Source organism: Undibacterium sp. FW305-107 (assembly GCF_058788535.1).
This window is the reverse complement of sequence record NZ_JBYTAV010000003.1, coordinates 518,420-576,090: the sequence shown is the minus strand read 5'-3', so window position 1 is coordinate 576,090 and position 57,671 is coordinate 518,420. Positions and strand designations below refer to the sequence as shown.

The 57,671-nt window shown below is 50.1% G+C and carries 40 protein-coding genes (2 of these 40 running past the window's edge); 15 read left to right on the top strand and 25 right to left on the bottom strand.

Translation table 11 applies throughout. The features are described 5' to 3' along the window. From AC3WQT_RS09580 to AC3WQT_RS09570, 3 genes are all read left to right on the top strand, one after another. Positions 1-707, top strand: the 3' portion of a protein-coding gene (locus AC3WQT_RS09580; RefSeq protein WP_492703632.1) for a sulfite exporter TauE/SafE family protein. Its footprint begins 70 nt before the window's first position; only the last 707 of its 777 coding nucleotides appear in the window; its start codon lies off the left edge, out of view; the stop codon is at positions 705-707. Beyond that, positions 704-982 (top strand): GNAT family N-acetyltransferase, encoded by a 279-nt coding sequence (locus AC3WQT_RS09575; protein WP_492703631.1) that lies wholly within the window; start codon positions 704-706, stop codon positions 980-982. Before AC3WQT_RS09580 ends, AC3WQT_RS09575 begins: the two co-directional genes overlap by 4 nt. A 98-nt stretch (positions 983-1,080) precedes the next feature. Further along, entirely contained in the window at positions 1,081-1,503 is a 423-nt protein-coding gene (locus tag AC3WQT_RS09570; protein ID WP_492703630.1) for a hypothetical protein, read from the top strand. A 31-nt stretch (positions 1,504-1,534) separates the two neighbouring features. Here the strand turns inward: AC3WQT_RS09570 and AC3WQT_RS09565 are convergent, their stop codons facing one another. The 11 genes from AC3WQT_RS09565 to AC3WQT_RS09515 all read right to left on the bottom strand — a co-directional run bounded on the left by AC3WQT_RS09565 (position 1,535) and on the right by AC3WQT_RS09515 (position 19,630). Beyond that, complete coding sequence (locus tag AC3WQT_RS09565; RefSeq protein WP_492703629.1) at positions 1,535-2,599, bottom strand: alpha/beta hydrolase family protein; 1,065 nt, start codon at positions 2,597-2,599, stop codon at positions 1,535-1,537. 114 nt (positions 2,600-2,713) lie between these two features. After that, complete coding sequence (locus AC3WQT_RS09560) at positions 2,714-3,811, bottom strand: AraC family transcriptional regulator (RefSeq protein ID WP_492703628.1); 1,098 nt, start codon at positions 3,809-3,811, stop codon at positions 2,714-2,716. Positions 3,812-3,888: 77 nt separating this feature from the next. Next, a complete protein-coding gene (locus AC3WQT_RS09555; protein ID WP_492703627.1) occupies positions 3,889-5,775 on the bottom strand; it encodes a glucokinase in 1,887 nt (628 codons plus the stop codon). Between the two features lie 310 nt (positions 5,776-6,085). Further along, positions 6,086-8,494, bottom strand: coding sequence for a glycoside hydrolase family 31 protein (locus AC3WQT_RS09550; RefSeq protein ID WP_492703626.1), 2,409 nt, complete (start codon positions 8,492-8,494; stop codon positions 6,086-6,088). 31 nt (positions 8,495-8,525) lie between these two features. Next, a complete protein-coding gene (locus AC3WQT_RS09545; RefSeq protein ID WP_492703625.1) occupies positions 8,526-10,202 on the bottom strand; it encodes an alpha-amylase family glycosyl hydrolase in 1,677 nt (558 codons plus the stop codon). A gap of 27 nt (positions 10,203-10,229) precedes the next feature. Next, on the bottom strand, positions 10,230-11,603 hold the full coding sequence (locus tag AC3WQT_RS09540) for an MFS transporter (RefSeq protein ID WP_492703624.1): 1,374 nt from the start codon (positions 11,601-11,603) through the stop codon (positions 10,230-10,232). Positions 11,604-11,969: 366 nt separating this feature from the next. After that, positions 11,970-13,169 carry a cation:proton antiporter gene (locus AC3WQT_RS09535; RefSeq protein ID WP_492703623.1) on the bottom strand — a complete coding sequence of 400 codons (1,200 nt, stop codon included), beginning with the start codon at positions 13,167-13,169 and terminating at the stop codon, positions 11,970-11,972. A 95-nt stretch (positions 13,170-13,264) separates the two neighbouring features. Further along, the gene (locus AC3WQT_RS09530) at positions 13,265-14,773 is read right to left on the bottom strand and encodes a tryptophan halogenase family protein (RefSeq protein WP_492703622.1); all 1,509 of its coding nucleotides are present in this window, start codon (positions 14,771-14,773) and stop codon (positions 13,265-13,267) included. A 138-nt stretch (positions 14,774-14,911) separates the two neighbouring features. Beyond that, on the bottom strand, positions 14,912-17,710 hold the full coding sequence (locus AC3WQT_RS09525; RefSeq protein WP_492703621.1) for a TonB-dependent receptor: 2,799 nt from the start codon (positions 17,708-17,710) through the stop codon (positions 14,912-14,914). Positions 17,711-18,293: 583 nt separating this feature from the next. Continuing rightward, positions 18,294-19,160 (bottom strand): PhzF family phenazine biosynthesis protein, encoded by an 867-nt coding sequence (locus AC3WQT_RS09520; protein ID WP_492703620.1) that lies wholly within the window; start codon positions 19,158-19,160, stop codon positions 18,294-18,296. Between the two features lie 77 nt (positions 19,161-19,237). Beyond that, a complete protein-coding gene (locus AC3WQT_RS09515; RefSeq protein WP_492703619.1) occupies positions 19,238-19,630 on the bottom strand; it encodes a hypothetical protein in 393 nt (130 codons plus the stop codon). Between the two features lie 203 nt (positions 19,631-19,833). Here AC3WQT_RS09515 and AC3WQT_RS09510 point away from each other — a divergent pair, with 203 nt between their 5' ends. From AC3WQT_RS09510 to AC3WQT_RS09495, 4 genes are all read left to right on the top strand, one after another. Beyond that, positions 19,834-21,951, top strand: a complete 2,118-nt coding sequence (locus AC3WQT_RS09510) for a TonB-dependent receptor plug domain-containing protein (RefSeq protein WP_492703618.1) — start codon at positions 19,834-19,836, stop codon at positions 21,949-21,951. Between the two features lie 166 nt (positions 21,952-22,117). After that, complete coding sequence (locus tag AC3WQT_RS09505) at positions 22,118-24,217, top strand: TonB-dependent receptor plug domain-containing protein (RefSeq protein ID WP_492703654.1); 2,100 nt, start codon at positions 22,118-22,120, stop codon at positions 24,215-24,217. A gap of 171 nt (positions 24,218-24,388) precedes the next feature. Then, complete coding sequence (locus AC3WQT_RS09500) at positions 24,389-25,264, top strand: AraC family transcriptional regulator (protein WP_492703617.1); 876 nt, start codon at positions 24,389-24,391, stop codon at positions 25,262-25,264. A 133-nt stretch (positions 25,265-25,397) separates the two neighbouring features. Continuing rightward, positions 25,398-26,207 (top strand): metal-dependent hydrolase, encoded by an 810-nt coding sequence (locus AC3WQT_RS09495; RefSeq protein ID WP_492703616.1) that lies wholly within the window; start codon positions 25,398-25,400, stop codon positions 26,205-26,207. Positions 26,208-26,303: 96 nt separating this feature from the next. On the opposite strand, the gene AC3WQT_RS09490 is transcribed toward AC3WQT_RS09495, so the two are convergent. The 6 genes from AC3WQT_RS09490 to AC3WQT_RS09465 all read right to left on the bottom strand — a co-directional run bounded on the left by AC3WQT_RS09490 (position 26,304) and on the right by AC3WQT_RS09465 (position 33,979). Beyond that, complete coding sequence (locus AC3WQT_RS09490) at positions 26,304-27,629, bottom strand: TolC family outer membrane protein (protein WP_492703615.1); 1,326 nt, start codon at positions 27,627-27,629, stop codon at positions 26,304-26,306. 23 nt (positions 27,630-27,652) lie between these two features. Continuing rightward, positions 27,653-27,976: a rhodanese-like domain-containing protein gene (locus AC3WQT_RS09485; RefSeq protein WP_492703614.1), complete on the bottom strand. Its 324-nt coding sequence runs from the start codon at positions 27,974-27,976 to the stop codon at positions 27,653-27,655. Between the two features lie 27 nt (positions 27,977-28,003). Further along, positions 28,004-28,654, bottom strand: a complete 651-nt coding sequence (locus AC3WQT_RS09480; protein WP_492703613.1) for a protein-L-isoaspartate O-methyltransferase family protein — start codon at positions 28,652-28,654, stop codon at positions 28,004-28,006. A 40-nt stretch (positions 28,655-28,694) separates the two neighbouring features. Then, on the bottom strand, positions 28,695-31,895 hold the full coding sequence (locus tag AC3WQT_RS09475; RefSeq protein WP_492703612.1) for an efflux RND transporter permease subunit: 3,201 nt from the start codon (positions 31,893-31,895) through the stop codon (positions 28,695-28,697). A 2-nt stretch (positions 31,896-31,897) separates the two neighbouring features. After that, a complete protein-coding gene (locus tag AC3WQT_RS09470; protein WP_492703611.1) occupies positions 31,898-33,064 on the bottom strand; it encodes an efflux RND transporter periplasmic adaptor subunit in 1,167 nt (388 codons plus the stop codon). Positions 33,065-33,349: 285 nt separating this feature from the next. Further along, positions 33,350-33,979, bottom strand: a complete 630-nt coding sequence (locus tag AC3WQT_RS09465) for a TetR/AcrR family transcriptional regulator (RefSeq protein WP_492703610.1) — start codon at positions 33,977-33,979, stop codon at positions 33,350-33,352. Between the two features lie 1,238 nt (positions 33,980-35,217). Between AC3WQT_RS09465 and AC3WQT_RS09460 the strand changes: the two genes are divergently transcribed. Further along, positions 35,218-36,189: a phospholipase A gene (locus AC3WQT_RS09460; RefSeq protein WP_492703609.1), complete on the top strand. Its 972-nt coding sequence runs from the start codon at positions 35,218-35,220 to the stop codon at positions 36,187-36,189. 113 nt (positions 36,190-36,302) lie between these two features. On the opposite strand, the gene AC3WQT_RS09455 is transcribed toward AC3WQT_RS09460, so the two are convergent. Together AC3WQT_RS09455 and AC3WQT_RS09450 are read right to left on the bottom strand one after the other, a co-directional pair. Next, positions 36,303-37,325, bottom strand: coding sequence for a LacI family DNA-binding transcriptional regulator (locus AC3WQT_RS09455; RefSeq protein WP_492703608.1), 1,023 nt, complete (start codon positions 37,323-37,325; stop codon positions 36,303-36,305). Between the two features lie 152 nt (positions 37,326-37,477). Further along, on the bottom strand, positions 37,478-39,058 hold the full coding sequence (locus AC3WQT_RS09450) for a tryptophan halogenase family protein (protein WP_492703607.1): 1,581 nt from the start codon (positions 39,056-39,058) through the stop codon (positions 37,478-37,480). A 378-nt stretch (positions 39,059-39,436) separates the two neighbouring features. Here AC3WQT_RS09450 and AC3WQT_RS09445 point away from each other — a divergent pair, with 378 nt between their 5' ends. Continuing rightward, positions 39,437-41,866, top strand: coding sequence for a TonB-dependent receptor (locus tag AC3WQT_RS09445; protein ID WP_492703606.1), 2,430 nt, complete (start codon positions 39,437-39,439; stop codon positions 41,864-41,866). A 226-nt stretch (positions 41,867-42,092) separates the two neighbouring features. Next, complete coding sequence (locus AC3WQT_RS09440) at positions 42,093-42,569, top strand: cache domain-containing protein (RefSeq protein WP_492703605.1); 477 nt, start codon at positions 42,093-42,095, stop codon at positions 42,567-42,569. Between the two features lie 70 nt (positions 42,570-42,639). On the opposite strand, the gene AC3WQT_RS09435 is transcribed toward AC3WQT_RS09440, so the two are convergent. Both AC3WQT_RS09435 and AC3WQT_RS09430 read right to left on the bottom strand, forming a co-directional pair. Next, complete coding sequence (locus AC3WQT_RS09435; protein WP_492703604.1) at positions 42,640-43,386, bottom strand: DUF6882 domain-containing protein; 747 nt, start codon at positions 43,384-43,386, stop codon at positions 42,640-42,642. Between the two features lie 92 nt (positions 43,387-43,478). Then, positions 43,479-44,849, bottom strand: coding sequence for a GH1 family beta-glucosidase (locus AC3WQT_RS09430; RefSeq protein ID WP_492703603.1), 1,371 nt, complete (start codon positions 44,847-44,849; stop codon positions 43,479-43,481). 868 nt (positions 44,850-45,717) lie between these two features. Between AC3WQT_RS09430 and AC3WQT_RS09425 the strand changes: the two genes are divergently transcribed. The 3 genes from AC3WQT_RS09425 to AC3WQT_RS09415 all read left to right on the top strand — a co-directional run bounded on the left by AC3WQT_RS09425 (position 45,718) and on the right by AC3WQT_RS09415 (position 50,581). After that, positions 45,718-47,052: an MFS transporter gene (locus tag AC3WQT_RS09425; protein WP_492703602.1), complete on the top strand. Its 1,335-nt coding sequence runs from the start codon at positions 45,718-45,720 to the stop codon at positions 47,050-47,052. A 953-nt stretch (positions 47,053-48,005) separates the two neighbouring features. After that, positions 48,006-49,391, top strand: coding sequence for a pyridoxal-phosphate dependent enzyme (locus tag AC3WQT_RS09420; RefSeq protein ID WP_492703601.1), 1,386 nt, complete (start codon positions 48,006-48,008; stop codon positions 49,389-49,391). Next, positions 49,388-50,581 carry a trans-sulfuration enzyme family protein gene (locus AC3WQT_RS09415; protein ID WP_492703600.1) on the top strand — a complete coding sequence of 398 codons (1,194 nt, stop codon included), beginning with the start codon at positions 49,388-49,390 and terminating at the stop codon, positions 50,579-50,581. The genes AC3WQT_RS09420 and AC3WQT_RS09415 overlap by 4 nt, the downstream gene beginning before the upstream one ends. 49 nt (positions 50,582-50,630) lie before the next feature. On the opposite strand, the gene AC3WQT_RS09410 is transcribed toward AC3WQT_RS09415, so the two are convergent. From AC3WQT_RS09410 to AC3WQT_RS09395, 4 genes are all read right to left on the bottom strand, one after another. Next, a complete protein-coding gene (locus AC3WQT_RS09410; protein WP_492703599.1) occupies positions 50,631-51,527 on the bottom strand; it encodes a hypothetical protein in 897 nt (298 codons plus the stop codon). Between the two features lie 130 nt (positions 51,528-51,657). Then, positions 51,658-52,761 carry a tryptophan 7-halogenase gene (locus tag AC3WQT_RS09405; RefSeq protein ID WP_492703598.1) on the bottom strand — a complete coding sequence of 368 codons (1,104 nt, stop codon included), beginning with the start codon at positions 52,759-52,761 and terminating at the stop codon, positions 51,658-51,660. 1 nt (position 52,762) lies between these two features. Further along, positions 52,763-55,714 (bottom strand): LodA/GoxA family CTQ-dependent oxidase, encoded by a 2,952-nt coding sequence (locus tag AC3WQT_RS09400; protein WP_492703597.1) that lies wholly within the window; start codon positions 55,712-55,714, stop codon positions 52,763-52,765. 251 nt (positions 55,715-55,965) lie between these two features. Continuing rightward, positions 55,966-56,718 carry an NUDIX hydrolase gene (locus AC3WQT_RS09395; RefSeq protein WP_492703596.1) on the bottom strand — a complete coding sequence of 251 codons (753 nt, stop codon included), beginning with the start codon at positions 56,716-56,718 and terminating at the stop codon, positions 55,966-55,968. A gap of 156 nt (positions 56,719-56,874) precedes the next feature. On the opposite strand from AC3WQT_RS09395, the gene AC3WQT_RS09390 reads away from it, so the two are divergent. Together AC3WQT_RS09390 and AC3WQT_RS09385 are read left to right on the top strand one after the other, a co-directional pair. Beyond that, complete coding sequence (locus AC3WQT_RS09390; protein ID WP_492703595.1) at positions 56,875-57,444, top strand: 2OG-Fe(II) oxygenase; 570 nt, start codon at positions 56,875-56,877, stop codon at positions 57,442-57,444. A 10-nt stretch (positions 57,445-57,454) separates the two neighbouring features. Next, on the top strand, positions 57,455-57,671 hold the beginning of the coding sequence (locus tag AC3WQT_RS09385) for a 2OG-Fe(II) oxygenase (RefSeq protein WP_492703594.1). The gene runs 356 nt beyond the window's last position; 217 of the gene's 573 nt are visible here — the first part of the coding sequence; the start codon lies at positions 57,455-57,457; its stop codon lies off the right edge, out of view.

The window sequence follows — 57,671 nt, the reverse complement described above, 5'->3', positions numbered from 1 at the left end:
TTCTACTCGCAGGAATGGTAAAAGGTGTCATAGGCCTGGGCTTGCCTACCGTGGCGATTGCCTTGCTGAGTCTGTCCATGACGACCATGCAAGCCGCTGCCTTATTGTTTTTACCTTCGCTTTTAACGAATATATGGCAACTCGGCAGTGGTTCCAGGTTGTTGCCCTTGTTGCTCCGTCTTAGCCCCATGCTAGTGGGCATATGCCTTGGTACTTTTGTATCCGGTCTCTTGTTCAGCAAACTTGATACGGTCTGGTCAAGTGCAGGCCTGGGCGTGGCCCTGCTGCTATATGGCGTAATGGGGCTGGCATCGGTACATTGGCAAGTGTCCAGCCAGACAGAACGCAGACTCGCCCCTGCCATAGGTATTGCGACTGGCATGGTTACTGCCGCTACCGGTGTATTTGTCTTGCCCTCGGTCCCCTACCTGCAGGCATTAAGTCTCGACAAGGACAAATTGATACAAGCCATGGGTTTGTCCTTCACGGTATCGACACTGGCACTGGGCATCAATCTATATGGCAGTGGCACTTTGCAATGGGATATTGCCGGTGATTCTTTGCTGGCCTTGCTGCCCGCGCTGGCAGGCATGCAATTGGGGCAAATTTTGCGCAATAAAATGCAGCCTATTCTATTCAAGCGCTGCTTTTTCATCGGCCTGTTTGCTCTGGGCGTCCACTACTTATGGGGAGCAGTGAAATCATGACAGAGATCACTACTGGCGAAACTGTGAAAGCGGCACTGCGCATATGCAAGCAAGATGAGCAAACTAATTGCAGGCATGTCCTGTTGTCGGCATTTCTGGATCAGCAGCATGTAGGTGCACTTGATTGCAGCATACTCGCCGGGCAGGTATGCATCCATGTTCTGTATGTCAAACCCAGCTATCGCGAGCTTGGCATAGCCAGGGCCCTGCTCAATCAATTGCATGCAGAATATCCTGAGCTGGAAGTTGTTTGCGACAAACAAGTGGCACACTAAAACGTCCGGGCCAGCGTTCAGAGCCGGTTCTAATCAGATAAATTGTGGATATGGATAGGGTATTATCCAGCTCCATTATTAATCAGAACTCCTTCTTCATGAAATTACGCTTTATTTCTTCCCTGATTTTATTGTCTCTGACAAATTTTGCTTGCGCTGAGAGTGTAGAAGAACGCAAAGCTGCAGACCACAAAAAACTTGCGTCCCGTCTGTATCAAATTACAGTCGAGGCAAAGGAAGATTGTGCTTTGGCGGACCCGCCTGTCGCCGCAGAATACAAGACGGAACTTGCGCTTTTCGCGTCAACCAATACCAGGCTCATGTCATTGCTGACAGCATCGCCTTACTATGCTGCCAAGGTCAGTCAACACAAAAATAGAGCTTCGTCCGAAGCCGGAAAATACAAACCAACTTATTCAAATCCAGAATGCTCTTACTTGAGCCTTTGGATGCGCTCTATGCGTGACAGCCCGGAAGGGCTGCAAGAAACAAAGAAATTTGAAGCCATATTATCAGAGTAAAACCTGAGGTTTCTGATCAGGCTTCAGCAAATCAATGCAATAAGTGTTTTTCAAAGAAAGCCGTAATTTTTTTATCTACGGCTCCCATCTGCTTGCGATCAAAGCCAGGCGGGTCATTCAGCATGTCCCCCACCAGACCGGTCAGATTTGGTGGTGGGGGTGATAATAAGGAACCATGACCAGCTTCTGGCATATTCGCAATATGCTCGCAGCTCTTGCAAGCTGCCAATACTTTATCACTGTGAAAGCGCGGCACCAGCCAGCGGTCTTGCCCGGCAGTGACCAGGCCCAGTGGTACAGGTGGATTTTGCAGTGATGCCATATCAAAATCAGCCGCTGCCGGCACTCCGGCGACTATCGCAGTCACGCGGGGGTCATGGTGTTCTCGCATGGTGGTATCGCTGAAGCGGCTACGGATGATCGTCAGAGCGAGCCATTTTTTTAATCCATCCAGCAAGCCGCCGTTAAGGCGGGTAATCAGGCCCACGCAAGAGTGAAAATCATTGACCAGATCTTCTTCACAATGCTGCTTGAAACCAGCCGGTGACCAGCGCCCACCCGCCATGCTGAGCGCGGTATGGCCGCCTGCCGACATGCCATACATGCCCACCTTATCCAGTGTCAGCAAGAGTGCAAAGCGCGGGTCACGGCCAACGGCATCTATGGTCCGTGATACTTCGGCGGGCCGTAAAGTCCAGCTATCCGGGCCGGGGTGGCTGTCATCCTTATAGTTGTCAGCGTGGTGTTCAGGCATGGCAACAATAAAACCTGCTTCAACCATGCTACGCGCCAGGTCTGCATGCACCCAGGGGGAACCGCCGGAACCGTGAGAAATGATAATCAGGTGCCCATTGCCACGTACGGGCTCAGCCTGTTCTGCCAGATTGAAAAAAAAGCGGCCACGGCGTACTTGTTGTTCTGGCGCATTGCTGGGGTAATACAGGGTGATAGTTCCGTCAGTAGCAGTGGGCGCTATTTCTGTTAAACCAACAGAGGCATTCACTACTCCAGTTGCAAAAAACAGCAGGCTCAGCAGCAAGTAGCTGAACCAGTTCAATAATCGTTTAAAACCAGATATGCGTATGGCCTTCATCATTCAAACTCCAGTCAGTTAATGCGGAGACGATGCTCCGGATGAAGCTGACTATGCGTAAAAAATCGAATGATGTCTTGCCACAGACTGCAAATTGCAGATTTCGGCTAGCCGATTTCAGGAATCGGCCATATTTTCTTTACGGTACTCACTAGGCGTGAGCCCGGTGGCCGCCTTGAAGGCACGGTTAAATGGCCCTATGGACTGGAAGCCAGAAGTCAGCGCAATGGTCAGAATAGGCACATCACTTTGCGCCGGGTCAGCCAGGGCAGCGCGTGCCTCGTCCAGACGAAAAGCGTTGATATAGGCATTGAAATTGCGGTATCCCATTTGCTGGTTGATGAGTTTGCGCAAACGGTATTCAGGGATTTGCATTTTGCTGGCGAGACCAGCCAACGTCAGGTCTTCGCTGCGATACAGATGTTCATCCTGCATGAGTTTTTGCAAGGCGCTTAGCAATTTGTCTTCGACTGCGTTTATCTCGACAGCTGGCAAAGGATCAGATGGCAGAACTGGCTGTTTTTTTGGCCCAACTGCAGCAAGTGGAAACAAATCCTGATGTGCGAGCGTTAGCATCTTGAATGTCACGATGACGATAATGAGCAACAAAACAAGTACATCAGCCATGGCAGTACCGCCAGCAAGCCTGCCCTGCGGCGAACTTAAACGGGCTACCAATAATAAAACGGTATAAATACTGCCAGCAATAACAATAAAAGCACGCAAGCGGCGGCGTTGTTCCACCAGGTCTGTACGCCAGTTCCTCGCTGCCGCCAGTGCTGCCAGGATAGCGAATAACAGCGGGATGGCACGTTGTGCACCCATCGTCAGCGGAGCAAAGATAGTGGCACTGCCAGCCACCACGGCGCAATTCAGCCCACTCAGGGCGGCGACCGCAAACCAGATCAGTACATGCCAGGACCGTAATAGATAATCATCGTCAAACAGCGCCTGTACAAATACCCAGAACAGCACAGCATTTGCAACAGAAATGGCAACCAGCGGCGCTTGCCACAAACGCGGCGCCATCGCTTCAAACCAGGGAGTGGCACTGATTACCTGTACCGCCAGGCCCAGGCAAAGTGCGATGCCTGCACGCACGACCAGCAATTGCGGACGGTCACGCCCAAGTATGGCAGACAGCAGTAACAGCAAAGCCAGCAACGTGCCGCGCAAAGCTGCATCAAGCAAGACCAAGGGATCAAAAGCTGACATGCCAGTCCATGAAGATGAAAGGCAAAACAATAACAGCAGCCAGACTAATCAGGCAAGTTTCATTGACCAGGAGGTAATCAACTATCCAGGTGAGAAATCAGCAAGTTACTGAAACGCGATAATTCCTTGCGCTTGATGTCATCACCATTTCCCTCGGCTTCAGGTGCATCGACCGACAAACCTACCGCAATAATATCGATGAGCAATAATTGCAGAATGCGTGAAATCATGGACAGGAAGGTGGCATTGTCTTCGGTGTGATTGACTGCCAGACAAACCGTGGCCTTCTTCGCCAGTGGTGACTGGTTGGGTGTAATCGCAATCACGTCCGCTCCTGCCAGGCGGGCGGCATCCACAGCCTTCAACAATTCTGGCAGCTTGCCGGAATTGGAAACGACGATAACAACGTCGCCAGGGTTCAGCAATTCTGCCGCCATGGAAAACAAATGTGCATCACCATAGGATGCTGTAGGAATGCGGAAACGGAAGAATTTATGCTGGCCATCGAGTGCCACTGCACGTGAATTACCCATGGCATAAAATTCCACCTTGTTTGCCTTGCGTAACAGGGCAATTGCCTGATCAAGTGAACGCACATCCAGCTGGTCACGGAAATTCAAGATCGCTGAGACAGTATTGTCGATCACCTTGGCGCTCAAGTCATGCGTGCTGTCACTCATGCGTACCTGGCTATGCCGTACAGGAATAGTGCCGGTCAGGCTACTAGCGAACTTGAGTTTGAAGTCAGCCAGGCCAAGGAAGCCCAGCGAACGGCAAAAACGGATGACGGTAGGCTGGCTGACATCGGCCAGGCGGGCGATCTCAGCAATGGCTTCATTTAATACCGTGCGCGGGTTTTCCAGCACCAGGGTAGCGACGCGGCGCTCTGCTGGCGTCAGTTCAGCCTGGATTTGCTGTATGCGGTCCATCAGTGAGCTGTCACCACTGCGGCCACGCAAGTGCTCAGACAAAATCGCTGACACGCCATAAAACGCCGGATTGGGCGTCGTAATCACAAAGGTTGGGATTTGCGCCAGATAACTGGTGAAACGTCCCTTGGCCTCAAAGCGTGTGCGGAAAGCGGAAGTGGCGAAATAATCGCCCATCAACGGGACGATGCCACCACCGATATAGATACCACCAAAAGCGCCCAGGGTCACTGCCAGATTGGCACTGAAACTACCCAGCATGCCGCAAAAGCACTCCAGGGTTTCCAGGCAAAGCGCATCGGCCTCAGCATCAGCCGCCAATGCTCCACGCATGATGTCTTGCGCTGGCAGGGTCTGGACTTTCTTGTTATTCCTGTCGGCCAGGGCACGGTAAATCAATTCCATGCCAGGACCAGAAATCAGACGCTCGGTAGAAACATGTGGCCATTCTTTCCAGGCAAATTGCAGGATGGCATATTCGCGCTCATCTACCGGCGCAAAATTGACGTGGCCGCCTTCACTGCCGAGAGTGACGAAGCCATCAGAAGTAGGGATAAGGCCAGACACACCCAGACCCGTACCTGGGCCCAAAACACCAATAACGGATTTGGGTACTGGTGTACCACCACCCACCTGCATCAGGTCTTTAGCCTGCAAACCCGGCAAGGACATAGCCAGGGCAGTAAAATCATTGACGATAAGCAGCGTGTACAAACCAAATTCGCGACGTACATCTTCTATGGAAAAAGCCCAGTCACGGTTGGTCATCCTGACCTGGTCACCATCGATAGGATTGGCGAGCGCAAACGCGGCATGATGTACTTTGCTGGCGGGTACAGTGGACAAATAGGCGCGCAGCAAGGCGATGATGTCGGTGTATTCGTCACACTTCAACACCTTGACGGATTCAAACACACCCGGCGAAGACTCAAGTGTAAAGCGCGCATGGGTTGCGCCTATATCAGCCAACAAGCGCGGGCCACTGGAAAAGCCCGCCGCGTTACCATGTTCTACAAGTGCGTGTTCTGTCGTCATGCTGTCTTCATATATACGGTTTGCTGCCTATTTTCTCAGAACCTGTTTCCGTTCTTACTGCGCGTGCGTAATCGGAGCTCATGTGCTGCTCAAAATGCTCATGTACCAGAGTACATTCCGCTTTTTGCGCTGCGTTTTTGTTACCCTAACCCCGCTGACGCTCGCTACAGATCGTAAACAGGTTCTTACAGAGAATACAATCCCGCAATTTACCACAAACGCCTGCAATTTCATGCCCGAAATCAGTGGCGGCCATGGCAAAAGTCCGCGGCAGCCAGCTTACTCCTGGCTTTGATTGGGCATGACAATATCATTTACTCAACTTTATTGATAGCTCTGCCTTGCTGTTTTTCAGCCAGTGCACGTCTATATTCAACCGTTTTTTAGCCTCATCCCAGCTAAATGGCAGGTCTTTATTTTGCAGGCTGACCCGTGTCGGCTTGCTGGCAATATTGTGTATATGCAGAGCAATTTCCCTGTCAACAGCTTCGGCATGTGAGCCTGCCTGTGCCCGTAAGCTGATTTTCAACAGCGCTGCATTCGCCTGGCTGTTGAAATACATGAGGGTATAAGCCCCCTTCTCATAAGCATTCGCGGTCTCGCCATCATCGTCATACAACTTGCCTGCCGACTTTTTGACGGTGGCATCATGGTAGTAATGTAGTTCCAGTTTTTTTGCTGAATAGTCTCGGGTATTCTGGACCAGCGGGCTCATGGGGACAAAAGCACCAGCACGCACAAACACGGGAATATGATCTTGCTCCACGTTTACCGTGTCAGTCGTACCACCTTGATGCTGCTGATCAGTATAAAAATCAAACCAGGTGCTGCCAGCTGGGAAGTACACGCTGGCTTCTTTTTCTCCAGCCTTCATGACAGGATGCACGAGGAAGCTGTCCCCCCACAGATAAGTGTCAGCCACTGTTTGCAGCTTCTGGTTCTGCGGTTCTGCATAAAACAGCGGGCGCATGAAAGGCAGGCCATGCTGGTTATTCTCAAATGCCAGGGTATAGTTATACGGCAGCATGCGGTAACGCATTTCTATCGCTGCCTTGGCCAGGGCTTTGGTCTTAGCCTCGCGCAAGACCGGCTCAGATGCCACTTCCTCTTGCGCATGCGGGCGGAACACAGGCTGGAATACGCCATACTGCAACCAGCGCGTATATAACTCATCATCCAGATTGGCACCAGCAAAACCGCCGAGGTCAGAATGCATATAAGCCATGCCCTGCATGCCCATCTGCAAGGCTATTTCAGGCTGTGAACGCAGCCCCCCCCAGGTACGATTAACATCACCCGACCACGGTATCATGCCCAGCCTTTGCGAACCTGAATAGCCGGAACGCATGAGGATGAAAGGTCGCTGATTGGGGTAGTCTTTCTTGTAGCCATCAGCAATCAGCCTGGCCCAGTGATGACCATAGATATTGTGCAATTCATCGGCACTGCCGGTCTTGTGCTGCAAGTCAGACGGATGCACTTCCGGCTCCCCCAGATCACCCCACCAGCCAGCGACGCCCATATTTTTCAGGTCTTTATAGATAGCCCAGAACCAGTCTTGCGCAGGTGGATTGAAGATATCGATGAGGCCGGTATTTCCAAAATAAAAATCATAGGTAAACGGTTTTCCTTGTTTGTCGGTAGCCAGTATATTTTTTTCGACGACTTCCTGCCATTTTTTTGAAGTCGTTAAAACAAAAGGTTCGGTAATCAGGATAGTCTTGATACCTTGTTGCACAAAGTCAGCAATCATGCCTTTGGGATTGGGGAAGCTGTTTTTATCGAATTCCAGATTACCCATGGTGCCCTTGACGTCTTTACCAAACCAGTAAAGATCAAAGATGATGGCATCGACAGGAATTTTCTCTGCGCGAAACTTATCCAGTATGCTGCGCGCTTCTGCTTCATTGTGATAACCAAAGCGGCTGGCAAAATTACCAAAAATCCAGCGCGGTGGCAAAGGCTGGCGCCCGGTCAGACTGGTGTAATTGCTGACGATGTCGGCCCAGCTGTCGCCAGCGATGACCTGGTAAGTCTTGCGCCCGCTGATGGTTTCATACGCCAGCACATTGCTTCTCTTGCTGTCGAGATCAAGCTGGCCTATCGCGGCATTATCAAAATGCAGACCATACATCTTCGATGAAAATACCAGCGGCATGGCAAAATTCATTTGCTCTGAACGCTCTTCATAGCCGTAGTGTGCCTTGTTATACAAAGGCAGGCGATTGCCGCGACGGTTCATACCCAGTGCGCGGGCACCACCACCATACAAAGCTTCATCTGCATCCAGATTAAAATCCAGCACGTCTACATCTCTGGCTTTGCTATAACCATTTTTTTCCGACAACAAAGGCTTGCCCTTGTAAGCATAGGCAATTTGAAACGGTGATTTACTGATGCTGACACTGATGTCGCCGGCAAGGTATAGCATACTGCTTGCCGTTTCTTTGAAACTGGTCTTGACGCGCGCAGGTGACAAGGCGACGGCATGCGAAGCCGGATTGAATTTTTCAGCCGCAGGAATAAAACTGGTTTCCATGATCTTGTCGCTATACGGCTTCAGGATATAGCGACCATCATTGGTCTTGATTTCCAGATGATCAGCCAGCTTTGCAACTGACACAATAGTGCGCGCAGAATTTTGTGCATGCACGTTAGTCGCCAGTGACAAGATTGCAGCAACAAAGATATTCAGTTTGACTATGGATGTTTTTTTCATGTGTCTCTAATTATTTTTTTGTGAGAGCATACTAGGGCGCGATCAATATCGCGCTCAAGCCGCTATTGAATTGCACCTTGCCATTGACGACTGTGGCCGTCTTTCCAGAGTAATAGTCATGCAGTTTTTGTCCATCGGCAAACACGCCTGCGACGCTGATGGCAGGATTGCTGTTTGCAGGTACATCCAGCGCTATCACCACCTTGTCGCTGATACCGTTCTTGTCATAAGTGCGCTTGAAGGTATAAGGCTGATCCGCCAGTTTTTCATGTACGCCTGCACCTATGGCGGGATGGGCACGCCGGAACAAACCGAGACGACTCCAATGCTGGCGAACATCGGCAATGCGGTAGCCATCACGGTTGATATTCTTTGCCAGCTCATCCCAGTTCATGAACGAACGCAGTGTCGCATCGCCTTGCGCACCAGCGGCATTCAATGGACGTGCAGTTTCATCACCATAATAAATTTGCGCCGCGCCGGGGCTCAGTAAAAGTTTATTGGCAGATTCAAATGGCTTCTGACGCAAGAGATCAAAGGGCCCGCCATCATCATGCGAGCTGATGTAATTGAGTACGGAATACCCAGCCAAAGGCCCATGCAGACGCGTGGCATAATCACTGAACAGGGTTTCATAAGTCTTGTTGGCATCTGACTTGAAACCAAAATTGATGAGGCTGTCAAAACCATTCTGGTAAAAATTGACGGTCTGGCCGCCTCCCATGTCAAAGCCCTGACCATGGCCAATCGCATAGTTATACACTTCACCCGTCATGAAGAAAGCCTGGCTACCGAGCTTCTTTTTGGAATTCGCATGCTTCCAGTCTTCATAAGCGACACTGGCGAGGCCATGCAATTCTTTCCAGATTTCTGGCTCGGTATGCTTGGCGGTATCTGCGCGAAAACCATCAACACCGTATTTCTTCACCCAGTCCACATGCCATTTCATCAGATAGTAGCGTGGTGCACGTGGCAGACCCGTGCGCTGGAAAAAATCATCCAGCTCTTTGACTTCTTTATCGTAGCGCCCTTCTGCTTTCCATTTTTCTACCAGCACTGGCGGCAAGCTGACTGTAGCTTTGCTGTCTGTTCGTATATCCGGCAGGTTTTTCACCAGGGTGCAACTGACCGTGGTTTCAGTATCTTTATAAGTACAGGTGGGCGATGTTCTGACCCATTCATCTGGCCAGACCGGGTCTTGCTCCGTCACTGGCCCCAGGTGGTTCATGACCACGTCCAACAAGACACGCATGCCATGTGCATGGGCTGTATCGACAAACTCGCGCATGTCAGCCTCTGTGCCCAGGTTGGCATCGACACGAGTGAAGTCCTTGGCCCAGTAACCGTGGAAGCCATATGATTTGCCAGTGCCCTCATCGGTACCGGCATGGATTTGCTCAACCGGCGGCGTCAGCCAGATGACATCGACACCCAGGTCTTTGAAATAGCCAGACTTGATCTTGGCTGTGATGCCAGCCAGGTCGCCGCCAGCGTAACCACGCTGGGGTGCAGCATCATTCTTGCGGCCATAGGCAAGGTCGTTTTTATGGTTGGCGTTATGAAAACGGTCTGTCAGTAAAAAATAGACAGTGGCGTTTTCCCATAAAAATGGCTGGGCTGTTTTTAGTTTGGGTGCAGCCAGCGATATAGAACTACAAGACGCGGCCAGCAGTGCTGCCAGTCCCAGTCTGATTGCTTTTACTTGCATGATGAGATTCCGGCTGATGCTGATTGCTTAAACGGTAGCAGCATTAGCTGCAGTCTTATCCATGTTTGATGCAGCGGATGCTTCCTCTGCAGCTTCATCTTTTACGAGCAAGGTCAGCAAGCCAGCCAATATCATGCAAAACCCACCCAACATCAACACCTTGACTGACTGATTATCAAAGAAATGCTTCAAGATCGCCCCCAGCACAACACCGGCAATGATCTGTGGTATCACCACGAAGAAGTTGAACAAGCCCATGTAATAACCCATACGGCTCGCTGGCAATGCACCTGCCAGAATGGCATAAGGCATGGTCAGCACACTGGCCCAGGCAATGCCCACACCCACCATGGGCAAAAGCAGCATTTGTTTGGATGAGATCAGGAAGATACTCATCAGGCTGACACCGCCTATCACCAGACAGAGCATGTGGACAAATTTGCGGCTGGTGATCTTAGCCAGTACAGGCAACAAGAAAGCCGCCAGTGCCGACACACCACCATAGACGGCAAACATGATGCCCACCCAGTTACCACCTTCCTGAAAGGCAGCTGACTGCGCATCGCTGCTATGGAAAACAGTTTGCGCAATCGAAGGCGTGGTGTAGACCCACATGGCAAACAAGGCTACCCAGGTAAAGAACTGCACCAGCGCCAGTTGCACCATGGTCTTGGGCATCCTAAGGAAACCACCGAGGATTTCGCCAACGGCCTTGCCTATGCCCTGGTTGTTTTTACGCTCCTGTTTGAATTTTTCCAGATCGGCCGGAGGAATTTCCTTGCTGGTGAAGACTGTCCACATGACAGACAAGGCAAATATGGCACCACCAAAATAAAAGGAGTAGCGCACTGTGTCGGGGATCGCGCCATTCACTGGTACATTGCTGACACCCAGATAATCCGTAAATATCGTCGGCAACAAAGAGGCAATCACGCCACCGCAACCAATGAAAAAAGTTTGCATGGCAAAGCCCGCCGTTTGTTGCGAGACATCAAGCTTGTCGCCGACAAAGGCGCGGAATGGCTCCATGGAAATATTGATGGCGCTATCCATCATCCACAACACCGCTATTGCCATCCACAAGACGCTGGAATTAGGCATGAGGAACATGGCAATCGATGCCAGTATCGCGCCGATAAAAAAGAAAGGACGGCGGCGTCCCCAGAAAGAGTGCCAGGTATTGTCACTCAGGTAGCCAATGACGGGTTGCACCAGCAAGCCGGTAATGGGCGCAGCCAGCCAGAACAGGGCCAGCTCATCCGGGTTCGCACCCAGGGTAGAGAATATGCGGCTGGTATTGGTATTTTGCAGCGCAAAGCCAAACTGTATGCCAAAGAAACCGAAACTCATATTCCACAACTGCCAGAACGACAGACGTGGTTTGTATGCAGATACTTGCATGGTGTTTTGTCCCCAAATTTTATTATGAACTACTGTTGCAGTATTGCTTGCTGGCTGAAAACGACTTCCCAACAAAGTCACCATACCAAGAATGTCCGCATTTTGAAATACTACCACAGCGAAATGTAATCAAACTACATAAATTTTCCAAGGGAACTACAAACGGCAATTATGCCCGGTGAAAACTGATATATTGTATGAAACCTTCACATAGAAATACCAATCTGTAGCAATACTACCCATCACTCTCTGCGCTTTTTCAGATTTATCTTGGTGCATCCGGACGTACAAACTAAATAAAGAAAATGCCCACTGCTCTCACAAAAGCAGCGGGCATTTCACCTGCAAAAAAGGAATTCAAAAATCTTATTTACTCCTGAAAATCAGTTCCTTCATTTTCTGCAATTTCGGATACACCACAGGCACGGTCATCATGGTGCTGGCGATGGCCATCAATAACAAGGCAGTAAAAGTTTCGCTGGTGATGATATTTTTATCCAGCAAAATATTGACGAAGATAATCATGATCAAAGCCTTGGTTTGCAATAACCAGCCTATGATGGATGCCTCGCCTTTTTCCCATTTGAGTATCTTGCCTGCGACCTGTATGCCTATCAGCTTGCCAGTGACAGATGCGACCAGCAGCACAGCAGCAGCTATGAACACCGCAGCGCCGCCTACAGCCCAGTTGGTGCGCAAACCCGTGCTCAGGAAAAACACTGGCATGATGGCCAGCAAGACATGGTGGCGCATGAGGTCCATTTTTTCCTGATTAAACCAGTGGGCATCCATCACAGCACCCGCCAGGAAAGCACCCACCATATAATGCAGGCCAGCCCAGTCAGCCGCAAAAGCGCAGGCGGCCAGCCAGATCAGGCCGACATACCAGCGGTCACGTTCTTCCAGCCAGACCATGAGTTTGCGGAACAACAGGGTAGCAACCGCAAACACAACCAAAAAGCCGACTTGTCGGCCTACCCTGGTCCAGTCCAGCAAGATCACCGCCAACACACCCCAGATGGCAATGTCGTCAAGGCTAGCGTAACGCAATATGCGCTGGCCTATGGGCTGGCGCAGGATATCTAGCTTTTCCATCAACAAAATCAGGATGGGCAAGGCAGTTACTGCGCAAGACATGCCCACGCCAAGTACAAATTGCCAGCTCATGGCCTTGGCCCCCATCCACCCATCCATGCTGAGCAGACCCAGACCAGCTACACAACCAAACAGCAAAGGCATACCTAAAGCGAGGCCGGCAGTGATGGTACTTTCGCGTCTGTATTCCCAGGCCTTCTTCAAGTCCAGTTCTATTCCGGCAATCATGACAAAAATCATGACAGCCCACCAGGCGATGCCATTCAATGATTGTATTACCTGGGGATTAAAGACAAACTTGTAGTAGTCGGGATAAATCGCACCCAACACACCAGGCCCCAGTAAAATACCAGTGATAATCTGCACTACTACCAGTGGTGCGTAATAGTCGGTTTTACCTACACGCCAGATCAGGTAAGGCAGCGTAAAAATCACAAACATCGCGATCAGAAAGATCTCGGTAGTGCTCATACCAGTATGCATAATTTATATTTTTTTGAGTTTATTTTTTATGCCCCACTGCTGGTGAAATCTTGCAGTGGCGCCTCCCCCCACTCAGTATTGAATCAGCTTCTGGCTTTGCAATACCGGGCAATATAGGCAGCATGTTCTGGCATGATGGCCACGCATTTCTGCACTACCTCACGCACACTATCGAGATATTCCATCGTGTCCGCTTCGGTCTGCAAATTTACCAGAGGATTGAGGTTTTCAGGAATTAAATTTTGACCTTCGAAAACCTGCAACCAGGCCACCTCGGTAAACAATTCAGTATCAACGCGCAACAAGCGCCCGCTTGCACGGAACAGGTCGATCTTATGTTGCAGACTATCTGGCACAGGCATATCGGCACAGGCTTTCCAGAAGGCAGAATCATCGCGCTGATTAAGTTTGTAATGCAGGATCACAAAGTCGCGGATGCGCTCATATTCAAAACGTGACTGACGATTGTATTCAGCGATATCGACAGCATTAAAACTCTGATCAGGGAAGAAGTCGATCAGCCTTGCAATGGCCGATTGTATGAGGTGAATGCTGGTGGATTCCAGCGGTTCGAGAAAGCCACTGGACAAACCTATTGCCACCACATTCTTGTTCCAGGTTTTGTTGCGCATGCCGGTCTTGAATTTGATGACGCGCGGATCAGCCAATGGCCTGCCATCGAGATTGGACAACAAGACAGAAGCAGCTTCATCATCACTGACATACTGGCTGCAATACACATGGCCATTACCTATGCGATGTTGTAGCGGGATGCGCCACTGCCAGCCAGCGCGGTGCGCGGTGGCGCGGGTATAAGGCAAGAGTTCCGGCGCAGATTCACAAGGCACGGCCTGCGCCCGGTCGCAGGGCAACCAGTGCGACCAGTCTTCATACCCTGTCTGCAAGGTCTGCTCTATCAGCAAGCCACGGAAGCCGGAACAGTCGATAAATAAATCGCCGACGATACACTCACCATTTTCCAAGACGATGGCATCGACAAAGCCATCAGCTTCGCGCTGACTGACCGAGACTATCTTGCCTTCGGTACGTACCACTCCACGGGACTCTGCTATCTTGCGCAAATAACGCGCATACAGACTGGCATCAAAATGATAGGCGTGGGCAATCTGGTGCAGAGGTGAGTCAGGCATATCATGACGGGCTGGCATGAATTTATTTGCCTTGCCCATCATGCGCGTAATTGAATAGGCAGCCAGATTATCGGCCTTGCCCAGCTTGCGCATTTTCTGCCAATACTGATCAAAACGCAGGCTGCCAAAATCCTGGCCTATGGCGCCAAAGCCATGCATATAGCGCTCACCCTGCTTGCCCCAGTTGACGAATTCTATTGCCAGCTTGAACGTACCTTGTGCCTCACGCAGGAATTCATTTTCATCGATGCCGACGACCTGGTTAAATCTTTGTATCATCGGTATGGTGGCTTCGCCCACGCCGACAATACCAATTTCATCCGACTCTACTACACGTATCTGATATTGCCCCTGCAATACAGTAGCCAGGGCAGTTGCCGTCATCCAGCCTGCCGTACCACCACCAACAATCACTACATTTTTTATATTTGTATTTTGCATTTTGTCCCCTCCTGCTGACACTGCCAAAAAGCACCGACCAGTTTCAGGAGGATTGACGTCCAACTGAAACTGGCCGATGCCTTATAAAACAAAACCCCTGTGAGCATAAAGCTGACAGGGGCTGTATTGCAATCTGGTTTAGAACTTGTAGTTCACACCAAACAGATAAGTCCTGCCATACACTATCTTATCTGTGATCACATTAGGATCAGTATTGTATTGCTGGAACGGTGCATTGTTCCAGTTATTCGCTTGCGCCAGTATCGACAAACCTTTCAGGTAGCCAGTCTGGAATTCATACGACAATTGCAGATCAACGATGGTTTCACCCTTGATGAAAGTCAGTTGCTGGTTATCCTGGAAGTCGCTGATCTGACCAAGGAAGTCAGAACGCTTGCGTCCGGCAATTGCCACCTGGAAGCCATTTTTTTCGTAGTACAAACGCAGGTTACTGACGCGCTTGGACAAACCTGGCAATGGAATCGTCTCGGCACTGATATTGGAAGTACCAAAACCGAATGCAGGCAAAGTGATCTGGCTGGAAGTATCAGAATGATTCACCATCACACCAAAACCATCCAGAACTGGAGTGATCAGCGAGAAAGGAATATTCAGGGCAACTTCAAAGCCATGGATATTGCCACCGTTTCCATTTTGTGGCGTCGTCAACAAACCAACGGTAGAACCCTGATATGGGCCAGACAGAGGCAAAGGTGTGTTCGCACTGACGAATGGTTTAAAGTCGAAAGTACGTGGCGCACGATAAATATACGTATCGAGTTGCTTATAGAAACCGGCAACACTGAAATAACCTTTCTTGCCGAAATATTTTTCGTACGACAGGTCAAAGGCCTTGGCACTGAAAGGTTTCAGCTCCGGATTACCACCACTGCCACCAAGGATAGGGAATGGACCACTGGTTTTGACGCCAAATTCCTGACTGGCACGCAGATCATCCATATTTGCGCGTGACAAAACTTTAGCCATACCAAGACGCAGGAATTGTTCTTTACCCAGATCGAAAGACACATTCAGGCTAGGCAAGAAATCAGAGTAAGACTTGCCACCAGCCACAGTCTTGTAAGGGCAAGTGTCAACAGTGATACCTGTACACTTGGCCAGATCAACCTGGTTACCTGTAGATTGCTGATTGGTATGAATAAACTGACCGCCGAAATTACCGCGGTAATTAAAGCCCATCAACTGGCCTTCGAGATCGCCCATGGCATAGGCTGTCGTGACTTTTTCATTGACAGACCAGTCTTTAGCCAGCACAGATGCATCAACCCAGCGCGACAACTCATAAATCGACCCCAAAGAACCATCAGGATCAAATGAGGCGACTGGCAAACCAACCGTGCCAGCTATCGAAGTTGCACTGCCAGGCATGGTCGCGGCTGCATAGCCACCACCACCTTTGACTACCAGGCGGCCTTCCTGACCAGTGCGTGATTTCTCACGGTCAGTATAGTTAAAGCCAAATTGCGCTGCCACGACAGGGCCAAAACTCACGTCGCGTTTGGCGATCAGACGTATGCTATTCACCTTGTCATTGATATCAGGGAGGGCAACATAACCTGCCTGAGGTGTATTGGGACCACCACCCCAGCCATCCACGTCCGTCAGTTTAGCGACTGCGCGGTCTGCATAGTTCAGGCTGGTTGTGTATTTGACGTCAGAAAAATTACCACCGTTAAAGCCGGTATAAGAGATGGAACCCAGGGATGCTGCATCACCAGGCTGGCCAGCAGTTGTTTCATAGCGCTTGCTATGCTTGATGGCTTTGGAATAAGACAGGTCAGCTATTGCCGTCCACTCATCGAGCTTCAATTCATTATTCCAGCCTACCGAGGTCAGCTTGTCGTCCGCGCTTTCTTTGTGATTACGCACCACGCCCTTGTAGTTGCTGAAAGTGCCTGAAGTAGCAACGCCATTAACTATCGTTGCGTTGGTCAACACACCATTTGGATCATAACCACCGGCGGAGCCAGCGACTGCGCCTTCCAGACCGGTCTTTTTCAGACTGGTAGAACCGGCAGAATAGAAGACATCAACTGCTGACTTGAAATTCTTGCTTGGCTTATATTGCAAAGTCAGAGATGCACCATCGCGGTTGTTTTTACTGGTTTCAGTATCGGCCTTAAAGCCACCCGGTGCCTTGACCAGACTACCGTTGTAATCCACATCTGGTACCCAGCCACCCCAGGAATCAAATTTCTGCTGGCCACCGCCATCTTCCTTGAACTTGGTCAAGCCGAGTGAAATACCAATAGTGCGATTGGCAAACTGGTCTACGTAAGAGAAAGATGCGCGGTCGCCTGTGCCCTCTTCGGAGCCTGATTGTACGCCCGTGCGTTGTTTGCGATAGCTGGCTGCCAGTACACGCTTGCCAAAATCCAGCGGCTTGAGTGTATTCAAGTCGATAGTCGCTGCCAGACCCTGACCAACCAGTGCTGCGTCTGGTGTTTTATAGATCAATACGGAACCCATGAGTTCAGCCGGGAACAGATCAAATTCAGGGCTGCGGGCATTGCCCGTGGAAGCCTGTTCGCGACCATTCAGCAAGGAGCCATTGAAACTTGGGGACAAGCCACGCACGCTGACATCTGCTGCCTTGCCGGATGAACGGCTACGCTGTGCAGTAACACCAGGCAAACGGGCGATCGATTCTGCCACGCTGGCATCGGGCAATTTGCCTATGTCTTCAGCTGAAATTGCCTCAACGATGGAATTGGAATTTCTCTTGATCGAGATGGCTTCTTCTATACCCTTGCGGATGCCTGTCACGACCACAGTATTGTTTGCAGCCTCTTGCGCAGTAGCGATGTCGGTCATACCAAATATCAACACCGCACATCCAGCTGCAACCGGACTCAACTTAAAAGAAAAACGGTGCAGAGCTTCGCCCTGCCGACGCTTTTGCGTAGCTTGTTTCATGTAATGTCCCCTCACACTTTTATTTGACTTGCACTCTTTGAGTCACCAGACAGAAACCCAACATTCCAGTCTGGCAATCAGAACCCAACGTTCCGAGATGAATTTTGTACTAAAACTAGATTCAATGTCAAACGGAGACTACAAAATACTACAAAGAAAATACATGCACCACATGTGCCCACTATAGTAAGTCGTGCTCTATGCACTGAAATGTGTTGTGTATGCCCCACAAGCGGGCAATAGAACAATGTAGTTAGACTACTTTATGTAATTAGACTACTTATTAAATTAAAAAGATTTGATATGCAAGGCCAGGCAAAAACACTGGCAAACGCTATCCCTTCAAGGAAAAACTGAAGTATCAAGGCTATGCTCGGGCCTGGATGGCAGGCTTAAGACATGCAGGATTTGTCACGGTATCGTTCTGCTGCCATGTCAAAAGAGTCGTGCCGCTATTGCCGCAGGTCGTAGGGAATTTTGTGTTTTTGCGTTTTTTTGCAGATGGTGAGACAGAGACATTCATGCCGGACCAATAAGCCCCGACTCTTACATCATTCAATCGACCAGGTTTGGTAATCAGGTTTTATACGTAAAGCTCACCCTGGGCAACCAGACAGACTTGTCCATGTACCAGGACAGTTTCATCTTCGGCATTCAGGTTCACATGTAATTCACTGGATCTGTGCACATATGCACCCTGAGTGAAAATTTGCGCATCGCCAGCCTGTGCACGCTGGTGCCTGACCATATATGCGCCAGCAGGCCCGACGGCGCTGCCAGTGGCGATATCTTCAACCTTGCCTTCGTTGTCCCAGGTGCGCCCTTCACGGCGCTGTACATCAAGCACGTAAACAAATTTTGCACCCACGCTTGCCAGCAGGGATTCAAATTTCTCATGGCATATGCGTGCCTTGTCCAGATGTTGCTGGATCGGCACGATCAGATAAGGCAGGCCCGTCGATACCACTTGCAAAGGCAAGCCTGCAGCCTGGTCATGGGCGTGCAGGTTCAGGGCTTTCAGGAAATTTTCAGCAATACTGCTTGTCAGGGGTTCACCAAAGCTGGCCTTACCCTGATTCATTTCAGCAAAAAAATTACCGTTCTCTTGCCTGCTGCTGGCAAATACACTGCGCTCATTCAAGACAAACTCAAATTCTGCAGTCTTGCTTTCAGGCTGGTAACGCTGATGCAGGCAAGCTGCTGCACCGATGATAGGGTGGCCTGCAAAACCCAGTTCTTCTTCCATGGTAAAAATGTGGGTGCGCCACCTGTCCTGCCCTTCCAGTTTTTGCAGGAAGATGCTTTCGAACTGGCGCATTTCCCGTGTCATGGCCTGCATCATATAGGCTGACAAGGTTTGCTCGAGCACAAAGATACTCAGGCCATTGCCTGCCAGCGTCTGCCTGGCAAAGACATCCACCATGGTAAATGGGAAAACTTGTTTTTTCACTTTTTGCTCCCTTGGCAGCTCCAGTTCAGAACCATGTCACCAGTATAGGCAAAAAATCTTTGGCACCAGGCAAATTCTCAGCCAGTTTTCTTTTGTTGACGTTGCCAGTGCCTGGCATATAAATGCAGGCCCGTCATGGGCAATAAAAACCAGAACAGCCCATTAGCAATCACACTGACTCTGGTGAAACCAAAATGGTAGTGATAAGCAGTATCATCTATATACACCGCCACATACGGAAAACCGGCGAACCAGCCTTCACCCGCTATATTTGGATACGGCAACAGCATCCAGAAAGTGCCCAGCCACGATGCTAAACCCAACAACACCCCGGCCAATAAGCTGAGGTAAAAGTGTTTTCGCCAGTTTCCGGGACTAGCACCTGAAAACAACAGATACAGGTTGCTACATAGACTATAAGAACCTGCCAACACCAGCAAACTGGCAGCTACAAAGATAGTGATTAACATGATCTGTCAAGCCAGAAAAGAGAAAGCAAATACTGACAAAAAAGTCAGGCATCAAAGGGATATCATAACACCCGGATTTCTGTGATTTCTTGCAGTCGTTGTAAAACCGCTTTGTTTTTGAAGATTTAACCTTGCATGGCTTGATAGTCCGGTTCGACTGAATTATTCTGGACTCGATGTGTTTCAGAATAAAAAATAAAACCATGTCCCTTCTGCCTTCGCTGTCACGCCTGCCTCTTTGCGTTATCTTACCCTTGCTGTTGCTAAGCCATAGTGTATTGGCGGCTGACTCCAATGAAGAAGAAGACCTGGCTCTGGTATATGGTGACAAATCCATGATCAGCATCGCCACAGGCAAACCTCAAAGCCTGCGGCGGGCACCTGCCGTGGCTTCGGTTATAACGGCAGAGGATATACGCGCACAGGGTTTCACCGACATCGACCAGGTGCTGGAGACCATACCCGGTATGCATGTCAGTCATGCTGCCATTTTATATTTTCCGGCGTACATCATGCGTGGCATAGGTGGTGGCGGTGTCACTAACCCGCACATGCTGGTATTGCAAAACGGCATACCCATGACTACCTCGTACACTGGTGACAAGGGACAAATGCTGTGGCATGCCATTTCGGTTGAAAATGTCTCCCGGATTGAAGTCATACGCGGTCCAGGTTCTGCCTTGTATGGCGCAGATGCCTATTCCGGCGTCATCAATATCATCACCAAGACAGCCGACGAAATAGCTGGCACTTTTGCGGGAGCTGGCCTGGGCTCTTTCCGCACCCGTGATGCCTGGGTATTGCATGGCGGGCAATGGGGTCCATTCAAGCTCGCCGCTTACCTGCGCGTCGGCGCCACAGATGGTCAGAAAGAAGTCTTGACGGCTGATGCCCAGTCCAGGAATGACAAACTGTTTGCTACCCATGCCAGCCTGGCACCAGGCAGCGTACATACCGGCCTCAATCCTGTCGATGCGAATCTGGATGTCAGCATGGGTAACTGGCGCTGGCGCTCCAGTTTATTGAGCAGGACGAATATGCAGACTGGCGCAGGAGTATCTTCGGCACTTGATTTTGGTGGTGATACGGCGACGACAGAAAGACTGACTTCTGACCTGTCCTGGACGGACCCGGCTTTTGCACAGGACTGGGCACTGGGCAGTACGCTGAGCTTCATGTATTACACTGAAAAAAGCAGCCTGCAACTCTTGCCGCCCGGGACCAGGTTACCTACTGGTGTCTTCCCGGATGGAATGATAGGCGGTCCTTCACGTTGGGAAAAACAATTTCGTCTGTCTGCCTTTGCCAGCTACACAGGCTGGGCCGATCATCAGTGGCGCATAGGACTTGGGCATGATGATACCAATCTGTACCGCACACAAACAATCAAGAATTTCCTGCTGAGCCCTGCCGGCATCCCGATACCGACCGGGCCAGTCATGGACTACAGCCAGCTACAGCCTCATATATTGCCAACACGCAGGCAGAATGATTACCTGTATCTGCAGGATGAATGGAACCTGGCCAAGGACTGGACCATCACAGCTGGCCTGCGCCATGATCGTTATTCCGATTTTGGTGGCACTACCAATCCCCGCCTGGCTCTTGTCTGGGATGCGCGACACGATCTGACCGCCAAGTTTTTATATGGTCGTGCTTTTCGCGCCCCTGCGTTCAATGAATCACGTGGACTCAATCCTGTCGCCAACGGCAATCCGAACCTGAAACCTGAGCGCATAGCTACTACAGAGCTGGCCCTTTCCTGGCAAGCCAGCAAGGATATCTTGCTGAATCTGAACGTATTCCGCTACAACATGCAGGACATCATTCGCTCAATTGCCAATCCCACACCAGGCACTGGTTCGACTTTCTTCAATACTGGCAATCAAAACGGCAAAGGCCTGGAAGCAGAGCTGCGCTGGGATGTCAATAAAGACTTGAAATTGCTGGCTAATTATTCTTATCAACATTCTGTCGATGAAAGCACGCAAACCGATGCAGGCTACGCCCCGCACCATCACTTGTATGCGAGGGCAGACTGGCAAATCAGTTCCGGCTGGGCCGTCAGCCCGCAAGTAAACTGGGTAGCAGACCGCCGCCGTACGGCTGGTGATCTACGCCCCGCTATTGCCGACTACACCAGCCTGGACCTGAGTTTGCGTTCGCTGCGTGGAAGGGGTAAATGGGAATGGACAGCAACGGTCCGTAACCTCTTCAATGCCGACATACGTGAACCCAGTATCGCCCCCGGATTGGCCATTCCAAATGACCTGCCCATGGCACCCAGAGCCATCTACCTGCAAGTCATGTATAAAATGTAATTCCACAAAAAATACAAGACAGGATGCGGCATTCCCGCCACACTGCATGGCAGGAGACTTGTAAAGCATTGATACTTTCAGCAGCAGGATGCGGAAACCGGTGACAGTCCTTGCCAGCAGATTTATGATGAATGCATTAAAGCAATGACTGACCTCGGGAGGAATGATGTACTTGCCACCACATACAGCCATGCTGACAGCCATACTCTTGTCATTTTCACTGGCAGCCCATGCCAGTGCAGACAATAATGAAGAAGACGATGATCTGAAGGCCATTTATGGCGACAAGCTGACCGTCAGCATTGCCACAGGCAGCCAAAAATCCTTGCGACTGGTTCCCGCCGTCACCAGTGTCATCACTGCCGCTGATATCCGTGCCATGGGGGCTACTGATCTGGATCAGGTTTTGGAAACCGTGGCTGGCATGCATGTCGAAAAAATAGGTGCCAACTATTTTTCCGCCTATGTATTGCGTGGCATTATCAATGAACTCAATTCGCAAATCCTGGTGTTGCAAAACGGTGTGCCAATGACGGTGCTGCTAACCGGTAACAGGTCACGACTCTGGGGAGGCTACCCCTTGCAGCATATCTCGCGCATAGAAATCATACGCGGGCCAGGCTCTGCCTTATATGGAGCAGATGCCTATAGTGGCGTGATCAATATCATCACCAAAAATTCCACGGAAATACAGGGCACAGAATTTGGTGTCACCGCCGGTTCATTTTCTACCCGTGATGTCTGGATACAGCATGGCGGAAAATTGGGCAGCATGGACTTTGCTGCCTATTTGCGGACAGGTAAAACCACAGGTAGTGCCAGCATCATTGAAGCCGATGCACAAACCGGGCTGGACCGCGTGTTTGGCACGCATGCCAGCCTGGCACCTGGCTCCATGAATAACGGCCACGATGCAATTGATGCCAATCTTGATTTAAGCTACGAAAAATGGCGCTGGCGCAGCAATTTCATCTTGCGTGACAACATAGGTACGGGTACTGGCGTTTCTTCTTCCCTCGACCCGGTTGGTAAACTGAAAAGCCAACGCCTTACTTCAGACATCTCCTGGAGTGACAACCATATAGGACAGGACTGGGGCCTGGGCTTCAATCTCAGCTACGTGCAATACTTGCAGCGTCTGCCCATGCCTCTTGTGCTGTATCCGGCAGGTGTTACTTTCCCCACGGGCAGTTTTCCAAATGGCATCATAGGATCACCAAATACTTCAGAACGGCAAATACGTGCTTCGGCCTATGCCATGTATTCAGGCTGGCGCGAGCATCAGCTACGTATCGGTGTCGGGCATGATGACCTGAACATGTACGATACTTATGAATTCAAAAATTTCCTGATTACCCCGGCTGGGCTACCCCAACCAGCAGGGGCAGTACAAACGTATACCGGCACGCTGGCATTTCTCGAGCCACACCGGCGCAAGATTGACTATGTGTACATTCAGGATGAATGGCAATTCGCTCCCGACTGGAACCTGACCGCAGGGCTCAGGCATGACCGTTACTCTGATGTCGGCAGCACCACCAACCCGCGTCTGGCGCTGGTGTGGGATGCAGCCTATAACCTGACCGGCAAACTCATGTATGGTGAAGCTTTCCGCGCGCCGTCTTTTGCTGAGCTGTACAGCATCAATAATCCAGCCCAGCGTGGCAACCCGTCCATACTACCTGAGAGCATCAAAACGCTGGAGGCGGCCCTGATCTGGCAGGCGCGCAGTGACTTGCAGGCAAAATTCAATATTTTCCAGTTCAAGATGAAAAACCTGATACGCACCGTGCCCAATGCGATCAAAGGAACTGGCAGCTCCTATGCCAATACCAATAGCCAGGAAGGGCATGGCATGGAAATGGAATTGAACTGGCAAGCCGGCCGCCAGTTGCGATTAAGCGGTAATTACAGCTATCAAGTCAATACAGACCAGATCACCAATCAGGATGCCGGTTATGCGCCGCACCACCATGTCTTCGCACGCGCCGACTGGCAACTTGCACAAAACTGGTTATTGAGCCCGCAATTCAACTGGGTGGCAGGACGCAAGCGCACCGTTGGCGACTTGCGCCCACCAGTGGCTGACTACAAGACTCTTGATCTCAGTCTGCGCACCAATGCCGGTGCATGGGAAATATCCGGCAGCATACGCAATCTGACAAATGCCGACGCCCGTGAACCCAGTTTTGCGCCGGGCAGTATCCCGAATGATATTCCACTGGCGAAGCGCAGTTTTTATCTGCAGCTCATGTATAAAATGTGATCGTCACTTTATGTATGAGCGTTAACTTTGCAGCACGAAGCGGCAAGCCTGTTTGTTTAGGCAGAATTCAGTTCACGATCAAAAATAAAACGAGTTGTGCTCACCAACTCTTGTTTGAAATCACAAAGTGTCAGAAGCTTTGAGTAAAATAGCGCCTGACTCTGAAACATAGTGACCAACCGGACTACCTTGCATACTCCTATCAATTATCAGGTTTTTGCTTCCCATCCCAAATTATCCCCATTACTCATGCATGTCATGGTGGTGGAACTGGATGCTTGCGAAGCATTTTTACCTGCCAGCTTAAGTCCTGCCATCATGCTGTTTGCCCATGGCGGAGGGGTAGTGATACAGGAGGATCAATCCGAGATAGTCGCCGAGCGCTTCTTTTTACGCGGCCCTGTGATGGAGTCTACGCACGTTCGATATGAAGCAAAATCTCTGGCATTGTCAGTATGTTTTCGCCCTGGCATGTTGCAGCAAGCCACGGGCATCAATGTTGCCAGCATTGCGGGGAATGCCCTGCCCTTTCATGAACTGGTAAGCGCAGAGCGTGTCCAGGCCTTCTTGCAAACGCTGGATGATCTGCGGGATGTCAGTACCATCGTTGCACTATTTCAGGAATTTTTACTTGATGTGCTGGATCACAGGCCCAGAAGCAGTATGGGTGCGGCATTTCTGGCAGCCCACAAAAAAATCTTCTTTCCCTTGCTCGAATTATCCGAGTATTTTGGCATAGGCCAAAGGCAACTGGAACGACGAGTGCGTGAAAATTTTGGTGTCACCCTGCGCGATGTCAGGCGCATAGTCCGATTTGGTTTTTCCCTGCCATACATCATCAAACCCGATGTCGCCTGGGGTGACCTGACTCAAATTGCCCAGGATGCCGGTTATTACGACCAGGCGCACATGCACCGCGAATATCTGGAACTGGCAGGCATACCACCGGCGCAGCTCAGGCAAAAAATCAGTGCCCGTGATCCTGCCTACTGGATTTATCTGATCTCAGATAAAGACTTCAATAATCTTTTTCTGATGATAGATTGACGGGTCGGTACAAATTTGACGCTTTGGTACAAGTAAGAATCAGGCTAATTATTTAAGCTGTTTTTCATTACAGACATGAGAAACGTGATGAATATGAGCCAGGACAAAAAACAACATTCGAAAACCGCTGCAAGTGCGTCAATTAAAAATCGATTTATCCCAGGGATTCTCACGTCACTGGTTGGGAGGTGATACCTTCCGCACCCATTTGTTCAATGCACAGTCCTTCAGCTTCCCGCTCGGTGAGCAATATTTCATCGACAGCGTCAAGGCAGCCCTGCCCTTGCTCAAGGATGAGCAACTGAAAGAAGAGATCAAGGGTTTCATAGGCCAGGAAGCCAGTCACCGCCATATCCATGCACAATATAATCAGCATTTGAATACACAGGGATTGAGCTATTTTATCGAGCCATTCGTCAAGTGGCGCATACGCAGTGCCGCCAGTGTCAGCGTCAAAAGCAATCTCGCCATCACGATCGCGTATGAGCACTTCACCGCCATTTTTGCCGATGGTGCATTGAGTGAGCCATGCTGGATAGGTGATGCAGAAGAACCGTTGAAAACCTTGTGGACCTGGCATTCCATAGAAGAGACAAAACACAAATCCGTGGCCTTTGACACTTATCATGCGATAGGTGGCGGTTACCTGCGACGCATAGCCTGGTTTTTGTATGTGACCATGCTGTTCAGTTTTGATACCACGGTGCAAACCTTGCATTGCCTGTATCGCGATGACCAATTATTCAAACTCAGGACCTGGTGGCAGGCGCTTAAATATTGTCTGCGTCCACGTGGCTTGCTGTGGTTTTCACTGCCACATTACCTGGCTTATTTCAAACCTGGCTTCCAACCCTGGGAACGCGAGAATCTGTATCTGACCGAGCAATGGCTGGCAGAACAAAAGCCTGTTTACCGTGAGATCGGCAAACCTGTTGAATCTTGAAAAGCCTGCGCCCAAAGAAAAAGCTCGCCGTCGGCGAGCTTTTTCTTTGGAGATTACATTCAGGAACGCAGTTCTAGTCCTGACAAACCGCTTAGCTTAATGCTGCAGCAAAGTATTCACTTCTGCCAGATCGTCTTCCTTCAAGGTACCTGCCGCAGATTTCAAACGCAGGCCATTCAGGATAGTGTCATAACGCGCTTTCGCCAGCGTCTGACGCGTGGTGTACAACTGTTGCTGTGCATTCAGTACGTCGATGTTGATACGCACACCAACCTGATAACCAAGCTTGTTGGAATCCAGTGCGGATTGGCTGGAAATTTCAGCCGCTTCATAGGCTTTCACCTGTGCCAAACCAGAATTCACACCGACAAATGCCTGGCGTGCACCCTGTGCAGCAGTACGGCGGGCGTTTTCATAATCACTGCGTGACTTGTCTTCCAGCGCAATCGCTTCCTTGACACGGCTGTCAACAGAAAAGCCAGAGAAAATCGGAATATTCCACTGCACACCTATGGTAGTCGGTTTGACGACGCCAGTACCGTTAGGATTAGTTGCGCCTGCATTTGAAGTACGGCCAGTGCTGGCGACCAGATCAACTGTAGGATAGTGTCCAGCACGATTTTTTTGTATCTCGCGCTTGGCAATTTCTACTGCCACTTGCGAAGCCACCACACCAAAATTTTGTTTTTCTGCAGAAGATACCCAGTCATCAATCACAGCTGGTTGTGGCTCGCTCAGTTTGACGCCAACTTTCAGGGTAGCCAGTTCACCAGCATCCTTGGCGATAATTTGCTGCAGAGCCGCGCGCTTGACTTGCAAGTCACTCTGACCGGCAAATTCCTGCGCCGTTACCAGGTCATAACGAGCCTGCGCTTCGTGGGTATCAGTAATAGTCGAGGTACCCACTTCAAAATTGCGTTTGGCAGAAGCCAGTTGTTCGGAGATCGCGCTTTTTTGTGCGCGCAAGGTTTCCAGCGTATCCTGAGCTGCCAGTACATCAAAATAAGCCTGGGCAACACGCAAGATCAAATCCTGTCTGGCTTGTGCAAACTGCGCTTCGCTGACCAGCAGGGATAACTTGCTCTGTTCGTATTGCTGCCAGTTACCCCAGTTGAACAAGGGTTGGGACAGGGCCAGGGTCCACATATTGGTCACACCTTTTAAAGTGCGGGAACCGGAAACCACGTCGTTTTCGGCATCGGTACTCGACTTGGTGTCACTACCTTTCAGAGCGATACCGGGCAACAGACCTGCACGACCTTGCACAGGTTTTTCCTGACCTGCTGTCAGGCTGGCGCGGGCACTTGCATACTGCGCATCATTTGCCAAAGCATCCTTGTATATTTGCAGCAAATCAGTCGCATTTGCATTCATCGTCAAGAAAGCAGAGGCCAGCAGTGTGGCAAGAATAGGATTACGCATGTAAGGCTCCGAAAAAAAGTAAATTAATAAGTGGGCATACCCGTATCAACTTGTTGTGCCCATGCATGCACACCACCAGTCAGATTAATTGTTTGGGTATAGCCCTGACGCTCTAAAAAATTTGCTACCTGCATACTGCGCCCGCCGTGATGGCAAATACAGACAATCACGTCATCCGGTTCCAGCTCATGAAAGCGAGTTGGCACTGTCTGCATGGGCATCAATTGCACACCCGGGATATGACAAGTTTCATACTCCCAAGGTTCCCGTACATCGAGTAAAACCGGGGCTTTTTTACTACTATCGTTTAACCATTGCGCCAACTCTGTTGCAGTAATGTTTTCCATGACATGTCTCCCGTTTTGTTCTCAGGATTACAGGCTGAAATGTGAAACCGGCTTGGCACCTGGTGCTGCCTCAACCACGGTTTCAAACAGGTTTTGCTTGTTCACCGCAGACGCGGAAGTACGCGTGAATAACTGTGCTGTCAATGCCGGCAGTTGTCCGACGAAAGCCAGCAAGCGGCCACCCACATTCAATTGCTGCTGCAAATGTTCGGGCAATTCTTCCAGGCCGCCAGCAATGACGATGGCATCATAGCTGCCAGTATTTTTATCACTGAAGGCATCCGCCAGAACCACATCGACATTGCTGACATGATTGCGATGCAGATTGCCGGTCGCCAGTTCATGCAAAACTTTGGATGATTCCAGCACAGTCACGTGACGGGCAGAGTAAGCCAGCAAGGCCGCCAGATAACCAGTGCCAGCACCTACCAGCAAGACATTTTCCTGTTTCTTCAACGCCAGCTCTTGCAGGATGCGCGCTTCCAGCTTGGGTGTCATGGCCTTGCTGCCATCGGGCAAAGGTAATTCAGTATCAAAGAACGCCAGGCTTTTTTGTTCTGCCGGGAAATAATCTTCGCGTTTAACCACAATCAGCATATCCAGTACTTCCTGGTTCAACACATTCCAGGGGCGGATTTGTTGCTCTATCATGTTGAAGCGTGCTTTTTCGATATTCATTTCTATACTCGATTGCAAAATTGATGGAAACGGCATTTTATCAAAGCGCTTGGGCAGTTTGACGATTACCGCGCCATTTTTGCGTAATCCATAGACCAAGATCATCCAAATACGTATAAATCACTGGCACCACCACCAAAGTCAGCAATGAAGACGTGATAATCCCGCCTATCACAGCCTGGCCCATGGGGGCACGCTGCTCGGAACCTTCAGACAAGGCAAATGCCAGTGGCACCATGCCAAACACCATCGCCAGCGTCGTCATCAGGATGGGGCGCAGGCGCACATGGGCGGCTTCCAGCAAGGCTTCCATGCGGTCCATACCTTCTTTTCTTGCCTGATTAGCAAAATCTACCAGCAAAATCGCATTTTTGGTAACTAATCCCATCAACATGATGAAGCCAATGATGGAAAACATATTCAGCGTAGAGCGGAAGAACATCAAAGCCAGGAAAACACCGATCAAAGTCATGGGCAAGGCTGACATGATGGCTATCGGTTGCAAGAAACTGGCGAATTGCGATGCCAAAATCATATAAATGAAAATCACCGCCAGGGCCAGGGCAGACAAGGCATAGCCAAAAGACTCAGTCATATTCTTGGTGGCACCACCCATCTTGTAGCGATAGCCAGGTTGCCATTGCATGCCTTCCAACACTTTTTTGACCTCGGCACTAACTTCACCAGCTGAGCGGCCCACCACATTGGCTGACAATTCAACTTCGCGGTTGAGGTCACGGCGGTTGATCTGGTTCGCTCCTGTTGATGGCTTGATGTCTGCCACCTGACGCAAAGGCACCATTTTTGGTGAACCGTCTGCATTGGTTTGCGTACTGCTCAGCATCAGGCGCGAAAGATCTTCAGGATTATTCCTGTCATTCGGTGACAGGCGCACGGTGACATCATAGTTTTCATCATCCGGTGCACGCCAGGTAGTGGCGATTTCACCTGCCAGCAAAGGCCGCAAGGCGCCACCTATCTGGGCTACACCCACACCGAGGTCAGCAGCAATATCACGACGCGGCTGCACCGAGATCGTCGGCTTTTGCGCTTTCAGGCTGGAATCCAGATCCACCAGGCCAGGAATAGCGCGTAATTTGTCCTGCACCAGCTCCGACAATTTCGCCAGCTCAGCCAGATCACTGCCCTGCAAACTGAAACGCAAATTCTTGTTATCACCACCTACGCCATCCAGCGCACCGATATGCGTGACCGTGATACCGGCTATCTGGCTCAGGCGGGTGCGCAGTGGTACTGACATCTGGCTGGTCGTCCTCGCCCTGTCCTTGCGTGGTACCAGGCGGATAAAGGTGGTCACATAATTCTTGCCCTGTGCCGAGCCGGTATTCACTGTGCTATAGGTATCCAGCACTTCAGGGAATTCCTTTACTACCGCTTCTACCTGATGCACCTTGGTCTCAGTCAATTCCAGTGACGAGCCTACTGGTGTGTAGTAGTTGACGCCCGTTTCAGAATAATCAGCCTGCGGTACAAATTCTGAACCGATCAGACCTGTGCCCGGTATTGCCAGGCCCAGGAAAAAAGTCAGTACAGCGATCAGCAAGGTTTTGATGCGGTGCTTGAGCGACCAGCGCAGCATCACCTGATAGCCGCGCGAAAACCATTGCACGCCACGTTCAAACTGTTCCAGCACACGGCCTATGCTATTTGCATACCAGCCCTTGCGAATGGACTTGCCGTTTTCATCTACCGTAGGATGGCCATGGGCATCCGGATCAGGCCAGATCGACGACAGCATAGGGTCCAGCGTGAAAGAGACAAACATGGAAATCAATACGGCGGCGGTGACGGTAATACCAAACTGATGGAAAAAGCGGCCGATAATCCCGCCCATGAAACCCACAGGCAAGAACACGGCAACGATGGAGAAAGTCGTCGCCAATACCGCCAGACCTATCTCTGCCGTACCTTCCAGCGCTGCCGTATGGTGATCCTTGAACTTGCCGTTGACCTTCATTCCAGCATGACGCACGATGTTTTCACGCACGACGATGGCATCATCAATCAGCAAACCCACGCACAGCGACAAAGCCATCAAGGTGATCATGTTGATGGTGAAGCCAAACATGTCCATGAACAGGAAAGTGCCTATCAAGGCCACCGGCAAGGTCAGGCCAGTGATAACTGTAGAGCGCCATGAATTGAGGAACAGGAAAACAATCAATATAGTCAGTGCTGCACCTTCGATAAGAGTGCGACGCACATTCTCAACACCTACACGTATCTGGCGTGAACCATCCTTGATGACCTGCACTTTGACGCCAGGAAACTGCGCCTGCAATTGCGGTTCCAGCGCCTTCAGTGCAGCAGTCAAGCCATCTGCCACTTCTATTGTGTTTTGACCCTGCGCCTTCAAAATATCCAGTGCCACGGTACGCTGGCCGTTGTACAGGGCCAGGCTCTCTTGCTCTTCCTGACCATCCACCACGCTGGCAACTTGCGACAGCAGTACCGGCTGGCCACCGCGGCGGGCGACGATGATGCGGGCAAAGTCTTGCGGGTTCTTGATGCGGCCCTGTATCTGCACGACTTTTTCATTATCGAGTGCACGGATGGCACCGGTAGGCAACTCCTGGTTTTCATTGCGCAAGGCATTGATGACCTGATCAACACCCAGACCCAACGACTCCATTTCACCAGGCTTGAGATAAATCTTGATTTCGCGCTTGACGCCACCGACCAGGGTAACCGAGCCTACTCCACGTACATTTTCCAGACGCTTTTTCACCAGTTGATCACCGATGGTGGTCAGTTCACGGAAATCGCGCTTCTTGATCTTGTCGTCATTCGTCACCGAGACCGAGAAGATGGGTTTGTCAGAAGGGTCATAACGAGTCACCCTTGGTTCTTTGACTTCTTTGCGAAAGCCTGCCTTGATGAGGGCCACTTTTTCACGCACATCCTGTGCTGCCTGTGCAGGATCAACGGTCAGGTCAAACTCCAGAATGACGACAGAGGTGCCTTCGTAAGAACGCGAAGTCAGGGCGCTGATACCGTTGATGGTATTGACAGTCTCTTCAACCTTGCGGGTGATGTCGGACTCTATGGTCTCAGGCGCTGCACCGGGATAATCGGTCTGGATCACCACCACAGGAAAAGTAATATCGGGGAACTGGTCTACCCGCAAACGTTTGTAAGAGAACAAACCCAGCACCACAAAGGCCACCATCATCATGGTCGCCAGCACCGGGTTGCCTATGCTGATACGTGTGAACCACATGATTACACCTTGCCTGTCGTTGTAATCAGCTTCACAGCCACGCCTGCACGCAGGCGACCCAGATTTGCTTTGACTATCTTTGCTTGCGGTGCAAGGCCAGAAACTACCTCAACCACAGGCTTGCCCTGGCTTTCGCCACGCAGGCCCAGCTTCACCGGCTTTTGTTGCAAGACATTGTTTTCTATCGCATACACGAAAGCCTGTTCAGCTTCGTACTGTATGGCAGTATCAGGCACGGTCAATACTTCAGATTTTTTATCAACCACCAGTTGCGCTTCACCAAACATGCCAGCACGCAAAATAGCCTCTGGATTTGCTACCTGCACATAGGTCATGATGGAGCGTGAACCTGCTGTTGTGGCCGGGTTGATACGCACTACCTTGCCATCGACAACTGCTGGCACACCTTCTATTTTCAGTTGCACGGCCTGACCAATTTTGATGCTGGCAATATCCTGCGTTGGCACCGGTGCTTCCATTTCCAGCATGCGTAAATCAACGACATCCAGTAAACGATTATCTGGCGAAATCTTTTCGCCAGGTTGCACCATGCGGTTGCTGATCATCCCTGAAATGGGCGCGCGTATGACAGTATCTGCCAGCGCTTTTTGCGCAACATTCAACGCAGCTTTGGCACTGTCTACATTGGCCAGGGCAATGGCATACTGGCTGTTGGTATTGTCGTAGGCATTTTTGGAAATAAAACTTTTTTCCAGCAAAGCTTTGTTATTGTCGCGCGCCAGACGGGCGATTTCCATTTGTCCCTGGGCAGCGGACAAAGCGCCTTTAGCTTGCTCTTGTCGCGCCAGATAATCACTGCTGTCCATCTTGATCAGGACTTGGCCAGCCTGTACGGCCTCGCCTTCACGCACCAGCACTTCGGTAATATCACCAGCCACCCTGGCTTTGACAGCTGCCTGATTGATGGCCCGCAAAGCCCCTGACAAGGCCAGGAGTTTTCTGACTTCTGTGTTGCCAACTTCTACGATGTCGGCAGGTAAAAATTCCAGCACTGCAGGAGTTGCTTGCCCAGACACCGCTACTGAACTTGCCGATGCAGTGGCTGATGCCTGAACGACATTACCCTGAGATTTTTTTTTCATGACTATCATGCCTGTAGCCAGCAACAGCACGACAGCAATGATCCAGAAAGTCTTGCGCTTTAACATGATTGTTTTCCAAAAGTAATTGTTTCAGGACCTGGGGGCTAAGACGGTCAATAAACTGTCCAGGTCATAAGAAACCCTGACTTTAAAGCCTGACACAAGGTGAGGGTCAAGCAGCGCATACTCTCCAATAAGTAAAAACCTGCCTACGATCTTACTGCGCGAGCGTGATCGGGGCTCATGTGCTGCTCAAAATGCTCATGTACTAGAAGTACATTCCGCTTTTTGCGCTGCTCTTCACCCCGCTGACGCCCGCTCGCTACAGATCGTAAACACGTTCTAAGAAATCTATTTTTTCAACAAACTATGCAGGGCCATCTCTATATAGTGCTCAATATAGGTATCGAGCTGATCTGGATCTACCTTGCAAACTCCTTGCGAATGTTTCCAGATCATCATCATGATCATCGGCGCAATCAAGAGCCGGGAATCGATTTCCAGATTCACTTCCCGTATATCCCCGCGCGCCATACCGCGCTTTAGCATCTTCACGACCAGGTTTTCACCACGGTCGATGACCTCTTCCTGGTAAAACCTGGCCAGTTCAGGAAAATTGCCGGCTTCTGCCATCATCAGCTTGGGCAGGCCAGACAATTTGTTTTTACCTACACTGCCCCACCAGGTAGTCATGATGAGGCGGAATAATTCTTCACTCCCTCCTTCAAACTGATCAATGACACCCTCAGCCTCACCTATCAGGGGAACGATGCTTTCCCTGACTACAGCCTTGAACAACTCTTCCTTACTGCAGAAATACAGGTACAAAGTCCCCTTGGAGACACCGGCAGCACGCGCCACGTCGTCCAGACGTGTTGCCGCGAAACCGCGCTCAACAAATAAATCGAGGGCAGCAGCGAGTAATTCTTGCGGGCGTGCATCCTTGCGGCGCTCCCACTTGGGCTTAAAAGGACATGACATATTAGCAACAACTCAATTAACTTACTTTTGAGTCAGTAATATAGTCTGCGCCCAGATCAGCGTCAAGATAAACACTTGTTACGTCCGAATAAAGTCTTGAACGAAACAGTAAATTCTTAAATATCAAGCAATAGTCAAACAATAAAACCTTAAACAATCGCTAGTCTGCAGTTGAAACCATCCGGAGATGCTTATTAAGCAACCACAAATTAGAAGCCATTGCATCTATCATGCAAATTGAGCTGGCTTTGAAATTTTGCTATACCTACATTCCCAACTGATCTTCAGCTACTTTGCCTAGCAGCTTCACTTATTACAATCGCTATGCGACAGGATGCAAAATTTAGTAGATCAAACATAAGAATTTCGGAACAGGCTGCAGATATATAACAGCCGGCCTTTAGAAAATACAAAGAAAGCCCGTCAATTTGCGAGAAATTTTATTAGCCAAAACTTCTTAAAGCAGTCAGTTATTTTTAGGACTTATTTTGCATTAGCAGGCAGGATGGCTCATGTTGCGGATTTGTTTCCATCATTGCTCGTTTCTTAGAACTCCTCTATAAGCTTGTCACCATCATTGATTTTTTCCTCAAATCGGCAACTAATGCGGAAAGCCATCGAAACGACTCTGCTCACAATAAATCGCGAATTCAAATTTTCATCCGTCTGTTTTTGTGCATTTAATTATGCAGTCAGCAATTAGCCAGAATTATGTTTGCTACCGAACATACGACTTGACGAAGCCCACTTATCCTCGTCAATAGAGCTCATTTCATAAATAGGGTGAGTGCGAACAAGACGATTTGGGATGCAATGCAAGGCCTCGGGTGCGTACCCCGTGCAGCTAAAACTCCTGCCTTAGTAAAGGGCGCAACGCTGCTATGCGCCCAAATCGTCAGTTCCCGAAGGGTTTGCCTCACTGCCTTGTCTCCTTGCAGGACGCATGTGCGCTGGTAAGCGCACATCGTACGCAGACGTGCAACATGTTGCCCAATGTGGACCACACGATACCCCTGCTTTACCCTTGCCAGCCCACGTTATGGGGCAAACGCATCTCACCCTATTTATGAAATGAGTTCTAATAAAACAAGCATATCGACTGGTTAACTTAACCACGCGATGTGTTACCGACTCGCAACTTGACAGTTAAAGCGCATATGCCCGCTCACCTCAAAAAAATAATATTACCTCTGTTTATACTTTCGCCTGCGTTATTTAGCCAGGCACAGGCTAGCGAGATGGAACAACAAATGCTGCGTTGTTCCGTGCTCGGCGACGCGAGTGTCCGTCTTAGTTGCTTTGATGCCCTCGCCAAGGCCTCTACCCCAGTGGAGGCCGACAAACCAATTGCCAAGGCAGAAGCTCTGCAAGATTTGAAAGAGACCGTGGCACCTGAAAAGCCACCAGAAGCAGCACCCGAAATGTCGCGCATGGTGCAACGCTGGGAACTCGATGAAGCATCCAAGCGCGGCAAATTCGTGTTTCGGCCTCATCATGATAATTATCTGCTGGTGGCAAATTACAGCAATGCCTCGAACGATGAACCGTTCAAGAACGTCACACCTGCCGGCGTCAAATCCAAGCATGTAGAATTGACTTATCAACTGAGCATGAAAATGAAACTGGCTGAAGAAGTGGGTAGCTCGCCTGTTGATGTGTGGGTGGCCTACACCCAGCAAAGTTTTTGGCAGGCGTATAACCGCAGTGCATCCAGCCCTTTCCGCGAGACCAATTACCAGCCAGAAGCCATGGCAATGATCCCTGTCAATAAAAGCATAGGTGATTTCAATATCCGATACCTTAATTTTGGCCTGGTACATCAGTCAAATGGTCAGACCTCGACTTTATCACGCAGTTGGAACCGCATCTATGCTGAGCTGGGTGTTGAACACGGCAATTTCTCAATCAGCACCAGAGTCTGGCGTCGTCTTGATAATGCCAGGTCAGATAACGACAATATCGATATCGTTGATTACTTGGGGCATGGCGACATACATGCCACATATCGCGAAAAAGGCGGGCGCGAATTTTCCCTGACCGCACGCCGCAATTTCAATACCGGCCATGGTGCATTACAAGCCAGCCTCGCTATGCCTATTACTACCAATCTGAAGGCTTATTTCCAGATGTTCTCGGGATATGGTCAGAGCCTGATTGACTATAATTATTCGCAAAAATCAATCGGTGCGGGATTCATGGTTGATTTCTGATTGCTGCGTGTTGTCTCTACATGGCTGTACATTATTTACAGATGAACAGCCATGCAGACATATCTTTTACATGTTTTACTGCCGCAAAGATATGTCCAGCACACCTTCCCTACTTAACGTATCCGTCTGGTGGTTTCCCTGGCAATCAGTTCCAGACCCGGCAAAGTCGTATCGACTTCATTACCAGCTATCAGACCTAGCAGGGTCTTGGTGGCAAGCAAGCCCATGTCATACAGGGGTTGGTGTATGGTGGTCAGCGGTGGCGTGGTATACAGTGAGCTAGGTAAGTCATCGAAACCTATCAGGGAGATATCTTCCGGCACACGTATGCCCTTGCGATACAAACCCAGCCTGACGCCATAGGCAGAAAGATCGTTAGCTGCAAAAACGGCGCTGAATTGCTGCTGGGTTTCCAGCAAGCGGTTAATCGCCAGCAGGCCACTGGCTTCATGGAAATTACCTTCAGCCACAAGGTTCTTTTCAAATGGAATATTGGCTTCACGCAAGGCTTTTTGATAGCCCTCTTGTCGTTCGGCTGCATCAGTATTGTTTGCCGGCCCAGTAACAAAAGCGATGCGCCTGTGACCCAGTTCTATCAAATGCCGGGTTGCCAGGTACGCCCCATGAACGTTATCGAGCTTGAAGCCAACTGCAGTCTTGCTGTTCAAGCTGCGGCCAGTAGCCACTATGGGTTTGTCGAGGGCGAATTCCAGCACTTTTTTGTCAGCGATACGGCCAGACAGCAAGATGATGCCATCCACTTTACGGGCCAGCAAAAGCTTGATGCGTGCAGCTTCTTCATCGGCATTCCAGTGCCCACTGACGATCACCGACGCATAGCCTGTGCCTTTCAAGCCATCATCAACCCCGTGCAGGGTTTCGTCAAAGAAGGGGCTGGAAATATCCTGCACGACGATGCCTATGGTCATGGAGCGACCACTTTTCAGCCCTTGCGCCAATTGATTGGGCTCGAACTTCATTTCTGCAATGGCAGTTTCTACTGCCTTGCGCTTGTCATCAGAGACCTTGGCCGTGCCGTTCAGGATGCGCGATACCGTGCTGGGCGACACACCCGCCTCACGCGCAACATCCAATAAGGTGACTGGCTCGTTTTTTCTTTTCGTTCTCTCAACCACGCAATGCCTTCCCAAGCAGGGTAATTATTTTAGTATTGACAACTTATCTTCACAATTCAGTGAAAAGCTTTTCACAATTAGCATATCATGGATTTTTGTGCTTGCGCTTTGGTTTTACCTTGCCAGCCATAGAAGCGTAGTATTGAACGCCATCAAGCCCTTCTTGCCAGTACAGAAGGAAGCGGAGATGCCGCCTTGCACAAGTGCTCAACCAGTTTTCTGTGATCAGGCAAGTCAGCCAGGGCGCGCTGCGCCATCTGGGCTATCATCTGAAATTCCTGGGCGGCCTCCTGCTCTTGCGGATACACGAATTTGTTATTAGCCATGTCAGTCTGGAACTCCATTCCATATAAAACGAACTGCCAGCTTGATGGCGGATACATTTCCAGGTCTGCGATAAAGTCCATACGGTGCGGTGGTCGGCAACTCCACATCTTCAGTTTTTCCTGCAGGCTCTCAGGAATGGATGCCACATCCCTGTTATCACGCCAAAATGCAGAGTCTGCTCTTTGGCTCAAGCTGAAATGCATTTTGACGAAATCAACGATGCGCTCATAACGCGCTTTCATATGCTGATTAAACTGGGTTGCCACAGCATCAAACTCACCATTGAATGGGAACAGATAGGTCAGCAAGTATGCAGCTGTTTCTATCAAGCCTATGCCTGATGATTCCAGCGGCTCGATAAAACCACCCGACAAACCTATGGCCACACAGTTCTTTATCCACTGGGTTTCACGGTAACCAACATTGAGCTTCAGTAATCTTGGCGTCATGCCTTCAGCAGCCGGGCCTATATATTTTCGCAAGACTTGTTCTGCCCTCGCCTCGTCAGTATGACGGCTGGAAAACACATAACCGATACCCCGTCTTTGCTGCAAACCTATATCCCATATCCAACCTGCCTCCTGCGCACTTGAAATGGTGTAAGAAGCTATGGGCGCATCGGGCTTTGCATAAGGTACCTGCAAGGCCAGGGCGCGATCTACAAACAGCACATCATTCAAAGACTTGAATGGCGACCCCAGGGTCTTGCCAATCAGGCCAGCGCTAAAACCCGTGCAGTCAATGAACAAATCTGCCGCCAGCACCTGGCCATCTTGCGTATGCACGGCAGCAATGGCTCCATCATCATTGAGTTGCACATGCTCTACTGTTCCCAGTATTTGTTTCACCCCGAGTGACTGCCCATGCTCAGACAATAATGCAGCAAGACGGCCAGCATCGAAATGGTAGGCATAATTCATCGGTCCCAAAAAGTCTTTGTCGGCAAATCTCTTGGGGCCGCGTGATGCATCTGCTATGCATTTTTGCATGGTCACTGCATCAGCGAAAGCTGGCTGTTGACCATCGCGCGCAGCCAGACCTTTGAGCCAGTACGGCAATAATTCCGGACCCCGCTGGCTGGGATGACTGAAAGGATGGAAGTAATGATCAACACCCGGGCTACCAGCTGGCCTGACCCAGTGATCAAAGCGTATGCCCTGCTTGAAGGTAGCGTGACACTCCCGTATGAAGCGCGCCTCATCTATGCCTATCGCCGCCAGCGTACCTCGTATCGAAGGAAAGCTGCCCTCACCAACACCAATAATGCCTATGTCTTTTGACTCGACCAGGCGTATCTGTATACCCTCCCCCTCTTTGGAAGATGACAGATGTCTGGCCATGAAACATGCAGTCAGCCAGCCAGCTGTGCCACCACCTACGATCAATACACTTTTTATGGCTTTCATTTGAGCAAGCTCCTCAGTTTAGCTGCGGTCAAGAGTAAATAGCTTCATGGCATTCAGGTATGTTTCAGTAGCAATATCAGCGGCAGTGACATGCAAACACCTTGAAAACCAACTAGCTGGACGGCAATCAATTCCCGTTTATTGCAAATCAATCAGGGATGCAGACTACGCATTGCACAATGGTTTTCATCTCAATCCGGCTTATATTACAACATTTTGAAAACGTTATCATTTTCTGTTTGACACAGAATTCAAGTTTTATGTATTATGAAAACGGTTTCAAAAGAAAATCAAAGAAACACCAATAAGAAAACGTTTTCAAAAACGTTATGGTTTAATCAGAGCAAAAAAACCAACCCAACCTGTAACAGGAGACATATGAAAATCCGCAATCTTGCGACCCGGAAAGTCGCGATCACACCTATACAACTGGCGATCCTTACCCTGATCACCAGCATGGGCGCAGCCCAGGCGCAAACACAAGCGCCTGCACCGGCACCAACGACCGCCAGCCAAACCAAGGCCAATAGCGAAAGCACGACCATTTCTGAAGTCATCGTCACCGGCACCAAGCGCGCCACGTCATTGCAAAAAACCCCGGTTGCCATCACAGCTATCAACGCTGCCGCACTGGAAGACGCACACGTGCAAAATGTACAGGACGTGGTCAACCTGGTACCAGGCTTTCAGGCCACTGGCCAGGGTGATCATGGTGTGATTACCATGACCATGCGCGGCATTGGTAATGACAGCGCCAAAACTGAATACGCCGATCCCGAAGTTGCGCTGTTTATTGACGGCATCTATGCACCCCGCCCGGAAGGAGCGACGTCCCTCCTGTTTGACCTGGAAGGCATAGAAGTTTTGCGCGGCCCGCAAGGGACTTTGTGGGGGCGTAATGCCACAGTTGGTGCAGTTAATATGCAAACTGCCAAACCAAAAATTGGCGAAAGTTCTGGCTCGGTAGAAGGTGGTCTGGGCAGCTACAAGCGTTTTGGCAGCCGTGGCGCTTTCAATATCCCGGTCAGCAATGAAATGGCCTTGCGCTTTGCCTATGCGCATGAGAAACATGATGGTTATGTCGATTACCAGGCCCCGACCATGCTGTCACTGGATAGCCAGAAAACAGCCTTCGCCACCTATCTGAAAAACGGCGGCACGGTAGTTCCCTTCCAGCCTATCAACTACGCCTTGTTTGTGCAGGATGGCCCCAAATATGGCGCGCAAGACCAGACTGCTGCACGTATCAGCATGCTGTGGAAGCCTAACGCTGCCACCAAGATCGATCTGTCATATGAAAAATTCATAGACCGTGGCACGCCCTCGATGAACTTGCTGCAAACGCCACGTGCAGGACAAAACCATTGGTCAGCATTGATCGATACAGCCCCCTTCACTGAACGCGACAGCGATGCTATCCGGGGCCGCATAGAATATGCCGTAAACAAGGATATGCAACTGACTTACATCGGTGGTTATTCCAAGTTCAGTGGCTCGTCTCGCTTTGATCAGGACGGTGGTGCCAATGCACCTACCAGCTTTACCTCTGGTGGCAGCATGCAGGCAAACAATACCGTTTCATCCAACTATAAAAACTTTAGCCATGAAGTAGAACTGCAATCCATGGGCACGCGTGATGTGGATTGGCAACTGGGTTTGTACTATGGTTCAGAAACCAATGATATCCGTTTTGATATTCCTATCCTGAATGGTACTTACCAGGGCACAGTAGGCTGGCAGGGTTCCTTTATCCAGCCTAAGGAAACAGTAGAAACAGCTGCCGCCTTTGGCCAGGCAACCTGGAATGCCAGCAATGACACGCATATCACTGGCGGCCTGCGTTACACCCAGGACAAGCGCACCAATGTCGATGGCCGCGGCTATGGCTTCTCGGGCAAGCCTGAACTAAGCCAGGCGGCTATTACACCGAATGTCAATCCTGCTTCTGCCAACTCCAACTTTGCACCCTATTCCTTCAATGATGGCAGCTATAGCGGCAACAAGGTGACAGGCTTGCTGCGCATCTCACACGACATCGATAAAGACAATATGGTCTACGGCAGCATTTCCACTGGCTATAAATCTGGTGGCTTGCAAGATGGCGGCAAAACCTACGGACCTGAGACGCTGACCAACTTTGAACTTGGTTCCAAGAGCACTTTGCTGGGTGGCACAGTCAGGTGGAATAATGCGCTGTACTATGGCAAATTCAAGGACTTCCAGTTCAGTGCGCCAGTCACCGCACCGGATGGCACCCGCGGCTTGCAGACATCGAATGCCGATGGCGCAACGGTGTATGGTTTTGAGTCCGAGCTGGCAGCGAAACTCAGCAAGGATGACAAGTTGCAAGTCACTATTGCCATCGCCAAGGCTACGCTTGGCAACTTGATAGGCGGCTCGAATGACTATGCGCTGCCCGCATGTAAAGTGCCTGGCATCAGCAATTGCCTGGATGTATCAGGCAATACCATGCCGCATACGCCTAAGTTTTCTGCCCAGGTCTTGTACCAGCACACCTTCCATCTGAATGAAGGCACACTGACACCACGCATCAGCCTGCATTATGAGACAGAAACCTGGTTAAGCGTCTTCAATTATGGAGACGGCGACAAACAGGAAGCCTATGCCCGCGCTGATCTTGGCATGCGTTATCAAGCCACAGGCAAATCCAGCTGGTATGCAGACTTCTTTGTCCGCAATGTTGGTGACAATAAAGTCAAGACCAGCGCCATGAATGCCAATGGTCCATGGCAAGCGCAGTATCTGCCGCCGCGTACCTTTGGCGTCAATGTTGGTATTGATTTCTAAATACCAATACTGATCGCAAACTCTAAACTCAAACCTGTAAATCCCCCGGCCCACGCAAGTGGCCGGGGTTTTTCTTTATCCACCCTAAAAACAGACGTTTTAGCATTGTTTAACACAAGTGCAAATTACAAACATTGCATTATGTAAATTCACCATTAGAATGAATTCTGGCCAAGCACCACAAAGCTTCCCCTTGCCATGTATTTTTTAATAACAGGAGATCAAGATGCGAAGAATATTTATCAAATCCTTGCTTGCAGTTGCCGGGTTTTCCATGTTGGCACTGAGCCAAGTCTCTGTCGCCGCTGACAAGGGGACTGCAGATGAAGCTATAGCCCTGGTGAAACGCGCTGCAACCTACTTGAAAGAAAATGGCAAAGACAAGGCCTATGCCGAATTCAATAACCCCACCGGTCAATTTGTCGTCAAAGATTTATATGTATTTGTCTACAACACCAATGGCGACGGTATCAACCGTGCACATGGTGCCAATGCCAAGATGGTGGGTAAGAATTTACTGGAATTAAAAGATGCCGATGGCATGCCCATCGTCAAAAGCTTTCTGGATGTTGCCAACAGCAAAACCGGACACGGCTGGGTAGACTATAAATGGCCAAATCCCACCACCAAGATGATGGAACCCAAATCAACCTATATTGAACGTGTGGGTGATGTCTTGATCGGTTGCGGAATTTACAAGTAACTGTTTCTGTCTGAGGCGCAAGCATAAATGCGCCTCAGCAATCTCATCGCCATTCTCATCTGTAACTATCTCAGGCTGTTGAGATTTCACGTATCAGTAAAAAGCTGGCACCGCCTTCGCGTGGACTGCGGTAAATACCTCTGGCATTGAGTACATGGGCAGCAACTGCAGCCATTTCCCAGGCATTCACTTCTTCTGCCGTCCATTTCGGTGTAGTCAGACATGGATAGTCCTGCACCTCACCAAAGTCACGCACTGCCTGCACACGGGTTCTTACATTTTCAAGCAAATGGAAGTTTGCCCAGGCCCACAGCCATGTGTCTGTCCTGGAGGAATAAGAACCTATGAAATCTATTTTGGCGACGACAGCTGCTACGCCATCATTGGAAAAGGCCAGCTCCCCTTTTACCTGATCCCAGTCATAACGCTGATGAGAACCCAGGTCAAATTCTTGATTCAACTGCTCAGTTTTCTTTTGCAAGTCTTCATAACAGGTATCAAGAAAATTATTCCATGTAGCGAGTGCCTCTCCCTCAATCCTGTTCAGACTGGCAGAGCGTGCATCTTCATAGCAGCCGTGACACAGCAATTTGATGGGCACAAGGTCTTCATTACGTTCATTCCATTCACCCTCGGCCTGGTAATGTACGTCACATATTGCACACCAGGCATCCGGCCAGGGATTGTCAGCATCAGGGTAATCACAATGCCACTTTTGCACAGCCTGGGCTATCAAGTGCTCACATACATAAGTCGTGTGCGCCTTGCCATGCCGTGCGCATTCAAGCTCATCTGATTCTTCCAGTCCTTCATCCATATGAAATTCAGGTATTCGTTTTTGAAAACCTGAAATTAACAGGAAAAACCAGATCTGGCTATTTACTTTTTACCGGAAAAATAGGCAAGAACTCATTTATCCTGCAACTGCACACTGACAAAATCACGGTACCAATATGCACTGTCTTTCAAGGTACGCTGCTGTGTCGCATAATCCAGATAGACCAGGCCAAAGCGCTTGGCATAACCTGAGTTCCATTCAAAATTATCAAGCAGGCTCCAGTAAAAATAAGCTTGCACGTCGACACCACCAGCTATCGCATCATGCATTGCCTGAAAATGCAGTTGCAGGTACTTGATACGCTGCTCATCATGAACTTTGCCCCCCTCAAGTTTGTCGGCTACTGCCATGCCATTTTCAGTAATATAAATCGGTGGCAAGGCAGGATATTCAGCACGCAGCTTCAGCAACAAGTCTGTCATGCCGGATGGGTAAACTTCCCACCCCATGTCGCTAAAGCCCAGCTTGCCGTCCGGCTGCTTGGGTGGATTATCGGTGCTGACAAAAGCGCGGAAATAATAATTCACACCAAGAAAATCCAGGGGCTGACGGATAATATCCATGTCTTCTGCATGCACATGGAACTTGCTCATGTCCATGCGATCCAGTGCTTTTTGCGGATAAGTACCCTTGAATATTGGGTCCATGAACCATTGCACAGAGCGTGCATATTCCCATTCTGCCTGTGCTATATCAGCAGCTGAGTCGGTGGCTGGCATGGCTGGCCACTGGTTCAGCACTATGCCCAGTTTGGCCGGGCAATTGATGGCACGCATGGCTTGCAAGGCCAGGCCATGCGACAGTAAAAGATGATGCGACACTTGAATTGCCAGCGCAGTATCTGCTACACCCGGCGCAAACTGGGCATTGCCATAGCCAAGATTGGCTGTGCACCAGGGTTCATTATGGGTAGCGATGCTGGCAACGCGGTGACCAAAGCGGCGCGCTATTTCTGCCGCATATTCAGCAAAGCGCAAACAGGTATCGCGATTCAACCAGCCACCCAGATCTTGTAAGCCCTGGGGCAAATCCCAATGATACAAAGTCAAATGGGCAGCAATGCCATGTTCTTCCAGTTTATCCAGCAAGTTAGAATAAAATTCAAAACCTTTTTCATTCCAGTCACCATAACCCAACGGTTGCACACGTGACCAGGATACTGAAAAACGATAAGCCTTTAATCCCAGATCAGCGATGATGCCAACGTCCTCAGCATAGCGGTGGTAATGATCGCAAGCCACGTCACCTGTGCTGCCATCAATGATAGTGCCGGGTGTATGGGTAAAGGTATCCCAGATCGAGGGTCCACGACCATCAACATTGGCAGCTCCTTCTATCTGATAGGCACTGGTGGCAACGCCCCAGGTAAAAGCGGAGGAAAATTCAGGCATCGTTGATAGATTAGTCATGGTCTGGTTTTTGGATAAGTTCGCTTTAAGCATTCATGCTCTTTTTATATATCGCTATGCCTCGTAGCTGAGGAACTGAGCTGCTGGTCAGCCATTCTTCTTTTGCAGCTTGAGCCAAACTCAGGCGCCCAAATTCAACGAAGCATGCATTTAAACTGAAAACGTTTTCAAATCAAGATAAAAACTGATTCTTTGATCATCAATCAGGGCCAAAATCCAAATTTCAGCCTGATCACCAAAATAATCAAAATAAAGATTTTTTTTACCAATCAGATGAAAACGTTTTCACAAACCGGAATTTATCACCGGATATTTAGCCTGTCAACGTCTTGCTCTTTCAATTTATATCTTTTCCTATGAAAACATCTTGGATTAATGTGAAAAATGAAATTTTCAAAATGCCATTCCCATTATTTTTTCACAATTTATTTTGAAATCAGTTTCAACTGATTTCAAAAACTGAGTTAAAGATACTTTCTTGCGCTGACTCGCTTACAACATAAATTCAAGTCAAAAATCTTAAGCCTCATAGCTAGAAAAGCCCTGCAAACATGTATGTTTTGTGGATATTAGCTGCTCAAATCATGGGACAGTTTTTTATGTGCTTATAAAATTTTTTGTTTATGGCGTGCGTCACATTAAAAATTCATGCTATTCTGCGCTTGAAAAGGTTTTCATAAATAGAACTGAATACTGATTCCATTAAAACTCAATTACAAAATTAACGAGACAGCCTGCCAACTCCTTTGTCAGTAAGTTTTAGCCAAATCGTCTATAAGAATAATTTGGCATAAGCAGACCTGCGAGTGAGCGTCAAAAAACTATGCATCGCATACATTGGGGCGATGAAATAATTAAGACCAGCAGGCATGCCGCCCACTTGAAAAGAAGCGTGCAGCCCATGATTACTGAAACAGAAATCAATATTCCCCCGGCAAAGCCCGTCCGGAAATCCCCGTTGTTCTGGGTGCCAACGACCTACTTTACGATGGCACTGGCATATATGATGCTGACTAATGTCAGCGCCATCATGTTCAAGAACATGGGCATGGACAATGGCAAGGCCGCTGAATATGCGAGTTACCTTATCCTCGCCTATACCATCAAGCCCTTGTTCGCTTCTTTTGTAGAAATGTACAAGACCAAGAAATTCTTTGTCATCTGCACGCAGTTGATTATTGCTGTCGGTTTTGTCGGCGTCACCCTGGTCATGTCCTTGCCCAACTACATGCTGATACTGATGAGCCTGTTCTGGATCATTTCATTCCTCGGCGCTACCCAAGACATTGCTGCAGATGGTGTATACGTCACCTCGCTTGATAGTAAGGCGCAGTCACTATATTGCGGTATCCAGAGCCTGAGCTGGAATATAGGCCCCATCGTTGCGGCAGGTGGACTGGTTTATTTAAGTGGCAAACTGCATACTGATTTTTTTCATCATGACCCCAAGGTTTTCGGCGCTGACTGGATGGATGCCTGGCGCGTCATCTTCCTGATTGTGGCAGGCATCATCGCCCTCATGGCAGCCTGGCATTTACGTACCATGCCTGATGGTGCGAAGGCAGAAAACACACCAACCAATGTCAGCGAAGCCCTGTTCATCTTGCGCGATTCTTTCGTCACTTTTTTCCAGAAACGCGATGTCTGGCTGATGATAGGCTTTGCCTTCCTGTTCCGTCTCAGCATAGGATTTCTCGAAAAAATCGGCCCCTTCTTCATGGTTGATCCTGTCGCCAAAGGTGGTCTGGGCTTGTCGAATGAAATGCTGGGTCTGACCTATGGCACTTACGGACTGATCGCCGTGTTACTGGGCTCTTTATTGGGTGGCTGGTTTGTCGCCAAACGTGGCTTGCAACCTACCCTGTTCATCCTTTGCTGCGCCGTGAACATACCCAACGCCAGCTTTCTGGTGATGAGCATCTTCCAGCCAGAAAGCCTGTGGCTGATCACCGCCGGTGTTGCCATCGAAAAATTCTTTTTCGGCTTTGGCTCAGTCGGCTTCATGATCTACCTGATGCAGCAGTTAGCCCCTGGCAAATACACCACGACACACTATGCCTTCGGTACCGGTCTCATGGGCCTGTGCATGATGGTCACAGGCGTCATCAGCGGCCATTTACAGCAATTGCTGGGCTATACAAATTATTTCATCTTCGTCATGCTGGCTACTATCCCCTCTTTTGCGGTATGCTGGTTTGCGCCTTTCCATCAAAAGGAAGAGTCACCAGGATCCTGAAATGATCAGCACACAATAAAATAAAAGCGGCTCGTCCCAACCGTTCACGCTTTAACGTAACAAGTCCCCCACTTTCAATGCCGCCTCGTGCGGCATTTACTTTTGCGGGCTGTGGATAAAGTGAACAAATTCATTTTATATAGACTCTTCACCAGTATCAAAGAAATATAAATCAAGGTCGCGTTGGTGTTGCCGTTGATCTTGGTGTTGCCGTTGCTTTTGAAGTTCGCAGTTCCCATGTGTCGATGCCTTTGCTGCATGACAGAAAATGGAAATAGAAAGTCCGATGTTCGAGCGTAGCGAGTTTTCGGACTTTCCCATTTTTTGTCATGCAGCAAAGGGAACCCCACAGGGGCAGCGACGCCTGGGTCGCCTTTTTGGCACAACTTTTTGGCGAAGCAAAAAGGTGTGTAGCTGCCGGTCTACCACCGGCCTGCAATCGCAAATTACGTATACGGATTTTAAAATCTAATCCATAAACTCCCTCAAGCCTGAAATTAATAGACCTCTCGGTACACTAATAACGCCACTGGATTCCAGCCAAAAACACGCTGGAATGACGCTATATAGATTGCCGTTATGCACTGATCAATCTACCCACCAAAGCCAGGCACCCTCCAACTTCATATCAGAGCGATTTGACGAATAGCATAAAACTACAGTAAATCCTCAGTGCCTCAATAAAGAATCTACGCCAAACATAAATACACAAGGCTTTGATATAAGCAAACCGCATATACCCCAACAATTTCCCAAACTATGGCTATACTATCCCCATACTTGCCACTTTGACCTCAAAATAGCCTTACCCAAATGCAAGTAAACCATTTTCCAACTATGCTTAGTTGGAAAAATTCCTTAGCCTCAGGAGATGAAATAGCTAGCATAGCTGCCTCATAAACAAATGCTAAACCTGTTGCACCCCTATTGTATGCACCCAGGAGCACACTAAGATGACAAAACAAACTGATCCCGCAGTACTTGCGTTGATTGGCAATACGCCCATGGTCAAGGTTACCCGCTTTGACACAGGGCCATGTGAATTATTCCTCAAACTGGAATCACAAAACCCTGGCGGCTCCATCAAGGACCGCATAGGCAGGTCAATGATAGAAACTGCAGAACGTGAAGGCCGCCTGCAGGCAGGCGGTACCGTAATCGAGGCAACGGCTGGTAATACCGGCCTGGGCCTGGCACTGGTGGCGCGTGCCAAGGGTTACCGCGTGGTGCTGGTGGTACCGGACAAGATGTCCACAGAAAAAATCCTGCACTTGAAAGCCATGGGTGCAGAAGTCCACATCACACGCTCTGATGTCGGTAAAGGGCATCCAGAGTATTACCAGGACTATGCTGCACGCCTGGCCAGGGAAATACCCGGCTCCTACTTTGCCGACCAGTTCAACAATCCAGCCAACCCGCTCGCGCATGAAACCACGACAGGACCAGAAATCTGGGCACAGACTGACCACAAAGTCGATGCCATCGTCGTCGGCGTAGGTTCTGGCGGTACGCTGACGGGCCTGACGCGTTATTTCAACAAAGTCCAGCCCGAGCTGGAATTTGTACTGGCCGATCCAAAAGGCTCGATATTGACTGAGTACGTAGAGACAGGCAATATCAATGAAGTCAGCGGCTCATGGGCAGTCGAGGGCATAGGTGAAGACTTCATCCCCGGCATTGCCGACCTCAGCGCTGTAAAGCACGCCTATACCATCGACGATGCTGAAAGCTTTGGCACGGCACGTGAACTGCTGCGCGCCGAAGGCATACTGGCAGGTTCTTCCACCGGCACCCTGCTGGCCGCAGCACTGCGCTATTGCCGCGCCCAGACTACGCCCAAACGCGTAGTCACCTTTGTCTGCGACACTGGCACACGCTATCTGTCCAAGGTATATAACGATAACTGGATGACAGACCAGGGCTTGCTCAAGCGTAAAAACTACAACGATCTGCGCGATATCATCAGCCGCCGCTTCGATGAAGGTGGCGTCATCAGCGTTAATGCCAGCGACACCCTGATGGTGGCGTTCAACCGCATGCGCAGTGCCGATATCTCGCAATTGCCTGTCATACGCGATGGCGCGATTATCGGTATCATTGATGAATCAGACCTGCTGTTGAAAGTATCTGCCGATGCCAGCCTGTTCCGCAGTGCCGTAGAAGACACCATGACCAGCCAGATAGAAACCCTGGCACCGGATGCCAGCATCGCCGCATTGCGCAGCACACTGGACCGAGGTCTGGTCGCCATCATTGCAGCCAACAAACCGGAAAAGCAGTTTTATGGCCTGATTACCCGCTTTGATCTTCTTAACCATATGCGCAGGACACTTTCATGAGCTATCCCGAATACAAGAAGCCTACTCATCCGCAAGCCTTTGGCACGCGTGTCATCCACGCCGGGCAATTCCCCGATCCGGTTACGGGCGCCATCATGCCGCCTATCTATGCGACATCCACCTTCGTCCAGGATAGCCCTGGCGTACACAAGGGCCTCGATTATGGCCGCTCACACAATCCCACCCGTTGGGCGCTGGAGCGTGCAGTAGCTGACCTTGAAGGCGGCGCGCAGGCATTTGCCTTTGCCTCCGGTCTGGCAGCGATTGCCACAGTGCTGGAAATCGTCGACAGCGGCGCCCATATCATCGCCGGTGACGATATGTACGGTGGCAGCTATCGTCTGTTTGAACGCGTACGCAAACGCAGCGCTGGCCTGCAGTTCACGTATGTGGACATGACCAAGCCAGAAGAAGTACTGGCTGCGATACGCCCCGACACCAAAATGCTGTGGGTAGAAACACCGACCAACCCCATGCTGAAACTGGCCGATTTGCGGGCGATTGCAAAAATCTGCCGCGAGCACAATATCATCGCCGTAGCTGACAATACTTTTGCCAGCCCCAAAGTGCAGCGTCCGCTAGAACTGGGTTTTGATATCGTCGTCCACTCAATGACCAAATACCTGAATGGTCACTCCGATATCATCGGTGGTATCGCTATCGTTGGTGGCGAAGCCCATCAGGCAGACTGGCGCGAGCGTCTGGGCTTCTTGCAAAACTCTGTTGGTGCAATAGCCAGTCCCTTCGACAGCTTCCTCGCCCTGCGCGGCATCAAGACACTCAACATCCGTGTTGAACGCCATAACTCGAATGGCCTGGACCTGGCACGCTGGCTGGAAAAGCAGCCCAAGGTCAGGAAAGTGTATTACCCTGGCCTGGAAAGCCACCCGCAACATGAGCTGGCCAAACAACAGATGGATGGCTTTGGCGGCATCATTTCCATAGAGCTTGATACTGACCTCGCAGGCGCACGCCGCTTCCTCGAACGTTGCGAAGTATTCGCCCTGGCCGAAAGCCTGGGTGGCGTAGAAAGCCTGATAGAACATCCAGCCATCATGACGCATGCAACGATCCCGGCAGAACAAAGGGCCAAGCTGGGTATCACCGATTCATTCATACGCCTGTCGGTAGGCATAGAAGATGTGGAAGATTTGAGGCAGGATTTGCAGTCTGCGCTAGATGCGGTTTGATTAAAAAGTAGTTCACAAGCCCGGCATAAATAACCGGGCTTATATTGTTTTACTCGCGATACCAATCCGGCAGAAGGCTCTTGCTACCGCTGACTAACTGATACTTGCCTTTGGCTTCATCAAAGCGATACGCCATGCTTGAACGCGGTGTACTGGGGATGACTTCATAAGTTGTATAAGACTCACCACCATCACCATTGCTGGTGGTTTCTACCGGTGTAATTTCACGGTACTCAACCATCCTTGCATTTGAACTCAATACGATTTCACCAGGTGTAGTTTTGCCTGGCTTGATCTGTAATTTGACTTTGATATCCAGACAATTCCCGGACTTCCCGTCCCTGTCATTCAGACGTAGGCGTTCCGGTTTACCTAAGCCCTTCTTCATGCGCGCAAGACAATCTGCATTATTGAAGGCATTCATGGAAGATAAAAAATCTTCATTTTCAGCAAGCATGCTGATGAGCTGATGTTGACCCAATTTGTACAACCTGGTCCACGTACTTTTTTCCTGATGCTGGTAGCCACCATATTCAAGCAGTAGCCCTTGCGTGGATGTCGCCAGATCGACGAGTTTGATCAGCTTGACTTCATGTTTGGGTAGCAGGGTATCAATCTCATCCTGCCTGGCTTCGAGCAACCATTTTTTACCATCGCGCTTGAACCAGTAGGCAGCTAGTACGTCGCGACTGACCTGATCGACACTGGTCGGTGTCGCCTTGACCAGCATCATTGCCCTGTCTTCAGCTAGTTTAAAAACCTTTATCGGCTCCAGCTCCATGCCTTTCTTTGAGATGTCTCCATCCCGAATTTTCAATATGGGTGGTTTGACGATGGAGTTTTCCCCCTCTTTTTGCCAACCTTTGAAAACCAGCTTCATCAGTGCATCAGGTTCAAGAGTATCGACATATTCTGTTTTGGAACAGGCTGTCACAAAAAAGAGCATGGACAATAGTATGCATCGCAAGAAATAAGACACTGACACCATCCCAGGCAAAGAAAGCGACAATTCTAGCCCAGGGGTTTTATTGCATACAGGCGCTTCACGTCTGCTTACAATTTTGCAACAAGGAAATTCAGGCGGCAATGAAAGTAGCATTGCGCCGTTGCCAGAATGGCTGATCAGCCCAGCGCTGTTCCTGCTGGTACCAGACTTGCAGATGATGCAGGTAAGCTGCCTGGATGGAGTTCAGTTCAGCTACATAGCCAGCTTGTGCATCACCATCATAATGAGACACAGCCTCCGCTGCTGCCAGCCCTGTGTACAGGGCATTGAAAATACCCTGTGAAGACAGCGGATCAAAACTCAATGCAGCGTCCCCAATGGCCAGCCAGTTGGAACCGGCAAATTGTTCCAGCACTGCAGTGTGGGCAGCACAATATCCATGCTGCTGTCCTGGTACAAAACCATATTCATCAAGACAGGCTGACAATTGCGTATTCTGGCGCAAACGCTGCAACAGCCCTTGCTGACGATTGCAGGCTGCCGCTGCTGGTAAATCGGCATCGGTGTAGAACGCTACAATGCGGCCCTGACCTGGCAGGGATGAGCTATACCACCAGCCGCCTGCCTCGGCACTGATGTGGCTGGAGCCTGCAATATTCTCAGTGTCCCTGCCGACCAGCCAGCTGCACACCAGTTTATCTGTGGCTTTGCGGGCTATGCCCAGTTGCCGGGTCAGTAGTGATTTTCTGCCGCTGGCGTCGATCAGCATTTTGGTTTCTATGTGCACCATCCTGTCCTGCACAGAGATGACTGCATCCCAATATTCAGGATTGTTTTTTGCCGGTGCGAAAGAAAGCAGCTTGCTTTGTCTCAGCAAAGCTGCGCCACGCTCTTGCGCAACATCCTGCAACCAGCAATCAAAACGATGACGATCGAGATACCAGCCATGGCCATCAAGATTGCGCATGGCATCCTGCTCTATCGCCAGATCACTGCCCCAGCGACTGACATTCAAATGCGCAGGCTGATGGCCTTGCTGCAAAAATGCTTCATACAAACCCATGTCAGCCAGCAGCTTACCGGCTGCGGCTGGCAGGGATTCACCTATGCGCATGACTGCTGGCGGCGATGCTTCCAGCATCACCACTTTTTGAAACGGTGCCAGGTTCAGGGCAAAGGCAGAGCCCGCAGCCCCTGTCCCTAAGACCAATGCATCTATCTGCAATCTAGCCATGCTAGCGATGCAAACCCCGCGGGAAGCGTCGTACTTTTTCTATCGTCATGATATCGACAGATTCAGCATTCGTCACTTCTGCTGCCCCTACCATGGCATGCTCATCATGTTGCGCATGCTTGGTATTTGGTGCAGGCATGTTTGCTATAGGGATGTGTTGGTCTTCCACCTCAAACTCAGCAGGGAAGTGTTGATGATCACTCGGCCCGGGATGCACTTCAACCACACCGAGATGATCAAAATGATGAATCATATTATTGATCTGGTCGGTATAACTGGTACTGCCCAGCGGGTTGATCCAGGATGCGCGATTGGCAAATGCGGCCAGCCTTTCACCCAGCGGCTTTTTCTCATCCATGACGACAGCATAGTTTTGCTTGGTCAAAACCTGATTAGGCACACGGGCTGGCCAGAAGCTCGGCACATAAGGGTCATACGACTTATCGTAACCCGAGCGGCAGCTTGCCGTATCGGTCTGCCATGGCACCGCCATCCAGCGGGTAATGCCGCCAGCCTGCTGGCCGTACAAGGGACCATTAGGTATGGTAACGCCATCGCTGGTCAGTATCTCACCCAGGCCAGGTGCAATCCAGCCATCGACGGCATGAGCAAAGCGGAACGGTGCCATATACATGGTGCTGGCACGCACTGGCCAGGTCATTTCGCAACCGGGGTGGAAGGCATCCGCCAGGCAAAAATCCAGTGCTGCCTGGGTCAGGGTATCGCCTTGCTGCTCCAGTGGCACCTGGTCTATGCGTTCGGCATGTTTGCGATCAGGGTCGTAGTCTTCGACAAAATTACCTTCTGCCCACTCCATCAGCATGGCCAGTTGCGTTGCCGTCGGCGAGGCATTTTGCCTTGGTGTTTGCGCAGCGGGGATAGCCATGGCATCACCATACAACCACGGCCAGGGTTTGGGTGACCAGGCATCGACTTCATAGTTACGGAACTGATTGGCGATGGTGCGACGCAATTCTACGTAGGCAGTGTTATTGCTGGCCAGGCGCGACAGAGCCTGTGCACTCGTCAGGTCAACCATCCCATTCCAGCCAAATCCTGCATTGAAGCCAGCATTTACCCATTGCAAGCCGTTCAGGCGCTCAAACAAAGGCAGGATGTCGAAAGTAAAACTGGGGCGTTTTGGCTTGGGCAAAGTACCAGCAGTGATGGCGACATCGCGCATCAAATCCCACATGGTACGCACCGATTTTCTTTGTGGCGCATAGTTGGGTGGCGCAACCACAACCCAGGAAGGCTCTACCATCAATTCCAGACCTTCATAGACAACCTTGGCATTGATGGGGCCATCAGAAGTATCATCATGCCAGCCTTCATTATTGGCAAAGGTGATGGCGCGGCTATTATCGTAAGAGGCGGAAACACCATGTCCACCCAGCACAATCAGCCTGCCTTGCTCATCAGTAAATGCCTCACCGAGATACACAGGCTTGCCCATGAATTTGCCATCATCAAAACGCTGCGGCTTGGCTTTTTTGCCGCTGACTTTTCTTTGCTTGGGCGTGATGGACAGCATGCCTCTGTCCGGCACAGCCGCATTGCGCAAGGTAGTTTGCGGGGCAGATGCAGCTTCAGGTATATCCAGCGCCAGCTGGAAGCCATACCAGGCAGACTTGGTATTGGCCAGTTGCACCTGCCACTCTACCTTGGCATTGTCGGCATTGAGTTCCTTGACGATCTCGCCCTTGGCATTCACACCATAGACACGGAACCTGGCTCCCTGGCGCTTGAGTTTTTTGTGGGCGTCGCGGTAGTAACCTGGTGCCTCTGGTTTTGGATAAGGCACTTCCGGCCCCAAAAACCATTCCTTCTCACTGGTGCCTACACGCGCCACACCTATGGAGGGGTAAATCACTGCCTTGACGATGCAAGTGTCTTTGACGACTGGTTCTGCTTTTGCCTGCGCTACCGAGTGAAAGGGACAGCCTGCAGTCGGGGAGCGCGGTTCACGCGGGTCTTGCAGGCTTTGTCCATTGGCTTCATGTCTGGCATCTGCGCCTGCTGCATACACGACTTTGCGCGCCTCGGCGATAGAACCCACCGGCGCCTGTGCTGGCGGCACACGCCAGATATTGAAAGCCAGGCCTTGGCCATATTCAGACTGGCCACGCACGCTGATATCCTGCTGCGGCAAGATCAGAGTGGCTACATGGATGAAAGGGCTTTCTGATTCCGGCCATTCCACCGTTGCCTCATCCAGCGGCATGGTCTTGGGATTGGTACGCAGTTGCACCATGAAGCGGAACTGGTATTCACGCTTGGCCAGACGGTTGCACATGTCGACTGCCAGATAATCGCGCTCATCATTTGGCACATTCTCTGGCGGCGTGACAGGCTCCAGGCGGTATTTGACGTATTCTTTCTTTCCAGCCTGGAAAGGCAGGATGGCCCAGTAAGTCGTGGTCAGGGTACTACCCTCGACCTTTTCCATCTGGTCCAGTATTTTTGCAGTCTTGGGATGTTTTTTCAGATAGCCGGGATAGTCCTGTGCGACCACACCAGCATAAGTAAACTCCACCATCTCCTTGGCGTTATCGACAAAGAAGACCGGGAAGTTTTGCATGATGAAGTCAGCCGTGTCGCCATCATCACCCAGTGCCTTGGGGCCAGGCACGCCAAACAGTTTGATACCTATGCCCAGAGTTGAATACAGGTCAGGTGAAGTCGGCGTCGTATCGCTGGAAAACCTGACCCAGGCATCCAGGCTGTCATGCGCAAAAACGCCGACCTTGAGTTTGGCAGGTATTTTCTTTTCCATCACCAGTCTGGCGCTGGCAACCCCATGCAATTTGCGGAACACCGCACGCTCCGCCGGACGCTGGCCCAGTTTGATGCGGTTTCCTTGCGCTATCCCGACGAACATTTCGGTCAAACGCTCAGGTGCCTGATTGGCCTGGTCAAAACATGGCGGAATGGGGTCTTGATCTTTGCTCATACACTGTCTCCCTTTTTGTACTGAATGCGGACTTTGGCTTTGGCTGGTGCGCACGTTGACACGGACATTTGCCGGACGCACATAGCAAGCGAGTCCAGCAAACATGAAAATCAGGAATGCAGGATGATTATTTGATAATATTGAATTTTCGTCAAGTTCAGATGGCCGCAGATGTGCACTTTTGACAAAACTTGACGATGTTGGTTTGGGGCATTAGCTCAAAACGCCCCAAACTAAAGATGCAGGAAAAACTATTTCGCCCCGACTTCACCCGTCATCAGACGATTGAAATAGACCGTACCCTGTCCTTTGCGCAAACCATACAATTGCGCCGGGCGATTACTGCCGAGACGCCATTTGCCGGGTAACTCTTCGAGGAAGTCACCTTCCCTGATGCGCTTGCGAAACGCGCTCTTGTCTACCAGGCGCCCGAGCAAAATCTGGTACACGCGCTGCAGTTCTGACAGCGTGAATTCTTCCGGCAACAAATGCGCAGGCAGGGACGTGTATTCCACCTTGTTGCGCAGGCGCTGGACTGCAACATCCAGTATCTGCGCATGGTCAAAAGCCAGCTTGGGCAGACCCTCGTCCGACTCAACCGGACACCAGCGCACGGCATCTGCATTGCCGCCATGGCTGAGTGTAATACGGTCAGACGAAATCAGGGCGAAATAAGCAAAGGTGGTAGACCAGCCACGCGGATCACGGTTGCGGCTGCCGAAACCCTGCAATTGCTCAAGATATGGTGCCTCGACCCCTGTCTTTTCCTTGAGCTTGCGCAGGGCTGCACCATCCAGGTCTATATCATTGTGGATATCAATAAAGCCGCCAGGCAAACTCCATTGCCCCTTGCAAGGATGATCACCTCGCTTGACCAGTAAGACTTGCAAGGCCTGATCCCTGATCGTGAAAATCACCAGATCTACACTGGTCAAGGGAACATCATAGTCATGGATATTGTAATTGAGCAGAAATTCTTTTTCGCTTTGCTTAGCAGTCGCCATGCTTTTCCCCTGAGTATTCAATACCACCATTGTAAGCGATAGCAGCATTTAGTACAAATCCGTCACTAAGTTCGTAAATATTTAAAACTAACTTAGTTGATATTTACAACAAAGTATCTTATATTACGGTCAGAGCGAAACAAAACCGAGAACGACATGGAACTCAATAACTACGGCGCAGGCGTCTTTGGCATCAAAAACTTTATCACTGAAGAAGAATGCGAACGCATGATCTTTACCAGTGAACAGATGGGCTATGAAGAAGCCATGATACAGACTGGCACAGGCATGCGCATGTACAAAGATGTGCGCAATAATGACCGCGTTATCTTTGATGACAAAGTCCTGGCAGCTGCCATATTTGAAAGAGCAAAACTGTTCCTGCCTGCAGAATTGAAGGAATGGACTCTGCTGGGCCTGAATGAACGTTTTCGCTTTTACCGGTATGAAGAAGGCCAATACTTCAAATGGCACAAGGATGGAAACTATGCCCGCACAAAAGACGAAGTCAGCTTTTTAACCCTGCTGATCTATCTCAATGGCGACTACACGGGCGGCAGCACTTCATTTCGCTGGGAAACCATACAGCCAGAAAAAGGCATGGCGCTGGTTTTCCCGCATATGATGTTGCACCAGGGGGCGCCTGTGGAAAGCGGCGTCAAATATGTCTTGCGTACGGATGTCATGTACCGTAACACTGCGACTACAGATGCACCTGCAGCATAATGGCGGTCGCATGGAAGTTCATGACCATGGCTCAGGCGTGCATAGCATCAAAGGCTTTTTGACTGAAGAAGAATGCAGGCACATGATAGCTTGCAGCGAACAGATGCAATATGAAAAAGCTGCTATACAGATCGAAACTGGGATAAGCGGGAAAGATCTGGTACGCAATAATGACCGCATCACTTTCGACGACACCGCGCTTGCAGCTTCGATTTTTGAACGTGCCC

Bases quoted from the DNA above. Each gene is read 5' to 3' on its own strand.
- AC3WQT_RS09440 (WP_492703605.1), top strand. From the start codon at position 42,093: ATGCGAAGAATATTTATCAAATCCTTGCTTGCAGTTGCCGGGTTTTCC.
- AC3WQT_RS09415 (WP_492703600.1), top strand. From the start codon at position 49,388: ATGAGCTATCCCGAATACAAGAAGCCTACTCATCCGCAAGCCTTTGGC.
- AC3WQT_RS09530 (WP_492703622.1), bottom strand. From the start codon at position 14,773: ATGCAAAATACAAATATAAAAAATGTAGTGATTGTTGGTGGTGGTACG.
- AC3WQT_RS09405 (WP_492703598.1), bottom strand. From the start codon at position 52,761: ATGGCTAGATTGCAGATAGATGCATTGGTCTTAGGGACAGGGGCTGCG.
- AC3WQT_RS09445 (WP_492703606.1), top strand. From the start codon at position 39,437: ATGAAAATCCGCAATCTTGCGACCCGGAAAGTCGCGATCACACCTATA.
- AC3WQT_RS09475 (WP_492703612.1), bottom strand. From the start codon at position 31,895: ATGTGGTTCACACGTATCAGCATAGGCAACCCGGTGCTGGCGACCATG.
- AC3WQT_RS09435 (WP_492703604.1), bottom strand. From the start codon at position 43,386: ATGGATGAAGGACTGGAAGAATCAGATGAGCTTGAATGCGCACGGCAT.
- AC3WQT_RS09390 (WP_492703595.1), top strand. From the start codon at position 56,875: ATGGAACTCAATAACTACGGCGCAGGCGTCTTTGGCATCAAAAACTTT.
- AC3WQT_RS09540 (WP_492703624.1), bottom strand. From the start codon at position 11,603: ATGCAAGTATCTGCATACAAACCACGTCTGTCGTTCTGGCAGTTGTGG.
- AC3WQT_RS09465 (WP_492703610.1), bottom strand. From the start codon at position 33,979: ATGTCATGTCCTTTTAAGCCCAAGTGGGAGCGCCGCAAGGATGCACGC.
- AC3WQT_RS09515 (WP_492703619.1), bottom strand. From the start codon at position 19,630: ATGTTAATCACTATCTTTGTAGCTGCCAGTTTGCTGGTGTTGGCAGGT.
- AC3WQT_RS09480 (WP_492703613.1), bottom strand. From the start codon at position 28,654: ATGAATATCGAAAAAGCACGCTTCAACATGATAGAGCAACAAATCCGC.
- AC3WQT_RS09395 (WP_492703596.1), bottom strand. From the start codon at position 56,718: ATGGCGACTGCTAAGCAAAGCGAAAAAGAATTTCTGCTCAATTACAAT.
- AC3WQT_RS09505 (WP_492703654.1), top strand. From the start codon at position 22,118: ATGTACTTGCCACCACATACAGCCATGCTGACAGCCATACTCTTGTCA.
- AC3WQT_RS09510 (WP_492703618.1), top strand. From the start codon at position 19,834: ATGTCCCTTCTGCCTTCGCTGTCACGCCTGCCTCTTTGCGTTATCTTA.
- AC3WQT_RS09400 (WP_492703597.1), bottom strand. From the start codon at position 55,714: ATGAGCAAAGATCAAGACCCCATTCCGCCATGTTTTGACCAGGCCAAT.
- AC3WQT_RS09485 (WP_492703614.1), bottom strand. From the start codon at position 27,976: ATGGAAAACATTACTGCAACAGAGTTGGCGCAATGGTTAAACGATAGT.
- AC3WQT_RS09555 (WP_492703627.1), bottom strand. From the start codon at position 5,775: ATGACGACAGAACACGCACTTGTAGAACATGGTAACGCGGCGGGCTTT.
- AC3WQT_RS09430 (WP_492703603.1), bottom strand. From the start codon at position 44,849: ATGCTTAAAGCGAACTTATCCAAAAACCAGACCATGACTAATCTATCA.
- AC3WQT_RS09490 (WP_492703615.1), bottom strand. From the start codon at position 27,629: ATGCGTAATCCTATTCTTGCCACACTGCTGGCCTCTGCTTTCTTGACG.
- AC3WQT_RS09565 (WP_492703629.1), bottom strand. From the start codon at position 2,599: ATGATGAAGGCCATACGCATATCTGGTTTTAAACGATTATTGAACTGG.
- AC3WQT_RS09525 (WP_492703621.1), bottom strand. From the start codon at position 17,710: ATGAAACAAGCTACGCAAAAGCGTCGGCAGGGCGAAGCTCTGCACCGT.
- AC3WQT_RS09570 (WP_492703630.1), top strand. From the start codon at position 1,081: ATGAAATTACGCTTTATTTCTTCCCTGATTTTATTGTCTCTGACAAAT.
- AC3WQT_RS09470 (WP_492703611.1), bottom strand. From the start codon at position 33,064: ATGTTAAAGCGCAAGACTTTCTGGATCATTGCTGTCGTGCTGTTGCTG.
- AC3WQT_RS09425 (WP_492703602.1), top strand. From the start codon at position 45,718: ATGATTACTGAAACAGAAATCAATATTCCCCCGGCAAAGCCCGTCCGG.
- AC3WQT_RS09450 (WP_492703607.1), bottom strand. From the start codon at position 39,058: ATGAAAGCCATAAAAAGTGTATTGATCGTAGGTGGTGGCACAGCTGGC.
- AC3WQT_RS09410 (WP_492703599.1), bottom strand. From the start codon at position 51,527: ATGCTCTTTTTTGTGACAGCCTGTTCCAAAACAGAATATGTCGATACT.
- AC3WQT_RS09560 (WP_492703628.1), bottom strand. From the start codon at position 3,811: ATGTCAGCTTTTGATCCCTTGGTCTTGCTTGATGCAGCTTTGCGCGGC.
- AC3WQT_RS09535 (WP_492703623.1), bottom strand. From the start codon at position 13,169: ATGAGCACTACCGAGATCTTTCTGATCGCGATGTTTGTGATTTTTACG.
- AC3WQT_RS09460 (WP_492703609.1), top strand. From the start codon at position 35,218: ATGGAACAACAAATGCTGCGTTGTTCCGTGCTCGGCGACGCGAGTGTC.
- AC3WQT_RS09575 (WP_492703631.1), top strand. From the start codon at position 704: ATGACAGAGATCACTACTGGCGAAACTGTGAAAGCGGCACTGCGCATA.
- AC3WQT_RS09550 (WP_492703626.1), bottom strand. From the start codon at position 8,494: ATGAAAAAAACATCCATAGTCAAACTGAATATCTTTGTTGCTGCAATC.
- AC3WQT_RS09420 (WP_492703601.1), top strand. From the start codon at position 48,006: ATGACAAAACAAACTGATCCCGCAGTACTTGCGTTGATTGGCAATACG.
- AC3WQT_RS09545 (WP_492703625.1), bottom strand. From the start codon at position 10,202: ATGCAAGTAAAAGCAATCAGACTGGGACTGGCAGCACTGCTGGCCGCG.